Annotated in this window: 55 protein-coding genes, 1 tRNA gene and 1 other RNA gene (2 of these 57 only partly in view); 23 read left to right on the top strand and 34 right to left on the bottom strand. The window is 65.8% G+C overall.

Translation table 11 applies throughout. From position 1 onward, the window contains the following. Positions 1 to 531, top strand: the final stretch of a protein-coding gene (locus tag MXB53_RS07730) for a hypothetical protein (RefSeq protein WP_248896803.1). 765 nt of this gene lie to the left of the window's left edge; only the last 531 of its 1,296 coding nucleotides appear in the window; its start codon lies off the left edge, out of view; its stop codon occupies positions 529 to 531. Positions 532 to 743: 212 nt separating this feature from the next. On the opposite strand, the gene MXB53_RS07725 is transcribed toward MXB53_RS07730, so the two are convergent. From MXB53_RS07725 to MXB53_RS07685, 9 genes are all read right to left on the bottom strand, one after another. Next, on the bottom strand, positions 744 to 1,280 hold the full coding sequence (locus MXB53_RS07725) for a hypothetical protein (protein ID WP_345779721.1): 537 nt from the start codon (positions 1,278 to 1,280) through the stop codon (positions 744 to 746). 33 nt (positions 1,281 to 1,313) lie between these two features. Beyond that, positions 1,314 to 2,144, bottom strand: coding sequence for an IS5 family transposase (locus MXB53_RS07720; protein ID WP_089768607.1), 831 nt, complete (start codon positions 2,142 to 2,144; stop codon positions 1,314 to 1,316). A 1,247-nt stretch (positions 2,145 to 3,391) separates the two neighbouring features. Beyond that, a complete protein-coding gene (locus tag MXB53_RS15645; RefSeq protein ID WP_283102248.1) occupies positions 3,392 to 3,814 on the bottom strand; it encodes a hypothetical protein in 423 nt (140 codons plus the stop codon). Between the two features lie 100 nt (positions 3,815 to 3,914). After that, positions 3,915 to 4,256: a 50S ribosomal protein P1 gene (gene rpl12p, locus MXB53_RS07710; RefSeq protein WP_248896801.1), complete on the bottom strand. Its 342-nt coding sequence runs from the start codon at positions 4,254 to 4,256 to the stop codon at positions 3,915 to 3,917. Positions 4,257 to 4,271: 15 nt separating this feature from the next. Then, positions 4,272 to 5,315: a 50S ribosomal protein L10 gene (locus tag MXB53_RS07705; protein WP_248896800.1), complete on the bottom strand. Its 1,044-nt coding sequence runs from the start codon at positions 5,313 to 5,315 to the stop codon at positions 4,272 to 4,274. Next, positions 5,312 to 5,950 carry a 50S ribosomal protein L1 gene (locus tag MXB53_RS07700; protein ID WP_248896799.1) on the bottom strand — a complete coding sequence of 213 codons (639 nt, stop codon included), beginning with the start codon at positions 5,948 to 5,950 and terminating at the stop codon, positions 5,312 to 5,314. Before MXB53_RS07700 ends, MXB53_RS07705 begins: the two co-directional genes overlap by 4 nt. A 117-nt stretch (positions 5,951 to 6,067) precedes the next feature. Next, entirely contained in the window at positions 6,068 to 7,051 is a 984-nt protein-coding gene (locus MXB53_RS07695; RefSeq protein WP_248896798.1) for an ABC transporter ATP-binding protein, read from the bottom strand. Then, positions 7,048 to 8,028 (bottom strand): ABC transporter permease, encoded by a 981-nt coding sequence (locus MXB53_RS07690; RefSeq protein ID WP_248896797.1) that lies wholly within the window; start codon positions 8,026 to 8,028, stop codon positions 7,048 to 7,050. Before MXB53_RS07690 ends, MXB53_RS07695 begins: the two co-directional genes overlap by 4 nt. Before the next feature lie 53 nt (positions 8,029 to 8,081). Then, positions 8,082 to 9,152, bottom strand: coding sequence for an extracellular solute-binding protein (locus MXB53_RS07685; protein WP_248896796.1), 1,071 nt, complete (start codon positions 9,150 to 9,152; stop codon positions 8,082 to 8,084). A 97-nt stretch (positions 9,153 to 9,249) separates the two neighbouring features. On the opposite strand from MXB53_RS07685, the gene MXB53_RS07680 reads away from it, so the two are divergent. The 3 genes from MXB53_RS07680 (at position 9,250) to MXB53_RS07670 (ending at position 11,577) form a co-directional block, all read left to right on the top strand. Further along, the gene (locus MXB53_RS07680) at positions 9,250 to 9,942 is read left to right on the top strand and encodes a TOBE domain-containing protein (RefSeq protein ID WP_248896795.1); all 693 of its coding nucleotides are present in this window, start codon (positions 9,250 to 9,252) and stop codon (positions 9,940 to 9,942) included. Between the two features lie 73 nt (positions 9,943 to 10,015). Next, positions 10,016 to 11,122, top strand: a complete 1,107-nt coding sequence (locus tag MXB53_RS07675) for an NADH:flavin oxidoreductase/NADH oxidase (RefSeq protein ID WP_248896794.1) — start codon at positions 10,016 to 10,018, stop codon at positions 11,120 to 11,122. 167 nt (positions 11,123 to 11,289) lie between these two features. After that, positions 11,290 to 11,577: a type II toxin-antitoxin system HicB family antitoxin gene (locus tag MXB53_RS07670; RefSeq protein WP_425601217.1), complete on the top strand. Its 288-nt coding sequence runs from the start codon at positions 11,290 to 11,292 to the stop codon at positions 11,575 to 11,577. A 222-nt stretch (positions 11,578 to 11,799) separates the two neighbouring features. Here the strand turns inward: MXB53_RS07670 and MXB53_RS07665 are convergent, their stop codons facing one another. The 8 genes from MXB53_RS07665 to MXB53_RS07630 all read right to left on the bottom strand — a co-directional run bounded on the left by MXB53_RS07665 (position 11,800) and on the right by MXB53_RS07630 (position 19,467). Beyond that, a complete protein-coding gene (locus MXB53_RS07665) occupies positions 11,800 to 13,128 on the bottom strand; it encodes a nickel pincer cofactor-dependent isomerase, group 22 (protein WP_248896792.1) in 1,329 nt (442 codons plus the stop codon). Between the two features lie 81 nt (positions 13,129 to 13,209). Beyond that, positions 13,210 to 13,698: a 50S ribosomal protein L11 gene (locus tag MXB53_RS07660; RefSeq protein WP_248896791.1), complete on the bottom strand. Its 489-nt coding sequence runs from the start codon at positions 13,696 to 13,698 to the stop codon at positions 13,210 to 13,212. 74 nt (positions 13,699 to 13,772) lie between these two features. Continuing rightward, positions 13,773 to 14,834 carry a M20/M25/M40 family metallo-hydrolase gene (locus tag MXB53_RS07655; RefSeq protein ID WP_425601197.1) on the bottom strand — a complete coding sequence of 354 codons (1,062 nt, stop codon included), beginning with the start codon at positions 14,832 to 14,834 and terminating at the stop codon, positions 13,773 to 13,775. Between the two features lie 63 nt (positions 14,835 to 14,897). After that, the gene (locus MXB53_RS07650; protein WP_248896790.1) at positions 14,898 to 16,667 is read right to left on the bottom strand and encodes an ATP-binding protein; all 1,770 of its coding nucleotides are present in this window, start codon (positions 16,665 to 16,667) and stop codon (positions 14,898 to 14,900) included. 41 nt (positions 16,668 to 16,708) lie between these two features. Then, positions 16,709 to 17,275 (bottom strand): DoxX family protein, encoded by a 567-nt coding sequence (locus MXB53_RS07645; RefSeq protein ID WP_248896789.1) that lies wholly within the window; start codon positions 17,273 to 17,275, stop codon positions 16,709 to 16,711. Between the two features lie 164 nt (positions 17,276 to 17,439). Continuing rightward, positions 17,440 to 18,882, bottom strand: coding sequence for an amidophosphoribosyltransferase (purF, locus tag MXB53_RS07640; RefSeq protein ID WP_345779720.1), 1,443 nt, complete (start codon positions 18,880 to 18,882; stop codon positions 17,440 to 17,442). A 181-nt stretch (positions 18,883 to 19,063) separates the two neighbouring features. Beyond that, entirely contained in the window at positions 19,064 to 19,237 is a 174-nt protein-coding gene (locus tag MXB53_RS07635) for a 50S ribosomal protein L37e (protein ID WP_248896787.1), read from the bottom strand. Beyond that, positions 19,234 to 19,467 (bottom strand): LSM domain-containing protein, encoded by a 234-nt coding sequence (locus tag MXB53_RS07630; protein ID WP_248896786.1) that lies wholly within the window; start codon positions 19,465 to 19,467, stop codon positions 19,234 to 19,236. The genes MXB53_RS07635 and MXB53_RS07630 overlap by 4 nt, the downstream gene beginning before the upstream one ends. Positions 19,468 to 19,571: 104 nt before the next feature. On the opposite strand from MXB53_RS07630, the gene MXB53_RS07625 reads away from it, so the two are divergent. After that, positions 19,572 to 19,880 (top strand): DUF7969 family protein, encoded by a 309-nt coding sequence (locus tag MXB53_RS07625; RefSeq protein ID WP_248898087.1) that lies wholly within the window; start codon positions 19,572 to 19,574, stop codon positions 19,878 to 19,880. Here the strand turns inward: MXB53_RS07625 and MXB53_RS07620 are convergent. Then, on the bottom strand, positions 19,877 to 22,813 hold the full coding sequence (locus MXB53_RS07620) for an RtcB family protein (protein ID WP_248896785.1): 2,937 nt from the start codon (positions 22,811 to 22,813) through the stop codon (positions 19,877 to 19,879). The genes MXB53_RS07625 and MXB53_RS07620 overlap by 4 nt on opposite strands. Positions 22,814 to 22,874: 61 nt before the next feature. Continuing rightward, entirely contained in the window at positions 22,875 to 23,285 is a 411-nt protein-coding gene (locus tag MXB53_RS07615; protein WP_248896784.1) for an archease, read from the bottom strand. Positions 23,286 to 23,412: 127 nt separating this feature from the next. On the opposite strand from MXB53_RS07615, the gene MXB53_RS07610 reads away from it, so the two are divergent. The 3 genes from MXB53_RS07610 (at position 23,413) to MXB53_RS07600 (ending at position 26,401) form a co-directional block, all read left to right on the top strand. Next, complete coding sequence (locus MXB53_RS07610) at positions 23,413 to 24,399, top strand: ring-cleaving dioxygenase (RefSeq protein ID WP_248896783.1); 987 nt, start codon at positions 23,413 to 23,415, stop codon at positions 24,397 to 24,399. A 76-nt stretch (positions 24,400 to 24,475) separates the two neighbouring features. Further along, positions 24,476 to 25,831: a gamma-glutamylputrescine synthetase gene (gene glnA2, locus MXB53_RS07605; protein WP_248896782.1), complete on the top strand. Its 1,356-nt coding sequence runs from the start codon at positions 24,476 to 24,478 to the stop codon at positions 25,829 to 25,831. Positions 25,832 to 25,924: 93 nt separating this feature from the next. Next, positions 25,925 to 26,401, top strand: a complete 477-nt coding sequence (locus MXB53_RS07600) for a GNAT family N-acetyltransferase (RefSeq protein WP_248896781.1) — start codon at positions 25,925 to 25,927, stop codon at positions 26,399 to 26,401. Here the strand turns inward: MXB53_RS07600 and MXB53_RS07595 are convergent. Together MXB53_RS07595 and MXB53_RS07590 are read right to left on the bottom strand one after the other, a co-directional pair. Further along, entirely contained in the window at positions 26,398 to 27,246 is an 849-nt protein-coding gene (locus MXB53_RS07595; RefSeq protein WP_248896780.1) for an eIF2B alpha/beta/delta subunit family protein, read from the bottom strand. The two genes, MXB53_RS07600 and MXB53_RS07595, sit on opposite strands and share 4 nt — an antisense overlap. Positions 27,247 to 27,304: 58 nt before the next feature. Then, entirely contained in the window at positions 27,305 to 27,547 is a 243-nt protein-coding gene (locus MXB53_RS07590; RefSeq protein ID WP_345779698.1) for a DUF5822 domain-containing protein, read from the bottom strand. 171 nt (positions 27,548 to 27,718) lie between these two features. Here MXB53_RS07590 and MXB53_RS07585 point away from each other — a divergent pair, with 171 nt between their 5' ends. Then, on the top strand, positions 27,719 to 28,648 hold the full coding sequence (locus MXB53_RS07585) for a hypothetical protein (RefSeq protein ID WP_248896779.1): 930 nt from the start codon (positions 27,719 to 27,721) through the stop codon (positions 28,646 to 28,648). 6 nt (positions 28,649 to 28,654) lie between these two features. On the opposite strand, the gene MXB53_RS07580 is transcribed toward MXB53_RS07585, so the two are convergent. Continuing rightward, the gene (locus MXB53_RS07580) at positions 28,655 to 29,425 is read right to left on the bottom strand and encodes an alpha/beta fold hydrolase (RefSeq protein ID WP_248896778.1); all 771 of its coding nucleotides are present in this window, start codon (positions 29,423 to 29,425) and stop codon (positions 28,655 to 28,657) included. A gap of 214 nt (positions 29,426 to 29,639) precedes the next feature. Here MXB53_RS07580 and MXB53_RS07575 point away from each other — a divergent pair, with 214 nt between their 5' ends. The 3 genes from MXB53_RS07575 (at position 29,640) to MXB53_RS07565 (ending at position 33,544) form a co-directional block, all read left to right on the top strand. Next, positions 29,640 to 29,879 carry a DUF7127 family protein gene (locus MXB53_RS07575; protein WP_248896777.1) on the top strand — a complete coding sequence of 80 codons (240 nt, stop codon included), beginning with the start codon at positions 29,640 to 29,642 and terminating at the stop codon, positions 29,877 to 29,879. Then, positions 29,876 to 32,140 carry a CDC48 family AAA ATPase gene (locus MXB53_RS07570; RefSeq protein ID WP_248896776.1) on the top strand — a complete coding sequence of 755 codons (2,265 nt, stop codon included), beginning with the start codon at positions 29,876 to 29,878 and terminating at the stop codon, positions 32,138 to 32,140. The genes MXB53_RS07575 and MXB53_RS07570 overlap by 4 nt, the downstream gene beginning before the upstream one ends. A gap of 99 nt (positions 32,141 to 32,239) precedes the next feature. Next, positions 32,240 to 33,544, top strand: coding sequence for an MFS transporter (locus tag MXB53_RS07565; protein WP_248896775.1), 1,305 nt, complete (start codon positions 32,240 to 32,242; stop codon positions 33,542 to 33,544). Between the two features lie 4 nt (positions 33,545 to 33,548). Here MXB53_RS07565 and MXB53_RS07560 read toward each other — a convergent pair whose 3' ends face one another. Next, positions 33,549 to 34,043 carry a DUF7979 domain-containing protein gene (locus MXB53_RS07560; RefSeq protein WP_248896774.1) on the bottom strand — a complete coding sequence of 165 codons (495 nt, stop codon included), beginning with the start codon at positions 34,041 to 34,043 and terminating at the stop codon, positions 33,549 to 33,551. Positions 34,044 to 34,080: 37 nt separating this feature from the next. Beyond that, the gene (gene bcp / locus MXB53_RS07555; protein ID WP_248896773.1) at positions 34,081 to 34,533 is read right to left on the bottom strand and encodes a thioredoxin-dependent thiol peroxidase; all 453 of its coding nucleotides are present in this window, start codon (positions 34,531 to 34,533) and stop codon (positions 34,081 to 34,083) included. Positions 34,534 to 34,945: 412 nt separating this feature from the next. Here bcp and MXB53_RS07550 point away from each other — a divergent pair, with 412 nt between their 5' ends. Next, complete coding sequence (locus MXB53_RS07550; protein WP_248896772.1) at positions 34,946 to 36,259, top strand: amidase; 1,314 nt, start codon at positions 34,946 to 34,948, stop codon at positions 36,257 to 36,259. Between the two features lie 16 nt (positions 36,260 to 36,275). On the opposite strand, the gene MXB53_RS07545 is transcribed toward MXB53_RS07550, so the two are convergent. Further along, on the bottom strand, positions 36,276 to 36,761 hold the full coding sequence (locus tag MXB53_RS07545; RefSeq protein WP_248896771.1) for a hypothetical protein: 486 nt from the start codon (positions 36,759 to 36,761) through the stop codon (positions 36,276 to 36,278). Between the two features lie 119 nt (positions 36,762 to 36,880). Between MXB53_RS07545 and MXB53_RS07540 the strand changes: the two genes are divergently transcribed. Continuing rightward, positions 36,881 to 36,964, top strand: a tRNA-Leu gene (locus MXB53_RS07540). A gap of 298 nt (positions 36,965 to 37,262) precedes the next feature. On the opposite strand, the gene MXB53_RS07535 is transcribed toward MXB53_RS07540, so the two are convergent. Both MXB53_RS07535 and MXB53_RS07530 read right to left on the bottom strand, forming a co-directional pair. Further along, entirely contained in the window at positions 37,263 to 39,878 is a 2,616-nt protein-coding gene (locus MXB53_RS07535) for a heavy metal translocating P-type ATPase (protein WP_248896770.1), read from the bottom strand. Between the two features lie 100 nt (positions 39,879 to 39,978). Continuing rightward, entirely contained in the window at positions 39,979 to 40,578 is a 600-nt protein-coding gene (locus tag MXB53_RS07530) for a winged helix-turn-helix transcriptional regulator (RefSeq protein WP_248896769.1), read from the bottom strand. A 195-nt stretch (positions 40,579 to 40,773) separates the two neighbouring features. On the opposite strand from MXB53_RS07530, the gene MXB53_RS07525 reads away from it, so the two are divergent. Both MXB53_RS07525 and dph2 read left to right on the top strand, forming a co-directional pair. After that, on the top strand, positions 40,774 to 41,589 hold the full coding sequence (locus MXB53_RS07525) for a hypothetical protein (RefSeq protein ID WP_248896768.1): 816 nt from the start codon (positions 40,774 to 40,776) through the stop codon (positions 41,587 to 41,589). A gap of 76 nt (positions 41,590 to 41,665) precedes the next feature. After that, positions 41,666 to 42,700, top strand: a complete 1,035-nt coding sequence (gene dph2, locus MXB53_RS07520) for a diphthamide biosynthesis enzyme Dph2 (protein ID WP_248896767.1) — start codon at positions 41,666 to 41,668, stop codon at positions 42,698 to 42,700. A 69-nt stretch (positions 42,701 to 42,769) separates the two neighbouring features. On the opposite strand, the gene MXB53_RS07515 is transcribed toward dph2, so the two are convergent. Continuing rightward, positions 42,770 to 43,210: a TIGR00725 family protein gene (locus tag MXB53_RS07515; protein WP_248896766.1), complete on the bottom strand. Its 441-nt coding sequence runs from the start codon at positions 43,208 to 43,210 to the stop codon at positions 42,770 to 42,772. A gap of 90 nt (positions 43,211 to 43,300) precedes the next feature. On the opposite strand from MXB53_RS07515, the gene MXB53_RS07510 reads away from it, so the two are divergent. Further along, complete coding sequence (locus MXB53_RS07510) at positions 43,301 to 44,185, top strand: DUF7847 domain-containing protein (RefSeq protein WP_248896765.1); 885 nt, start codon at positions 43,301 to 43,303, stop codon at positions 44,183 to 44,185. Here the strand turns inward: MXB53_RS07510 and MXB53_RS07505 are convergent. Continuing rightward, positions 44,180 to 44,677, bottom strand: a complete 498-nt coding sequence (locus MXB53_RS07505) for a LabA-like NYN domain-containing protein (protein WP_248896764.1) — start codon at positions 44,675 to 44,677, stop codon at positions 44,180 to 44,182. The two genes, MXB53_RS07510 and MXB53_RS07505, sit on opposite strands and share 6 nt — an antisense overlap. Positions 44,678 to 44,768: 91 nt before the next feature. Here MXB53_RS07505 and MXB53_RS07500 point away from each other — a divergent pair, with 91 nt between their 5' ends. From MXB53_RS07500 to MXB53_RS07490, 4 genes are all read left to right on the top strand, one after another. Next, on the top strand, positions 44,769 to 45,185 hold the full coding sequence (locus MXB53_RS07500; RefSeq protein WP_248896763.1) for a DUF7548 family protein: 417 nt from the start codon (positions 44,769 to 44,771) through the stop codon (positions 45,183 to 45,185). Positions 45,186 to 45,243: 58 nt separating this feature from the next. Then, positions 45,244 to 45,554, top strand: an RNA gene (ffs, locus tag MXB53_RS07495) — signal recognition particle sRNA. A gap of 143 nt (positions 45,555 to 45,697) precedes the next feature. After that, positions 45,698 to 45,823, top strand: coding sequence for a hypothetical protein (locus MXB53_RS15640; protein ID WP_283102245.1), 126 nt, complete (start codon positions 45,698 to 45,700; stop codon positions 45,821 to 45,823). 713 nt (positions 45,824 to 46,536) lie between these two features. Continuing rightward, positions 46,537 to 49,959: a beta strand repeat-containing protein gene (locus MXB53_RS07490; RefSeq protein ID WP_248896762.1), complete on the top strand. Its 3,423-nt coding sequence runs from the start codon at positions 46,537 to 46,539 to the stop codon at positions 49,957 to 49,959. Between the two features lie 22 nt (positions 49,960 to 49,981). Here MXB53_RS07490 and MXB53_RS07485 read toward each other — a convergent pair whose 3' ends face one another. After that, a complete protein-coding gene (locus MXB53_RS07485; protein ID WP_248896761.1) occupies positions 49,982 to 50,758 on the bottom strand; it encodes an NAD+ synthase in 777 nt (258 codons plus the stop codon). An 88-nt stretch (positions 50,759 to 50,846) separates the two neighbouring features. Between MXB53_RS07485 and MXB53_RS07480 the strand changes: the two genes are divergently transcribed. Beyond that, complete coding sequence (locus MXB53_RS07480) at positions 50,847 to 51,086, top strand: UPF0058 family protein (protein WP_248896760.1); 240 nt, start codon at positions 50,847 to 50,849, stop codon at positions 51,084 to 51,086. Here MXB53_RS07480 and MXB53_RS07475 read toward each other — a convergent pair whose 3' ends face one another. The 4 genes from MXB53_RS07475 to MXB53_RS07460 all read right to left on the bottom strand — a co-directional run bounded on the left by MXB53_RS07475 (position 51,087) and on the right by MXB53_RS07460 (position 54,085). Beyond that, a complete protein-coding gene (locus tag MXB53_RS07475; RefSeq protein WP_248896759.1) occupies positions 51,087 to 51,719 on the bottom strand; it encodes an HAD family hydrolase in 633 nt (210 codons plus the stop codon). A 134-nt stretch (positions 51,720 to 51,853) separates the two neighbouring features. Continuing rightward, a complete protein-coding gene (locus MXB53_RS07470; RefSeq protein ID WP_248896758.1) occupies positions 51,854 to 52,264 on the bottom strand; it encodes a DUF2267 domain-containing protein in 411 nt (136 codons plus the stop codon). A 97-nt stretch (positions 52,265 to 52,361) separates the two neighbouring features. After that, on the bottom strand, positions 52,362 to 53,702 hold the full coding sequence (locus tag MXB53_RS07465) for an erythromycin esterase family protein (protein ID WP_248896757.1): 1,341 nt from the start codon (positions 53,700 to 53,702) through the stop codon (positions 52,362 to 52,364). A gap of 2 nt (positions 53,703 to 53,704) precedes the next feature. Next, positions 53,705 to 54,085 carry a DUF5789 family protein gene (locus MXB53_RS07460; protein WP_248896756.1) on the bottom strand — a complete coding sequence of 127 codons (381 nt, stop codon included), beginning with the start codon at positions 54,083 to 54,085 and terminating at the stop codon, positions 53,705 to 53,707. A 123-nt stretch (positions 54,086 to 54,208) separates the two neighbouring features. On the opposite strand from MXB53_RS07460, the gene MXB53_RS07455 reads away from it, so the two are divergent. Further along, on the top strand, positions 54,209 to 55,513 hold the 5' portion of the coding sequence (locus MXB53_RS07455) for a DNA polymerase/3'-5' exonuclease PolX (protein ID WP_248896755.1). Its footprint extends 414 nt past the window's final position; only the first 1,305 of its 1,719 coding nucleotides appear in the window; the start codon lies at positions 54,209 to 54,211; the stop codon falls past the right edge of the window.

The following is a 55,513-nucleotide window of genomic DNA, read 5'->3' as shown; positions in this document are numbered from 1 at the left end:
CTCGGTGGCGATACCCAGATCGTCAACAACGACGCCCTCGTAGAACTACGCCCAGTCAACACAAAGGTCGTCAAAGGCGGTGCGAAGGAATCACAGTTCTCCGTAGGACCACTGGAGATCAACTCCCCTACTGATACGTTCACGACAGCAAAAGCACGTCACAAACCTCTGTACCGACGTGCAGGTCAACGAGAGCTACACGCTAACACCGAAACGAAAACAGGTGCATTGAGCAAAGAGGAAGTTGGGAATGAGGCCAAGAGTCTGCTCAAACAGGCCATAGAAGGCACTACTGAGGGGACGATGCAAACACTACTGCGAGGGCCTATTGCTCCCTTCGACACCGTAGAAGCACGTCCTACGTGCAACGAGCGAGTGTCAGCGTCCGATGAGTCGATCACCTACGAAGTCAGTCGTGTCCACCACAAGATTCGGACTGGAGATGAGATGTCCTCCACTGAATTGAACGTCGGTGTCCACGTTGGAGACGACGACATTACCATCATAGACAGTTGGGAGAGTGAGGCGTAATCCCCATTTGACGGAGTAATGGGGTTCAGGGGGTCGCCGCCCCTACCCGATACAGGTTCTCCCTGAATTTCCGCACGGGAGGACGTACCATGCGAGAGACTGGCTGATATATCAGGTGTGTCAGGGGTGGGGTGATGACCCTGTCACACTGATTTTGTGAATATTCCCATAGTGAACTGCGCGGAGTTCGGATCACCCCTTCAACGGAATAACTACGATAGTTCGATAGCGTCGCTTGATTTGATCCAGTGGTGATTACAGGCCCACTCAACCGCGGCACCTTCAACGTCGACAGAATCCGCGTGGACATCACTCTCTCCATCAAAGACGTTCCTAAGCACCCAGTGAGGTCGTTGGTGGGCCATGTATTTCAGCATCGGTGACACAAGCGGGAAGCCCTCTCTGCCCCGCGTTTTGAATACCTCCAGGGCAGTTTCGTCGTCAATCAGGACTCGTGGCGGGTCATGGAACACCACCCCTGCATCTTTCTGCCCTTTCTGCACTGGATGGTCCTTCTCATACGCACCCTTCGTATTGTTAACATGGCTTTGAACGATTGAGTGGGCCACGCCGATAGACACCTCGTTGTCGGGATCGTCGGCCCATATCAAGAGATGAGTGTGAGGCGTTGCTGCACTGTCAGTCGATGCAGTAATAGCGATGTATTCGTAGTCGTAGCCTTGAAGCTGGTACTTCATTGTGCCGTACACGTTCGACCATGAATCATGGAGCCGCTCATTGAGTTTGATGGGCTGTGTTGAATCGCTGTAAGGCGTAGAGATTCACTGTTTGACGAAGCGCTTGATGTTATAGACGACACACATCAGCGCGATTTCGCGGAACTCACGAAACCATGAGCGCGCTCGCACGGCGAAGCCGAGCGAGCGCTTCACAGCCGAGTTCACAGTTTCAGTCATAGAGCGCTGATTGTAGCGGTTATCGTCGATTCTGGCGTTGTGTGCGTGGTCGTACGCTGCGAAGATGCGGTGTTTGATCAGCGGTCTGATCCCGAGGTCGCGTAATCCTTCACGAAGCGATTGCTTGTCATAGCCTTTATCGGCCGCAAGAGACCGCAGATCGCCCGCATTTCGGCGGGCGATCTGCTCGGCAAGGTCTGCGTCGCTCCCTTTCCGATTTGTAGAGCAGTGGACGTCAAGGACGGCTTGAGACGCTGTATCGACGAGTTTCGTGACTTTGAGCTTCTGAACGCGGTAGCTGATTCGCTGGCAGTAGTGGCGGCTGGCTGGTGAGCGGTCGTAGAACGTGGCGTCGATCGCGGCGTGTTCAGAGAGATCGTGCAGCTGCGCCGACTGGCGCAGCAGCACTCGACAGACGCTCATACTGATCCGGTCGAACGCCTTACACAACGTGGACGGCGCGGGGAGATCGGCCGCGTTGAGGCCGATCTCCCCGATTATTTGTGGCATCTCTTTGAGCAGGTCGATCGTCATGCGGTACGACGAATCGAGGTAAATCCGCAGACAGTGAAGGGAAACGAGTGCATAGTCGGCGAATCCGCCGCCACCTTCTGGGGCGGCGGATTCGCCTCCATCGCCAGTAACTCTTTGAGCAACCGGTACAACCTCCCCGATGAAGCGGGAGATTTGCGTCATGGTCAACGGAACTCTCCCGCTTCAACTCCTTTGATTTAGCGGCCTACCTCGCTGCCGTATGGCGATTCAACACAGCCGTTTGATGGGTTCAATCCAGCGACGTTGGCCGTTTTGAATCTCTATCGGAGATAGACGGAGCGAACAAAACAGTATCGTCGGGTCATCGTACTGCTCCCAAACATCCCGTGCCCCGCCGAGTAACTGTCCGTGTTGGGTCCGTATTCGTTCGTAGCGGCTTGTTCTATTAGGATGGTTCCAGAGGGCTTTCTGGTATGTGACGTATGCCTCAGCCGCTCGCTCCACCGTCAACGGTTGGGGATTTGGACACTGCTCGGCCGCCCACAAACAGTCTCGCCATATCTCATTCTCACCAGCCAACGGATCCGCCGCATCGGGACACTCCCCACACCCACATTCAACGAGAGGCTTAGGCAACTTCCTGGCGTCGTAGGATGGGTGAGCTATCCGTGTATCTCGTCGGGTTTCGTGATCTATCTTGACTGGGTCGGCAGGTTCTGACTGAGAAGGGGAATTCTTTTTCTGAAAATCTGCATAGTCATCCCCGACTCCCGCCCGTCGCTTGGCCTCCTTCGCTTGTTCAATCGTAAACGGCCCCTCACTATCGTTCTCCCTCGTGTCCGATTTCATTCATATAGACACGGGACGCCGCCAAACGTCACTTTGAACCCTTTTCAGGAGGAAAGGTTTATGACAGAAGGGGTACAAATGATAAGTAGGACCAACCCCACGGTCCATCCCCTACACTGTGTCAGCAGTGTACCTTTCTCCCCCTTTTGAGGAAACCACGAAGTATCACGTAGGTTTCTATGGATTCCTCAGGCGTAGTCGTGTCTTGATCAACTATTATCACCCATACTACTTAAAATCTTGCCACAAAGTAGTAGAATTAATGTAGTCGTTAGGTGTACACAGATGCCAGTATAGCACTTTTAGAGAGATTGGATTCAAAGACGACCAATACCCCTTACAGATTGCTCAAGGGAATAGAAAACGACACTACACGGTTCTCACTCCACTGGGGATGCTCTACGTAGCGACCAATCGATCTCCAAAACCACCCATTATCCCCACACGAGACCGCGGTTCACAAGTAGAGAACTACACTACAAGTACAGCAGTATACGCTTGTGGCGAAGCCCTCTGCCACAGGGTTGCGTGTTCGAGTGTACCTCGTAGGTTTCCTCGAAAACCCTCTATCTTAGGCATAGAACTCTACCTCAATAAGGTTACTCCAATATGAGCGAATACTGAGAGGTTCCGCCCCACTCCACAGTGTTCAATTCAGTATAGTAGGTCTCTCGTGGAGCGTAATCGTGAAACAGCATATCCCCGCTAAGGTGTGTATCTGATCCTAACGAGATGAGATACTGACTACTTGTCGAGGCGTGTGGATGGTCATCACTCTTTTCACAGAGCAAGTTGTTACTGCCAACCGACGGACAGCGGCCACCCACCTTCGCCACCATGTGTGACTGTCGACTCGGGGTAACAATACCTCCAAAATCGACAGACGGCAGCGACGGCACGACGGACGCGAGCAACAGGGCGAAGTTGTTTGCGTGGAGACCGGGCGTCAGCCCGCTGAGCGTGCCGAGACCGACGCCGACGGCGGCGTAGCCGAGCGTCGTCGCGCCGACGGTCGAGAGCATCCCGCAGGGATGGCCGCGTCACCACGCTTGAAGCCTCGGGCGAGCCACGTCGCTGGCGGCGCAGTGGGGCGAAAAAAGTCGAGTGGTGGGTGGACCGCGATTAGCCGAAGAGTTCGCCGAGGCCTTCGCCGCTGGCCTCTTCGTCCTCTTCTTCTTCTTCCTCGGCGGCTTCCTCTTCTTCGGCGGCTTCCTCTTCCTCGGCGCCTTCCTCGGCCTCTTCGTCGGCGCCACCGGAAGCGCCGGCGGCGGCACCCGCGGCGGGTGCGGCGGCGGCCGTCTCGATGGCGTCCTCGATGTCGACATCCTCGAGGGCGGCGACCAGCGCTTTGACGCGGGACTGCTCCACGTCGACGCCGGCGGCTTCGAGCACCGCGGTCACGTTGTCTTCGTTGATCTCTTCGTCCGTCTCGTTCAGGATGAGTGCTGCGTAAACGTATTCCATTGTCTTGTGTCTCCGTTAGCCGAACATCTGGCCGAGGCCCTCGGCACCGTCGCCGTCGTCGTCGTCCTCGTCGTCGGTGTCGGTGTCGGGTTCGGCCTCAGTGTCTTCCGCTTCGTCGCTCGATTCCTCTTCGGTCTCCTCGGCCGGCGCCGCGGGCGCTTCCACGCCGCGCAGTTCCTCCGGGAGCGCCTCGTCGTCGTCGATCTGTGCCGCGAGGGCGCGAACCTGGCTGTCGGCCTGGGACACGAGGTCCGGCATCAGATCCGGGTCCTCGATGGCCGCGAAGAGGCCGACCGACTTGGCGTTGCCAGCCGCCTTGGCCAGCAGCGTGCCCGCGGTGCGGGCGGTCGGGTAGGACGCGTTGACCGAGAGGTTGCGCGCGGCGGCCGCGGCCGACTCGATGTCGGCGCGGTACTCGTCGACGTCGATGGCGAGCTCGTCGGGTTCGAACAGGACGCCCTCGGAGAAGACGGCGCGCAGGTCGAGACCGACTTCCTTGGGTTCGATACCCAGTTCGCCGAGCACGTTGGCGAGTTCGGTGCTGACCGCTTCGCCGGCTTCGAGCACCGTCGAGTCCGCGGTGACCTGGATCGACCCCTCCATGATGCGGGCTTCCGCGCCCACCTGCTGGAGTTCGCCGACGAAGGGACCGGGGTCGACGCCCGTGTCGCCCTCGGGGATGACGATGTCGTTCGGGGCAACCTCGCCCGCGTTGATGGGGGCCGGCGTCTTCGACGCCTCGAGTTGCTGGAAGAGTCCGAACGGGTTGTCGTTGGTCCCGATGAGCGCGACCTGGTTGTAGACGTAGCCGGAGAGCTGTTCGTAGCCCTCGTCGACCTCGTCCAGCGCGCGGCGGAGGAGCGTGTTGCGGCTCATCCGCACGTCGGCGCTGCCGTGCAGGTCGCGGCGCATGTTCTGGAGCTGGCGGCTCGGAATGCCGGCGACGCCGACGATTCCGACGCTCGTGTAGCTCTCGATGAAGTCGACGAGTTCGTCGACCTCCTCCTGTTTCCACTGCGGAATCGTCTCGGTGCGTCGCACGCTCTCGCTTTCGCTCATGCCTCCACCTCCACGGAGGGCCCCATCGTCGTCTTGACGTAGACGGAGTCGATGTTGAGCGGGCCCTTCTCCAGAGCGGCCTCGAGGCGGCGGATGATGACGTCGATGTTGTCCGAGATTTCGTCGGCGGACATGTCCTCCGCGCCGACGCGCGTGTGGAACGTGCGTCGGTCACGGCTTCGGAGCTGGACCGTGTTTTTCATCCGGTTCACCGTCTCGACGACGTCGTCGTCGGGCTGGAGCGGCGTCGGCATCTTGCCGCGCGGCCCGAGGACGGTCCCGAGATAGCGACCGATATCCTGCATCATCGACGCCTCGGCGATGAAGAAGTCTGTTTCGTCGGCGAGATCCTTCGCGGCGTCGTCGTCGTCGCCGAGCTCCTCGAGTTCGTCGGGACTGAGGACCTCGTCGGCGGCGTCTTCGGCACGAAGGGCGGTCTCACCGGTAGCAAAGACGACGATCTGCGTTTCCTGGCCGGTACCGGCCGGCAGGACGACGCTCTCGTCGACGCGATTCGACGGGTCGTTGAGATCTAAGTCGCGCAGATTCACGGCGAGGTCGACCGTCTCGCGGAAGTTCCGCGGCGGTGCCTCGTCGAGTGCGCGAGAGACTGCTTCTTCTATTGTATCTGCCATCTTTCACCTCCGTAGTACGCGTAAACGCTCCTACGGGTCAGTGAAACAGGCGTGGGCCTGTCTCACCGGAACGACGGGAATGTCGGACTTAAACCCGTCGAAGCGTCGACAGACGGGTCATGTAGCGGGTGGCTCCGCCGTCTGGCCAGCGTCACAGACGTGGACTTGCTCCGAGGGAATCGTGAGCCACACGGGGTCGCCGTCAACGAGCGAGCGGTCGGAGAACACCTCTACTTGCACGTCGTCGACGGCGACGGTCACGCGGTTGGTGGCGTCCTCGCGGACGATACGCTCGACAGTGCCCCGCACGTCTCCGTCGTCGCCGAGTCGAACCGCTTCGGGGCGGATGGCGACGGTGCCGGACATATCGAGTGCGTCCCGAAGCGACGGGGCGTCGCTCAGGCCGATACAGTTCGCCCCGGTGAAACGGGCTACCATCCGTGACGACGGGCGCTCGAATATCTCCTCAGGGGTCCCTACCTGAACGACCTGCCCCCCGTTCATCACCACGATTCGATCCGCGATTGCGCGCGCCGTCGTCCGGTTGTGAGTGACGTAGACGGCCGTCACGTCGGCCAAGACGTCCGCCAGATCGTCGCGGAGGGCCTGTCGCGTCGGTACGTCGAGGGCCGCCAGCGGTTCGTCGAGCAGCATGACCTCAGGGCGGATCGCCAGCGCACGGGCGAGCGCGACTCGTTGTTGCTCGCCGCCGGAGAGCGTCGGCGGGTAGCGGTCGGCCAGGTCACTAACACCGAGTTCCGCGAGCAGGTCGTCCGGGTCGCGGGTGTCGTCGTGATAACGACTCCCGAAGTCGACGTTCTCGCGGACGGTCATATGCGGGAAGAGCGCGTAGTCCTGAAAGACGAAGCCGAAGTTACGCTGTTCGGGCGGTGTGTCGCTCACCCGCCGACCGTCGAGTGTGACGGGACCATCGTGGGAGTGAAAGCCCGCGACGGTTTCGAGCAGGAGCGTCTTGCCGCTCCCGCTCGGGCCGAGGATGACGAGACTCTCGCCCCGTTCCACCTCGAACTCGGCGTCGACGTGGAATGAATCCGTCCCGTCGGCGGTGAACGTCGCCGACACGTCGGCGTGGAGGCTCATACGATCCCACCCGTCGTCGAACTGCCGCTGGTGAGATATCGGATGAGGAGGAAGATGAGAGCGGACACCGAAAGCAGGATGAACGCGACGGCACCGCTCTCCGCGAGTCCTCCCTGCAGGTACGTGCCGTAGACGAACACGGGGGCGTGCTGGGCAGTCACCTCGCCGCCTGCCGGCGGATAGAAGAAAGAGACGGAGTAGGCGACGACGGCGACGGCGCCGAACTCAGAGACTGCGCGAGCCCAGGCGAGGACACCGCCGGTGACGATCCCCCGAACCGCGAGCGGAGCAGTCACCCGGCGGAACGTGTCCCACCGACTCGCACCGTGGATGCGCGAGGCGTATTCGAGGCGGTCGTTGATGGACTCGAACGCCTCGCGCGTGGCGTTGACGGCGTAGGGAGCGCTCACGAACGTCATCGCCAGCACCATCCCGATCATGCTCCCGAGGACGGAGACGTTCGGAAACGCGCCGCCGGCCCCGAAACCGAAGAGGATGATGATGCCCGCGACGCTGTGCGGGACAACCAGTGGTAGGTCAACGAGACTCTCGACCAGCTGCTGGCCGGCGAAGCCTTCGGCGAACAGATGTGCAAGGGGGACGCCGAAGAGCAAACTGACGACGGCCGCCAGGAGTGGACCATAGATGCCGAGATAGAGCATCCGATGGACATCGGGGTTGAGCGCTTTCTTGACGATGATCGAGGGCTGCTGGCGGGCGACGAACAGGAACAGGGGGAGTCCGAGCGCAACCATCAGCACGCTTCCCATCGTCGCCACGCCGACGGTGAAGCGGTCGCCGTCGAAGACGTACGCCGTGACCGCCGTACTCCCGATCATGAAGAAGGCGTACCAGGTCGGGCGCCCGATGGCGTACGTCGCCGCGAACGCGAGCACCTGGACGGCGATGAACGTCGCCGCTAGCGACGCTCGTCCGAAGCCGTCCAGGGAGAACCGTGTTTCAGTACTCGTAGCCATTGGTATCGTTATTCCCTCTTAGAAACATAGGTGTATCGGAGCAACAGCCCCCGTTACAGTTCGAGCGGGCCGAGACTGCTCTTTGCGGTGGCGACTTCCATCACGTTGTCCGGCACGGCGTCCTGTCCGCTCTGGGGGACGACGATGGGGTCGACCGGGACGAGACCCTTCTGTTCGAGGAACTGACGACCTGCATCGGAGCCGAAGTACTCGGCCCATCGGGCGCCGTTCTCGGGGTTCTCGGCGACGCTCGGCACGGTCATCCCGTAGGCGATGGGCGCGCCGGTGAACGTGCCGCTGCTGGTTTCGACTTCCGCCTTCGCGTAATGTTCGGCGTACTTGCTGGTCGCCATCGAGAGGTCGACTTGTGACGGCAGGTCGATGAAGGGCATATCCGACGTGCTGGAGATGGACTGGTAGTAGAAGGCGTAGTCCAGCGCACCGGACTCCAGTTGCCCTTTGAGTTTCGTCTCGGTGCCCGTCGGCACCGTCGAGTTCTCGCGGATCTTCTCGTAGGTGGCCTGGTCGTAGAGGGCGCTTCCTTCGAAGCTCTCCTTCCCCAACTGCTGGGTCATCACGGCCCGGTATCCACCAGGGTCGACCGCCGGGTCAGAGTGGCCGATAGTCACGTCGTCGCGCGACAGGATCTCCCACCAGTTGTCCTTCGAGATCTCGTCCGCGCCCGGCGAGTCCTCGCGATACTGAATCGACATCGAGTTGGTCGTGAAGATGGTGTACCAGTCGCCGTAGTCGGGGACTACGCGGTCACGAATAAGCCGGAAGTCGGAGACACCGAGCACGTCGGCCGACCGGCCCTGCTGGGTGATTTTCTGTGTCGACGCGACGGAGCCCTTCGGCTCGCGGTTCACGTCGATGCCCGTCTCCTCCTCGAACGGGGGTTCGGCCGCGCTGAACGGCGGGGCGAGACTCCCGGCGTGGAAGATGGTCATCGACCCACCTGCCGACCCGCCAGAACCCCCGTCGCTACTGCCACCGGCACCGGAGCAGCCAGCGAGTCCAGCCATGCCGGCCGCGCCGGCCGCACCGATTCCTTTCAGCACGTCTCGTCGTGACCGGCTCCGACCGACGTCCTGCCAGTGCTCGTACTGCGCGCGTTGTTTCATGGTGAGCATAACGGCGTTATTATTTTTAGGACATAATGGTTTGGGTCTCGGCCGACGTCACGACAACGCCTTTTGTCCCGCCCATCCAACGCCACCCATGGAGTTTTCGACCGAGTTCGACGCCCGTATCGGCCACGGCGACGTGACCCTCACCGAACGGGACGTGGAACTGCTCCGGGCGATCGACGACCACGGATCGATCAACGCCGCCGCGACGGCGCTCGGTCGGTCCTACTCACGGGCCCAGCAGCGCATCGTCGAACTGGAGGCGGCGTTCGGTGAACTGGTCACGCGCACCCGCGGCGGGTCCGGCGGTGGCGGCAGTCAGTTGGCCGATCGAGCGCGCACCCTCCTCTCGCAGTACGACCGGTTGCGCGCGGAGTTCACCGGCGTCGCCGAAACGGCCGAAACCGTCCTGTCGGGGCGGGTCGTCGACCGCGACGGGGAACTCGCGACCGTCGAGACGGCCGCCAGCACCGTGCGAGCGCTGGTGCCCGAAGGCGGTGAATCGGTGCGGCTCACGCTCCGGGCGGACGCGGTGACGCTCCAGTCACCCACGGAGTCGCCCAGTGCGGACCGAACCAGCGCCCGCAACAGACTCGAAGGGACGGTCAGCGACATCGACGCTGGCGAGTCGGTCGCACTCGTCACCGTCGACATCGGCGGTGGTGTGTCGCTGTCGGCTCTCGTCACCGACGCCAGCGTCGAGAAACTGGACCTCCGGCCCGGCACGGCCGTCGTCGCGTCGTTCAAGGCAACGGCCACGCGGGGTGTGCCGGCGGCACGGTAGGCCCACGCCGTCGGAACCCGACTCCTCCGCCGGTTCCGACAGGTGTATCGCCCGCGGCGTCGAATCCGAACCCGTGTCAGCCGACCTGTTTACGCCACTCGAACTCCGTGGCACCGAGATTCCCAACCGCGTGATGGTCTCCCCGATGTGCCAGTACTCCTGTGAGGACACGGACGGCCTTCCGACCGACTGGCATCACACCCACCTCGCCAGCCGTGCCGTCGGCGGTGCGGGCCTCGTCATGACCGAGGCGACGGCCGTCGAGGCCCGGGGACGCATCACGCCCCACGACCTCGGCATCTGGAGCGACGCCCACGCCGACGCGCTCGACGGGATTACGCAGTCCATCCGCGACCAGGGGAGCGTCCCCGGCATCCAGCTCGCCCACGCCGGGCGGAAGGCCTCCAAGACCCGGCCCTGGGAGGGAAGCGAGCCCATTCCGGCCGACGCCGAGGACGGCTGGGAGACAATCGCGCCCAGCGCCGACCCCTGGCCCTACCAGGACGGCGAGACGGCGACGCGCGCAATGACCCAGGACGACATCGACGACGTGATCGACGCCTTCGTCGCTGCGGCCGAACGCGCCCGCGACGCCGGCTTCCAAGTCGCCGAACTCCACGCCGCCCACGGCTACCTCCTCCACGAGTTCCTCTCGCCCGTGACCAACGGGCGATCCGACGACTACGGCGGCGACTTCGAGGGCCGGACCCGCCTGCTTCGCGACGTCGCCACCGCCGTCCGGGACGTGTGGCCCGAGGACGACCCCCTGTTCGTGCGCATCTCGGCGACCGACTGGCTCCCCGACCGCGAGTCGTGGACCGTCGACGACTCCGTCCGCCTGGCCGACCGTCTCGCTCCCCTCGGCGTCGATCTGATCGACGTGAGCGCCGGCGGGATCCACCCCGATCAACAGATCCCCTCGACCGGCCCGGGGTATCAGGAGCGCTACGCGCGACGGGTGCGACAGGAGTCGGCGGAGTCCATCGCCGTCGGCACCGTCGGCGGCATCACCACCGCCGAACAGGCCGATGCGCTCGTCCGTAACGGCCGCGGCGACCTCGCCATCGTCGGCCGCGAGCATCTCCGTGACCCCTACTTCGCGCTCCACGCCGCCCGGAAACTCGACCGGATGGACGCGGAGGGCATCGAGGTGCCCGTCCAGTACGACCGCGCGTTCTAACCGATCGGCAGTCAGCGACGATGCTTGCCGGACCGATTCGACGAGCATCGACCTTTTGCTGCGCTCGGAGCCTTCGGCTCCCCGCTGGCAAACGCTCGATCAAAAGCCTGCGTCGGCCCCTTCGGGGCCTCCTTGGCCCGCTCGCTCACTCCGTTCGCTCGCGGTCGATAGTTTCCCTATATGGCACGACAGATCCGGGCGATTCAGACGCTCCTGATAGGGAAATCCGATTGCTGAAGAATCCGGACGGACAGTGGACGGCTCGTGATCTCCGTGTCGGGGTGACGGCACAGGGCGAGAGTCGCACTGCTGCACTCGAAAATCTCGACGCTGTCGTCGAGGCGGTGGAGAGCGACGGTGGTCACTCCCCAACCGACGACGAGATTCGTGACCTCGGTGTCGATCCCGAGAGCGCGCGGTCGCAAGTCGACGAGCTCCCCGACGTGCTGCAGTAACGATGGTGGCGCGGGACTTCTCGGGTGAAGACGTATACAAAGTGCTGGTGAACATCGGTGGCTTTCAGCACGTCCGGACCACGGGTGACCATCTGATTCTGCGATGGGACCCACCAGCGTCCCACGAGGGCACCGCTACCCGAACGGTGACCGCTGTAGTCGCCGCAACAGGGCAGCAAATATCCGCTGCTACTGGTCTCAATGAGCCGACGTTCTCTCCAATTACAGATCCGGCGACGGCGCGGCGAACTCGCCCGAACCGTCGAATTCCAGCTCCTCCGGTTCGGTCACGACGCGGAGGTCGTCGCGCTCCCGTGCGTCCTCGATCAGCGGCGCCGACGCGTAACACCGTTCGAGGCGCATCGTGTCCGTCACCCGCAGGACGCGCGCCTCGTCGCCGGCGACGGGGCCGATGGTGCCGAGCGCGCCGAGCAGTCCCGCGCGGTCGTTCTCGACCACTGGCGGCAGGCGAACGCCACGGACGGTGCTCGCCGTGATGGCGTTGATGACCGCTTTCGGCCAGTCCAGGTTCGCCTTCACGTCCTGGTGGACGAAATCCGCCTGCCCCATCCCCATCGCGTTGCCCTTCGTCTTCTCGGTCAGGCCGCGGAGATAGATGCGTTTCACCTCCGGCGACTCGGGTTCGGGTTCGTTGATCGTGAAGTGGCGCCGCCCCGTGACGTTCGTGTCCATCCCCTGGCCGCTGATGTCCTTGCCGATCTGATCGACGACGAGGACGTCCAGGTCGTCGAAGGGGAGTTTCGGCATGCGGTCGTGGGCCATCTCCAGCAGTTCGCGCTCGCGCTTCAGAAAGCCCGAGGCGGGTACGCCTTCGATGAGCGTGGTGTCGTCGTGTTCGTCCTCGACGATGGCGACGCCGCCGGCGACCGGGAGCCGTTCGAGTAGCAACTCGGCGATTTCGGGCAGCATGTTCCGCAGGCTCCAGTCGACGGCCCAGTCGTGGGCCATCTTCGCGCCGCGCTGTTTCCCCATGCCGATGACGAGCATCTTCGAGAGGCCGCTCTCCACCTCGCCGCTGAAGTCGGTGTGAGGTTTGATGCGGTTCACCATCACGATGGCGTCGGCGGCGACGGCGTTGGCGTCGGCGAAGACCGGCACCCCGCGGTCGGGCGTCTCGCCCACCGTCTCGACCTCCATCGTCGCCCGAATCTCACAGCCGACGCTCTCCTCCGTGACGCCGAGCGTGTTGAGTTTGTCGCGCTGTCCCTCGGCAGTCGCCCCGCCGTGGCTCCCCATCGCGGGGAACACGAAGGGATCGTAGCCCTGTTCGCGGACGCCCGAGACGACCCCCCGAACGATGGCCGCGAGGTTGGCGATGCCGCGACTACCGGCGCCGATGGCTACCTCGCCGCCTTTGGGCGTGTCGGAGAAATCGAGGTCGTACGTCGCCGAGACGGCGCGCGATTCGACCTCCTCGACGGGAATCGGATCGGTCTCCCAGCGCTGTTCGACGACGCCCATGCGGGGAACGGCGCCATCGCCGACGGTGTTCCTGATGGTTGCTTCGGGGACGACGAGTGAGTCGTTCATACCGAGGAACTGGTGCGAACGGAAAAGAAACCCGCGGCTTGCGGGTGTTCGAAATCCGCCACGAAAGAGAGAGACCGCCCGTTACGCCGCCAGTTCGTCCGCGAACTGGTCGTCGTACTCGCCGGCGTCGATCCGCTCTTTGAAGTCGCGGGGGTCGTTCCCCTCGATGGTGACACCGAGCGTGACGCAGGTGCCGACGACTTCCTTCGCGGCGTTCTTGAGGTCGTACGCGAGCAGATCCGACTGCTTCTGCTCCGCGATCTTCTTCACCTGGTCGACGGTGAGGTCGGCGACGAAGTTCTCCTGGGGTTCGCCGCTGCCCGTCTCGAAGCCGGCCTCGTCCTTGATGAGTTCGGCCGTCGGCGGGACACCGACCTCGATGCTGAACGAGCCGTCGTCATCGTAGTCGACGGTGACGGGGACTTCCATGCCGTCGAACGCAGCGGTCTCCTCGTTGATCTCCTGTACGACGGCCTGCACGTCCACCGGCGTCGGCCCCAGTTCGGGTCCGAGCGGCGGTCCGGGCGTGGCCTCGCCACCGGGGACGAGCACTTCGATAGTTCCAGCCATACCTCATCACACCCGGGGGCGACTTTTAACGGTTTTCTTTCGGTTCACGGTGTGGCTCGCAACCACAGACGTGATCAGAGGTCGACCGCGAACCGGTCGACGCTCCCCGCTCGGTCGGCCATCCGCGCCAGCAACGTCGCGAGGGCTGCGAGATCCTTCTCGTCGATGACCTCGACCGGCGTATGCATATAGCGGTTCGGCAACCCGACGTTCAGCGACGGGATCCCTCCGCTCGACGTGTAGAACGCGTCGGCGTCGGTGCCCGTCCGGCTCCCTGCGGCCTGTAACTGCACGTCGATGTCGGCGTCGTTAGCCACCGACCGCGCCAGGTCGACCAGCACTGGGTGGTTGGCGCTTCCCCGCGACACCACCGGTCCGTCGCCGAGCTCGACCGGGCCGCGCTTCTCGTCGGGAACCCCGGGCGAGTCCGTCGCGTGGGTTACGTCAACCGCGACGACGGCGTCGGGCGCGAGGTCGAATCCCACCATCCGCGCGCCCTGCAGGCCGACCTCCTCCTGAATCGTGCTGACGGCGTACACCGTCGCGTCGACGTCGTTCTCGGCCGCGCGGCGCAACCCCTCGGCGGCCGCCCAGACGCCGATGCGGTTGTCCATCCCGCGGGCCGACACCCGCGTTCCGTGGAGGTCCTCGACCGTCGTCGAGAACGTCACGGGGTCGCCGACCGACACCAGCGACTCGGCCTCCTCGCGGTCGGTCGCGCCCACGTCGACGTACTGCTCGCCGATGTCGGCGTACTCCTCGTCGCCCGTGTCGCGCAGGTGGATTGCCGTCTGTCCGATGACGCCGGACACCGGCTCGGCGGCGTGGATGGTGACGTGTTGGCCCTGCGAGACGGTGCGGTCCGCGCCGCCGATGGACCCGATGCGGACGTAGCCGTCGTCGTCGATGCGGCGGACGATGAAGCCGACCTCGTCGGCGTGGCCCGTCAGCGCGAGTTCGGTCGACCCACCCTCGTGGACCGCGACGGCGTTGCCGTAGTCGTCGGTCCAGACGTCGTCGGCGAACGCCTCGACGTAGTCCAGCCACACGCGTTGCCCGCGGATCTCGAAGCCCGACGGACTCGGCGTCTCCAGCAGTCGGTCCAGAAAGTCCCGGCGTTCCGGTTGCAGTGACATGGCTGTCGGTAGGGTGGGGTGCGCAAAAGGGGTTGTCGTCCACCGGCTTGTACAGCGATCCCCTTAATCGCCGTGCCGCGTCACACACGTCGACAGCCCCGTGAGTTCGACCGGTTCGGAGTTGTCCGGCGAGTAGACCACCATCTGCCCCTGTTTCATGTAGGGCACCTTATCTTCGAGCGCCGGCGGGATGTTCACGCTTCCGATGGCGTCCTCGTCGCCCAGGTTGAGCACGAGCTTCGTGTTCACCTGCTTGAACACCGAATCCGCGATGTCCTGCGGGTCCTGCGTGATGAGAAAGAGGCCGAGGCGTTCCTTCCGGCCCTGCTTGGCCGCCTCGGTGAACTTGCCGATGACCTTGCGGGCCTGGACGCTCTCGGCGTCCGTCAGGAAGTTGTGGGCCTCGTCCATGCCGACAATCAGCGGCGTCTCCTTGATGCGGTCGTGGGACGGGTCGTTCGACAGTTTCTCGTCGACGAGCAGGCTGGCGACGGCGAGGACGACCAGTTCCGTCGCCCGCGAGTCGTTGACGTGGTAGGTCGGCACGACGGTCAACCCGCCGGGCCGGACGAGTTCGTGCACGAGGTCGGTGACGGAGCGGGCGTCCTGATCGAAGACGCGGTTGAACGCGCTCCCCAGCGCCCGCCGGCGCACGGCGTCGAACGTCGCCTCGTGGACCCGCCCCGACTCGTCGAGTTCCTCGCGGAGCGCCGGGTCGTCGAGATACGTCGTGAACGCATCGTAGGTGGCGTCGGGGCCGTAGTCGTCGAAGAAGCGACCGAGCAGGTAGTCGAGCGCCTGATACTGGTTGTCGTTGAGGCGGGCGCCCGCGACCAGCCACGGCCGGCGGCGGACCATCCGGAAGGGAATGGTGAAGGGCACCTGTTCGGCGCGGTGGCCGCCACCGCCGTAGGACGCGCCGTCGACTTCGGGCACGAGGGCGACGGTGTCGTCGTGGCCGCCGTAGGCGATGCCCTCGCGCTCGAGGCGGCGCCGGTCGTCGTCGGTGAGGTCGGGGTTGTCGTCGTGCATCTGGGCGTACTCGTCCTGGGGGTCGAACTGGACCACTGCCGTTTGTACCTCGCGCCCGTCGTCCATCGCGTACGACGAGTCCAGATACTGCCGGAGGACGTTCTTCGAGGCGTGGGTCTTCCCCGACCCGGTGCCGCCGGCGACGAGGGTGTGCCGGAAGACGAGGGGGTCGCCGTCGGCGTAGTCGTCCTTCAGGCGGTAGTCGATGGTCGGCGGCGTCGCCGCGGTGCGTACCGTCTCGCCGCCGACGGAGAGGTGGCCGAGGAAGACGCCGTCGGCGGGGATGGCCAGTCCCGTCTTGATCTCCGCGGCGTCGGTCGCCTCGCCGACGACGGCCCCGGGTTTCGGCACGCGGTCGGTCATCCGCCGCTGTAACTCGTCACCGTCTTCGAACAGGACGGCCACGGGGTCGAGCGTCGCCACGAACTTGTAGTCGCGCTCGGTGAAGTCGTCGCGACGCATCGCCCGGCGGGCGTGAATCTCCGTCGCGTCGTCGGCCTCGAACTCCTGGGCGTACTCCAGCGCGGTGATGCGACAGAAGAGGGCTTCGTCGTCGGGGTAGGGCACGAGAACGTACTTGCCCAGGCGCACGGACTCGCGGTTGTCGCTCGTGACGAAGGCCTTGAGCGCCGTGTCGTCGCCGTCCTCCGCGACGCGGAGGCCCTGGGAGACGGAAATCGAACCGAGACCGTGGTCGCTCCCCGCCGGGGCGACCTCCAGGTCGTCGAAGTCGTCACCGTCGTCTCCCTCCCCCGCCGCGTCGTCGGGGTCGACCGCCGTAAAATCGCCGAGGTCGGACATGTCCACTACCACGGGGATGGGGGCCAAACCCCTTTCGGCGCCTACCCGAGGAGGTATTTGAGCCAGGGGTGGTTCCGCACGACGCTCGTGTCTTCGAGCACCGCGTCGACACCGAGGATGCGCCCGGCCCCGAACGCGCCGAGGCCGAACAGGAGGATGACGTAGACGAGATGGTCGTCGACGACCCAGCCGTGGGCGATGGGGAGGCCGGCGAGCAGGCCACCCTGTAGCGACGCCAGCCAGTAGAACAGCATCATCACGGCGCCCCAGAACGCGCTCCAGCGGAGGAACGCGCCGAGGATGATCGCCAGGCCCGTCAGCGTCAGCCCCCACATGTTCAGCATGTCGATGAGGGGGTTGCCCGCCATGCTCGCGAACAGCGTCGTGAACGGGTTGCCCTCGGGGAGGTTGGTGAGATAGCCCGCCGCAGTCCAGTTGTTCGACGGATCGGCGTCCAGATACGTGACGACTTTCGTGATGCCGCCCTGGAACAGTGTCCATCCCATCACGAGGCGGAGCAAGAACAGCGAGTAACCGACCCAGTGCTCGGCGTATTCGAACTCGATGTCGCGTCCGAGGATCGTTGATTCGAGCGTATTTCTAGCCATACTCGACCAACACTATCAGATTCAATAAAATCGCGGGCTATTCTCGGGAGTTGAGAACCGTTCTCTGCCCGTGAGAATCCGTCATGTGGATTACTACGAGTCATTTCCACACCGATCGCCCGCAGTCTGGCAGTCGGTGTGGTAAACAGTGACAGCAATCCGTATCAGTCGTCCGCGGGCGCGGACTCGCCGCCGACAGCAGGGCGGGTCACGTCGCGATCGGTCTGTTCGCCCTCGATATCGTAGGGGTATTCGCCGGTCACACAGCCGAGACAGAGATCACCGCGCGAGCGGTCGAGGGTGGCGGCGATGGCGTCGATGGAGAGATAGGAGAGGCTGTCGGCACCGATGTGCTCGCGGATGTCGTCGACGCTCTGATCGGCGGCGATGAGTTCGTCACGGCTCGCCATGTCGATACCCATGTAACAGGGCGCGACGATGGGCGGCGCGCCGATGCGGACGTGGACCTCCTCGGCGCCCGCCTCGCGGATGAGGTCGACCAACTGCGTCGATGTCGTCCCACGCACGATGCTGTCGTCGATGATAGTGACCGTCTTGCCCTCGACGGTGCTCCGGATCGGGTTGAGTTTGAGTCGCACTGCGCGTTCGCGTTCGTCCTGCGTCGGCATGATGAACGTCCGGCCGACGTACCGGTTTTTCATCAGGCCCTCCGCGAACTCCACGTCGGCGCCGTCGTCGTTCGCGGCCTCGGCGTAGCCCGAGGCGAAGGAGCGGCCGGAGTCTGGGACGGGCATTACCACGTCCGTCTCGATGCCGCTCTCCGCCCAGAGTTCGCGCCCGAGGTTTCGGCGCACCTCGTAGACGAGGCCGTCGTCGATGACGGAGTCGGGGCGCGCGAAGTAGACGTGTTCGAAAAAGCAGTGGGCGGTGTCGTCGCGTTCGACCAGTTGATAGGATTCGAAGCCGCTGCCGTCGTCTTCGAGGACGACGAGTTCGCCCGGCCGCACGTCGCGAACCAGTTCGCCGTCGAGGACGTCGATTGCCGCCGACTCCGAGGCGATGACGTAGCCGTCGTCGAGTTCCCCGATACAGAGCGGGCGGTTGCCCTCCGGATCCCGAACGCCGAGGACGGTTTCGTCGTGCATGATGGTCAGCGCGTACGACCCGTGGATGCGTCCCATCGTCCGCTTGACCGCCCGGACCAGATCCTCCTCCAGCAGGTTGCGCGCGAGGTCGTGGGCGATGACCTCGGTGTCGCCGTTGGAGGTGAAGGCGTGACCGAGCCCCTCGAGTTCGGACCGGATCTCTCCGGCGTTGACGAGATTGCCGTTGTGCGCCAGGCCGAGCGACCCCGACTTGAAGGAGACGGAAAAGGGCTGGGCGCAACACGCGTTGACGCCTCCCGAGGTGGGGTAGCGGACGTGCCCGATGCCCGTCGGCCCGTTCAACTGTGAGAGGTCGTCGGCGTCGAACACGTCGCCGACGAGGCCCATCTCGACGCGACTGTGCTGTTGGAAGCCGTCGTGTGTCACGATGCCGGCCGACTCCTGTCCCCGATGCTGTAACGCATACAGCGAGTAATAGAGGGGACGCGCGGCGTCGCGCTCCGTGAGGGAAACGCCCACGACGCCACACTTCTCGGTCATCCCGTCCGGGGAAGGGTTGTCCCGCCCGTGTGCCATAGCAGTTGATAGTGTGGCGCGGGGTAAAAAGCCACGCTATTACGGCGTGGCTGCGCGTCGACGAGTCGGGATAAACTGGCGTGTTAGCACCTGTCGCGCGAGAGAAGTCGTAGGGACCGAAAGCGGCGACTCGGTTGGTGACGCGTTATTCGTCGGCCTTGCTCTGCCACTCGTAGTCGCGGCGTTTGGCCGACTTGCCGAAGCCACACGACGAGCAGACCTTCTTTCGCGAATGGTAGGATTTCTCGCCGCAGCGTCGGCACTTGACGTGCGTCGTCTTGTTCTTCTTGCCCTGAGACGGCGTGCCTGCTCCCGTCATGTTCGTATCGTCACGACGTTGTCGCCGCGTATAATCGTTGTGTTGTCTATCTGCTCGACGTCCAGTTCACCGAGGACGTCCTCGTCGGCCTCGTCGGCCGGTTCGAGCACGACGTTCATGTGCTGGTCGTAGCCTCCGAGGGCACCGTAAAACGCGCGGCCGTCCTTGAGGTGTACGGTCACTTCTTCGTCTAGCGAGGCCTCCAGCACGTCGAGGGGTCGTCCGCCCATGGTACCAAACGCCGGCGGTCGGAACAATAAACGTACCGAAGGGCGCGTTTGCGCCGACACCGGCGCGACCGTCCCTATAAGTGTCGCTCCGCCCTACGACGGGCATGGGCTACTCCGTCACCTACCACTGTCCACGGTGTGAGACCATCGTCGAACTCGAACGGGAGGGGTATCTCGCCGACCGGTCGGTGACCCCCTACCCGCTGGAGGGCTGGACGTACGTCGACGCCGACGGCGAGGGGGATGTCGAAGACGCCGACGGCGTGCGCTTCATCTGTGGCGAGGCCGGAACGCTCCGCGACGACGACGCGTCGGGGTGTGGCGAGCCGTTCTATCTGAGTTACGTCCGATTCGAGAACGGCGAGGAAGTCGAGCCGACGCCCGAAAGCGAATACGTCCGCCTCTCGCGCTAACCCTTGATGTTACAGACCGGGTAGGTGCGCGCCACGCGGTCGCCGATGCCGAGAGCGTCCGAGACGCGCACCACCTCGTCGACGTCCTTGTAGACGCCCGGGGCCTCCTCCGCGACGGTCGCGCCACTCTGGGCCTTGACGTACACGTGCTCCTGCTCGCGGAGTTCCTCCTGAACCGTCTCGCCCCAGAACTCCTGTTTCGCTTGCGTTCGACTCATCAGGCGCCCGGCGCCGTGAGCCGTCGACCCGAACGTGAGATTCATCGACTCCTCGCCGCCGCGGAGGACGTAGCTCCCGGCGCCCATGCTCCCGGGGATGATGATCGGTTGTCCCACGTCGCGGTAGGCCGCGGGCACCTCGGGGTGGCCGGCGGGGAACGCCCGCGTCGCCCCCTTGCGGTGGACGAAGAGTTCGCGGTCCTCGCCGTCGGCGGCTTCGCCGCCTCCTACCGGTCGCCCCTGCGGGTCGACCCCGACGGTGTGGGTCTCCTTTTTCGCGATGTTGTGGGCCACGTCGTACAGCAGGTCCATCTCCATCGACTCCCACGAGCGGTCGAACACGCGCTCGAACACCTGTCGAGTGCGGTGCATGACGAGTTGGCGGTTCACCCACGCGAAGTTGATGCAGGCACACATCGCGCCGTAATACTCCTCGGCGAGTTCGGAGCCGGCGGGCGCGGCCGCGAGTTCTTTGTCGGGCAGCGTCGCCAACAGATCGCCATGGCGCTTCTCGATGCGACGGAGGTAGTCGGTGCAGGTCTGGTGACCCAGGCCGCGGCTCCCGCAGTGGATGAGGACGACGATCTGGTCGGGTTCGAGGCCGTACGCGTCGGCCACGTCGTCGCGGTAGATGTCCGTCACGCGCTGGACTTCGAGGAAGTGGTTGCCGCTGCCCAGGCTCCCGAGCTGATTCTTGCCCCGGTCTTTCGCCTTCTTCGACACCGCGCTGGGATCGGCGTCGGGGCGCCGCCCCTCGTCCTCGCAGTGTTCGAGGTCCGCGGGGACGGCCCACCCCTCCTCGACCGCCCAGTCGACGCCGCGGTCGAGGACCGCCTCCACGGTGTCCATGTCGCCCTGGACGACGCCGCCGCCGCCGAGGCCCGTGGGGACGTTCGCGAACAGGGCCTCGACGAGCTCCTCCTCGCGGCCCTGGATGTCGGCGTAGGTGAGGTTTGTTTTCATCATCCTGACGCCACAGTTCGAGACAACGAACCCGTTCGCGAGGAACGTATGCGCGTCATGGGTGACGCCGATGTCGTACACGGGCTTGGTCCCTGCGTCGCGAATCGCTTCGAGCTTGGTCGCCACCGCACCGTCGGGCCGCACGTCAGTTTCGGCGCGGAACTCGTCGAAGCCGGGGAAATCGCCCCCCGGTCGTGGCCGGCTATCTCGACCGCTCCAGACGCTCCGTTCGACGAACCGGTCGTTGATGCCGAATCGCTCCGCGATTTCGGAGACGTCAGTTCCTCCATCGGCGAGTGCCTTCGCCTCGGCAGCGATAGCTTCTCGCCGTGAAATCTCTCGTTCCTTCGCTCGGAGATACTGAATGGCCACCATCGCCTGCCGCTGCTTTTCGGGGTGGTAGCGGTAGCCGACACGGCTGAAGAACCGAATCAAGTTCTCGGAGCCGTTTTTGATCCCCAGTCTGAGGCGAACGGTCGGTTCCGAACTGTTCGAGTCGGTCTCGAACGCCTCGATCTCGTTGGTCTCGATACCGATTCCATCGAGGAACGCCGCCATATCCTCGAAGAACGCACGCCCCGCCGCTTCCGTGTCGACGGTCCGAGTCTGGGACACTTTCGGACAGTACAGGGTCTTGTCGTGCTGGGCGGCCGGCGCGTTCATCTCGGCGCCGAAGTACGCCGAGTAGAAGAGCGCCCGTTGCCAGTCCGTGAGTTGGCCGAGATACTCCGGGGTTGAGAACCCAGACGACACCTTCGGCCCTTCCGGAACGCCCAATTCGACGAACACGCGCCGAAGGGCCCTCGAGGTCGTCTTGAAACTGTACGCCGTGCGGTCGAACGTGTTGCCATCGATGTCGTGAGACCGGTCGCGTTCGTAGATTTTCGACGGCGTGAACCCGATGGCTCGAACGTCGTCTCGAATCTCCTCTAGTTCCTCGGGGTCGCCGTAGAACCACGTCTGACCCTCACCGCCGTAGGACCCATCTCCGAGGAGGAATCCGATGATTTTGAGCAGGCGATTGAACTCGTCGTCGGTCGACCGCAACGGGAGCAGCCCGCGGTCTTTCAGTACCCGGCGTATCTGCGGGTTCTCGTCGGCGAAATCCGCCTCGGAAAGGACGGTGAACGCCTCGGGATCCTCATGCTCCAGCCCCCCGAACGGATGAGTATACACCGTATCGCTCGGCGAGAGGTCCTCGACGCGAACCATCCCGTCCGGCGTCTCGAACTGATGATCACCAGTCGCTTCGATCTGACGTCCGGTCGCCGTTTCGAGTTCGTACACTGGTTTCTCGCCGGATTCGGTGAACAGTCGAATATCCGACGAGAGCACCTCCTCGCCCGTCGCGACGGCCGCCTCCTCGTTCTCGAACCGATCTCGGAGCGTTTCGAGCGGTAGCCGCCGCCCGAACGAGAGCCTGACATCGGTATCCCCCGGCAAGCAGTTGATGTCATAGCCGACCGCTCCCGGCGAAATACAGCCGTGATCGGCGTCCGTCGCCCCGACGCCGCCGACGGGGAAGCCGTACCCCTGGTGACCGTCGGGCATACAGATGGCCTGTCCGGTCATCCCCGGCAGGTGGGTCGCGTTCTTCAACTGCTGGAGCGTCTTGTCGTCGCCGATCTGTTCGAGCAACGCCTCGCTCGCCAGGACGCGGGCGGGGACGCGCATGTCGCCCTCCCGCGGGATCTCCCAGACGAACTCCCGAACTCGTTCGAGGCGGACGCCGTCGAACTCGCGTGTGGTCATGGATGGGGCGACGTGGCCGACGCGGGAATACGTTACTCTCTCGGTGGCGGGCGGGTCGCGGTCAGACATCCAACACCACGTACGCCTCCCACCCGTCGTCGACGCGTTCGATACGCATCTCGGAGTAGGTCACCGCCTTGACATCGCGCGCGTCGACATCCTCGAACGGGACGCCACGGGCGCTCCCCTCGACGACCCACTCGTCGTCCGTCTCCCGAACGCGCGCCTCGTTGTCGACCGGGAGGACGCCCCGCACGTCGCGTTCGTAGATGAGTTGATCGAGATAATCGAAGAGTAAGGCCTCCAGTCCCTCGGCGCGGACGGTGAGCGTGAACCGCTCGCCAGTGTCCGGAATGTCGTCGCAGGTGGCGGCCGCGAGGCCGTCGGCGGCCGCGGCGAAGGTGTCGCCGAGGGTGTCGCCGGTCGCTTCGACGGCCACGTCGGCGGTGTGGGGGCGGAGTTCGTAGGGCATCGTCGGAGCGAGGGCGGGCGGCGTCAAAACGGTTTCTCGGTGGCGGCGCCCGCGCAGTAGCGTCGACTGCACCCGGTGACATCGGTGTCAGCGCGAATTCAAGACCTCCCGCCCCGTATATCCAGTAATGGCAGACATCACTCCCACACCAGGCATTCACCACGTCACGTGCATCGCGGGCGACCCCCAGCGAAATCTCGACTTCTGGGTCGAGACGCTCGGCCTACGACTCGTCAAGCGCTCGATCAACCAGGACGACACCAGCACCTACCACTTCTTCTTCGCGGACGCGGAGGGGACGCCGGGAACGAGCATGACCTTCTTCCCGTGGTCGGGGATGTCCCGCGGCAAGGTCGGCTCCGGGCAGGTGTCCCGGACGGCGTTTCGCGTCCCCGAGGGGAGCCTCGACTACTGGGAGGAGCGCTTCGACCGACACGGCGTCGACTACGACGACCGCCTCGAGCGGTTCGGCGAGCCGGTCCTGCCCTTCCGCGACCCGGACGGTCTCCCGGTCGAACTGGTCGAAGTCGAAATCCCCGAGACCGACCCCACCACCCCGTGGACGGCGTTCGTCCCCGCGGAACACGCCATCCGCGGGTTCCATTCGGTGACGCTCTGGCTGGCCGATCCCACGCCCACGCAGGACTTGCTTCGGACGATGGGTCTCGACAAGGTCGGCACCGAACAGGCCGCCGGCGATTTCCCGGGCGACGAGCGGACCCGCTTCGCCGCGGACGGACCGGTCGGGACGTACGTCGACATCCTCCCGACCATCGAGAGCGGTCGGCAAGGGCACGGGACGGTTCACCACGTCGCCTTCCAGACGCCGACCGACGCGGACCAGGAGGCGATGCGCGACGCCGTCCGGTCGGCGGGGCTGAATCCGACGCCACAGATCGACCGCCACTGGTTCCGATCCGTGTACGTCCGCGAGTTCAACGGCGTCCTGTTCGAACTCGCCACCAGCGGTCCGGGCTACACCAGCGACGAACCGCTCGCCGACCTCGGCGGCCGACTCGTGTTACCAGGGGAGTTCGAGAGCCGACGCGAGCGGATCGAAGCCGGACTGCCGGACGTGACGGTTCCACAGGCGGAGACGCCCGACGCCGACTGAGCGGTTCGCCCGCGAGAACAAGAATTATTTGCCGGGACACGCCGGAATATGAGCGGCACCCGTGTCGTGTCAACGTATGGCAACGAACGCGGACGTCCTCCAGCGGGCGGACGCCGAGGACGTGGAGCTGGTTCGCATCGTCTTCGTCAACAACAGCGGCGTGCCGCGGGGGCGGGTCGTCGACGCGGCGTCGCTACCGGGCGTCCTGGAGGAGGGGGCGAACGTCACGCACGCGATGCAGTCGTTCAACGCCCTCGACCGACTGGCGCCGGACGGGCGGTACGGTCCCGCCGGCGAGGTGCGCGTGGTGCCCGACCCGGAGACGTTCACCGTCCTGCCGTACGACGACCGGGCCGCCCTCCTGCTCGCGGAACTCCACGACCTGAACGGCGATCCGTGGGCCGCCGGACCGCGCGCGCAACTCCGGCAGTATCTGGAGGACCTGGCGGCCGCGGGCTACGCGCCCGAACTGGCCTACGAGAGCGAGTTCTACTACACCCGAACGGACGACGACGGCGAGGCAGTCCCGCTGGACGACAGCACCTGTTTCTCGACCGACGGCATGCGAAGCGCCCACGACGTCGTGCTCGACACCGTCGACGCGCTCAAGGCCCAGGGGATGGGGCTGGCGGCCTACTACCCCGAGTACGGCCCCGGCCAACAGGAACTCGTCGTCGACCACGACACCGGCGTCGCCGCCGCCGACAACCACGTCCGGTTCGCCGAGACGGTTCGCGCGGTGGCTGCCGACCACGGCCTCGACGCCACCTTCCGGCCGAAACCCTTCCCCGAACTGCCGGGGTCGGGGTGTCATATCCACCTCTCGCTGTGGGAGGGGAGCGAGAACGTCTTCCACGACGCCGCCGCCGACGGACCGTATCCGCTCTCCGAGGAGGGGCGGTTTTTCGTCGGCGGCCTCCTCGAACACGCGCCGGCGCTGGTCGCGGTGACGGCGCCGACCGTCGAGTCCTACGACCGTCTCGCGCCGGGGATGTGGTCGTCGGCCTACACCTGCTGGGGCGAAGACAACCGCGAAGCGGCCGTGCGCGTGCCGTCCGTCGACCGAAGCGCACCCGAAGCGACGACGCGCGTCGAGTTCAAACCCGCGGACAACACGGCCAACCCCTACCTCGCACAGTTGGCGTTGCTCGCGGCGGGAATGGACGGCATCGAGCGCCGTCTCGACCCCGGCGACCCGTTGAACCGCGACCCCGGAACGCTCGACGAGTCGGCACTGGCGGAGCGGGGTATCGAACGGCTGCCAGCGACGCTCGACGAGGCGCTGGACGCCCTCGAATCCGACGACACCATCGTCTCGGCGATGGGCGACGACCTGCTGGGTGCCTATCTCGAAGTCAAGCGGAGCGAGTGGGAACAGTCGACCGACGAGGAAGGCGAGTGGTCGTCGGACTATCTCGATCGGGCCTTCTGAGCGACGGAACGCCTCCCGAGCGCGGCGACGAAGCCGGCGACGCTGGACGGCGACGATGAAGTTATATTGGCCGCCGCCGCTAGCGGTGTAATAGTGAGCGTCACCGTCGAGAAGCGCGTCGATGGTCCCGGCGTAACCGAGTACGCCGACGAGGCCTGGAACCTGAAAGAGCGCATCCGTCGGACCGAAGGGGTCCTCAAACAGCGAAAGCATTTCTTCATGGATGCCTACCGGCGGGCGACGACGCACCTGCTCTATCTGGACGACGACCTGGTCGGCTTCGCGACGGTCCGCCGCGACGGCTACATTCTCTTTCTCGCCGTCGCTCCCGAGCGTCGCGGCGAGGGGTTTGGCCGCCGCCTCGTCGCCGAAGTCGCCGAAGATCACCGCACGGTCACCTGCCACGCCCGGACGACCAACGAACAGGCCCTCGAATTCTACAAATCGGTCGGCTTCGAGATCAAGCGGCACATCGAGAACTACTACGAGGACGGCGGCGACGCGTACTACCTCCGCCTCGGTCCCGACGAGCGACTGCGCGATCGGCTGTCGGAGTTGATCGGACGTTAGGGCTCGAACTGCCCCTGATCGGTGACCACGCTGTCGATCAGGTCCATCGGCGTCGCGTCGTAGGCGGGGTTCTCGACGGTGACCCCCTCGACCGGTTCACGGATCACTTCCGCGGGCGGCCGGGACTCGTTTTCGAACACGAAGTCGTCGTCGATGACCTTCGACTGGGAGCCGACGACGGTGACGGGGACGTCGGCCACGTCGGCCGCGGCGGCGAGGGGGAACGTGCCCACGCGGTTGTAGAGCGTGTCCTCGACGATGCAGTCCATGCCGACGATCACGCGGTCACACTGATCGAGGAAGTACCCGGCCGCGCTGTCGACGACGAGGTGAGGGTCGACGCGGTCCATCTCCGCGAGTCGCCGGGCTGTCTTGCGGCCGAGATACCGCGGGCGGGCCTCGGTGACGTACGCGGTGAGGTGGGTGCCACCCGTGGCCGCCGTCTCGATGGCTTCCAGGACGGTCGTGGAGAAGTCGTGGGTGAGGAAGCTCTCACCGTCGTCGAAGGTGTCGGCCGCGCGGTCGGCCGACCGCCGCTTGCCCATCTCTATCTCCTCGGCGATGCGATCGATGACGCGATCCGTCTGGGCTTTCGCCTCCTCGACGGTGTCGGCCACGCCGACGACGTCTTCGACGACCTCTCGCATCGCCTTGTGAAGCGACGCGTGCGAGGGGTTGGCTCGCCGGAGCGCCCCCGCGTTGCGTTCGAGGTCGCGTTCGTACGCCTCGACGTTCTGGTAGTCGCGATCGAGCAGGTCGCGCAGGGCCTCGGTCGCCTTGACCGCGACCACCGACGAACTGTGGGTCTGCATCCGGCGGATCTCCTCGATCGTCTCGTCGATCATACGATGAGGTGGCGGGTTCGGGGCAAAGGCCTTCCGGATGCGTCAGACCGGTAACTGGTCACGGGCGGTCACTGGCCGCCCGGCGGGCGTACGCGTAGACGAGCAGCGCGGTGACGAACCAGACGACGGCACCGACGCGGACGGCGAAGGCGACGCGGGCGCCCCAGGTCGGGAGCGACTGCCCCAGCGAGAGCAACGCCACCAGGGGCGACCCCGCCACGATTGTGGTGATGAAGGTGACCTGCATCACCCACCCGAAGTCGACGCCGTCGGGGTCGGTGCGCTCAACGCGGTGTGGCACGCGTTCCCGTTGCGGGCCGAGGCGCTAAGGCGTGGTGGTTCACGTTTCGCTACAGCGATGAGCGGAACGCGTCGGCCGACGGCCGGTTGTCGGGCGGGCGGATGCACCGCCTCGGGGGTCGAATCCCCTCAGGTCCGGAGTATAAGTGACCGGGCGGAGTACGCAATCCCCGTGTCCCTCCGGACCAAGCGCGCTCCATTCGATCGCTATCGGCATCCAGTCGCGGTGTCAGTCGCCCTCGTCACCGCCCTCCTGATCGGCGTCTTTCTGTGGCGACGCCTCCTGTGGCGGACAGTGTCGGTCGCCGCCGGCCCGGACCCGCTGTTCGGCTCCGTTCTCGTCGGTGGCCTCCTCACGGGGAGTGTCTTTCTCGCCGGCTTGGTGCTACTCACGGGCGCGTACACGAGCGCCCTCGGCATCGATCGAGGGGTGGCGCTCCCGGATCGAACCGGTCTGCCCGCCGTCGGCCTGGCGGTCGTCGTCCCGCTCGCGTTCGTCGCCGCCACCAAACTCGTCGGTGTTCTCACCGACGTGCCGTACAACTCCCTCACCAAGACGGCGGTCGCCGCGGGCGCGTCGGTACGGCCAGTGGCGCTCCTCGCAGGGCTCGGACTCCTGATCAGCGTGCCGACGCTGTGTCTCGTCTGTCAGGTGCTCGTGCAGGGCACGTTCGCGCAGGTGGTCGACGGAACCGAGGCCGTCGTCCTGACGACGCTCGTGACGGGGTTCGCGATGACGAGCACCGCCGGTGGGTTGGCGACGGTCCCCGACCGGGGGAAACTCGCCGGGACGGCGCTGTTCGCCGGCCTCCTCTGTGCCGGCGTGTACGCCGCCGACTACGCCGACGGCGAGCGGCTGCGCGCACTGGGTTACGTCCCGGCCGCGCTCTTCGTCGCGTTCGTCGTCGTCGCGGGCGTCGCCAGCGTCGACTCCATCGCCGGCGGCCTGTTCGCAGTCACGCAACTCGCGGTGCTTGGGATCGCGGCCGTCACCTCCGACCGGACGGGGTCGCTCCTGCCGCCAGCGTTCGCGTACGCGACGCTGTTGCTCGCGAACCGGCTGGTCGTGTTCGTCTTCGAGCCGGGCGTCCAGAGCTGGTAGACTGGGTTAGCCGTCGAGAAACGTCGTCACCGCGTCGTTGAACGCGTCCGGCTGTTCCAGCATGGCGAGGTGTGCCGCGCCGTCGATGGTCGTCCACTCGGCGCCGGGGATCGACTCCGCGAGCGATTCGTGGTACCACGGCGGCGTGAGCGCGTCGTGTTCGCCGACGACGGCCAGGACGGGCACATCGATGTCGCCGAGGCGATCACGTACATCGAAGCGGTGACAGGTCTGGAAATCCCGGCGTGTCACCGGCTGTCCGGCCGCCTGCAGCGCCTCGCGCGACACCGCCACGAGTTGCTCGTCGGGGTCGTGAAAGAGCCGGTCCGAGCCGTGCAGAAACTCCACGGCGCGCTCGAAGTCGGTCCGCAGCCACCGGAGCAAGTCGTCGAGGACCGCCAGTCGCGCCCCGGTTCCGGCGAGGACGGCCCCCGAGAGATCGAGAGTCACGTCCCGTTCGAGCAGTAGCATCAACACGACCGCCCCGCCGAGCGAGTTGCCACACAGCACCCGCGCGCCGGTCTCCCGGGCGACGGCGACCACGTCGTCGACGTGCGCCGAAAGCGTCTCGTACCCCGGCGCTGCGTCGATGTCGTCGCTCTCGCCGTGACCGCTCAGATCCAGGGCGACCACCGGCCGGTCCGTCGCGAGCCGAGCCTGTGACTTCCAGACTGCGTGCGAACCGCCGCTCCCGTGGACGAACAGGATCGGAGCGGCGTCCCCGCCCTGATGTCGTCGGAACGCCGTCTCCCGGCCGTGGTGTGTGACCGTCTCCATACCGGATGGTAGCGCCGGGAAGGGCATAAACCCGACCACCGGGCGTCGTTGACGTGCAGATCACACTCCCGACGCCGAGCAGCGAGACCGCTGACCGCCACACAGGGTTCCTTGAACCGCGAGTCCATTTGAGATATCTATCCCACCACCGTCGGTCGATTAATCGGAGAAAGATTTATATAGATAGGTACCTAACGTGTGGTTAAGAAGTATCATGGTTAGACAGCAATACACCGGTAAGGACGGGCAGTTCGTTCGTCGGTACGACTACGAAGATCAGTGGCTGATCGCGGCCGACATCGGTGTCGACGACGACCGCCTGGACATCGACATCGTCGACGAGACGGCGATCGTCGTCGTCAACGGGGAGACCGAGGCGGAGTTCGACCTCCCTGGCTCGGCCGAGAGCGTCGACACGAACCACGGCATCCTCGTCGTGGAGGGTGACCGATGAAACTCGTCGTCAAACCCCTTCAGCAGAAAGACGCCGGTCGCGGCCTGGCCGCCATCGACCGCGCGGCCGCCGCCGAGATGGGTCTCGAAGTCGGTGATTACATCCGCATCGAGGGCTCGGACGGCACCGCCATCGCCCGCGTCTGGCCCGGCCTCCCCGAGGACCAGGGCTCCAACGTCATCCGCATCGACGGCCAGCTTCGCCAGCAGGCCAACGTTGGCATCGACGACCGCGTCGAGGTCGAGAAAGCGGACGTGAAACAGGCCGCGAGCGTCACGCTCGCGCTCCCCCAGCAGATCGGTATTCGCGGCGACGTCGGCCACTACCTCCGCGATAAGCTCACCGACAAGCCCCTGACCAAGGGTCAGACCCTCCGGGTCCCCTTCGGCTTCGGCTTCATGGGCGGTCGCCAGAGCAAGGCGCTCCCGCTGAAGGTCGCCGACACCGAGCCCTCGGGCACGGTCGTCGTCACCGATTCGACCGAAATCGAGATCAGCGAGAAGCCCGCGGAGCAGATCCGCGAATCCGCCGGCGGCGAGGCGGGGACCGAAGGTCCCGACGTGACCTACGAGGACATCGGCGGCCTCGACCGCGAACTCGAACAGGTTCGCGAGATGATCGAACTGCCGATGCGCCACCCCGAACTGTTCCGGCGGCTCGGCATCGACCCGCCGAAGGGCGTGCTCCTGCACGGCCCGCCGGGCACGGGGAAGACGCTTATCGCCAAAGCCGTCGCCAACGAGATCGACGCCTCCTTCCACAACATCAGTGGGCCGGAGATCATGTCGAAATACTACGGCGAGAGCGAGGAGCAGCTCCGCGAGGTGTTCGAGGAGGCCGAGGAGAACGCACCCGCTATCGTCTTCATCGACGAAATCGACTCCATCGCGCCCAAGCGCGGTGAAGCCGGCGGCGACGTCGAACGCCGCGTGGTCGCCCAACTGCTCAGCCTGATGGACGGCCTCGAAGAGCGTGGCGAAGTCGTGGTCATCGGCGCGACCAACCGCGTCGACGCCATCGACCCCGCGCTCCGTCGTGGCGGCCGGTTCGACCGCGAAATCGAAATCGGCGTCCCGGACCGCGACGGCCGCCGCGAGATCCTGCAGGTCCACACCCGCAACATGCCGCTCGCGGACGACGTCGATGTCGACTCGTTCGCGGAGTCCACCCACGGCTACGTCGGTGCCGACATCGAAAGCCTCGCGAAGGAGGCCGCGATGAACGCGCTCCGGCGCATCCGCCCCGAAATCGACCTCGAGGAGGACGAAATCGACGCGGAAATCCTCGAATCGCTCGAGGTGGACAAGGACGACTTCCAGGAGGCGCTGAAAGGCATCGAGCCCTCGGCGCTCCGCGAGGTGTTCGTGGAAGTGCCCGACATCACCTGGAACGACGTCGGTGGCCTCGAAGACACCAAAGAGCGCCTCCGCGAGACCATCCAGTGGCCGCTGGACTACCCCGAAGTGTTCGAAGCCATGGACATGGAGTCCGCGAAGGGCGTGCTCATGTACGGCCCGCCGGGCACGGGAAAGACCCTGCTCGCGAAGGCCGTCGCCAACGAGGCCGAATCCAACTTCATCTCCGTGAAGGGGCCGGAACTGCTCGACAAGTACGTCGGGGAGAGCGAGAAGGGCGTGCGCGAGATCTTCAGCAAGGCTCGCGAGAACGCCCCGACCGTCATCTTCTTCGACGAGATCGACGCCATCGCGACCGAGCGCGGCCGCAACAGCGGTGACTCGGGCGTCTCCGAGCGCGTCGTCTCCCAGCTGTTGACGGAGCTCGACGGCCTGGAAACCTTAGAGGACGTGGTCGTCATCGCCACCTCGAACCGGCCCGACCTCATCGACTCGGCGCTCCTGCGCCCGGGTCGTCTGGACCGCCACATCCACGTGCCCGTCCCCGACGAGGAGGCCCGCCGGGCGATCCTCGAGGTCCACACCCGCGACAAGCCGCTCGCCGACGACGTCGACCTCGACAGTCTCGCCCGCCGGACCGAGAACTACGTCGGCGCCGACATCGAGGCGCTCTGCCGCGAGGCCTCGATGGCCGCCAGCCGGGAGTTCATCAACAGCGTCTCGCCCGAGGAAATCGGCGAGTCGCTCGGCAACGTCCGCATCACGATGGACCACTTCGAGCGGGCGCTCCAGGAAGTGACGCCGAGCGTCACCGAAGAGACCCAGGAGCGCTACCGCGAGATCGAACAGCGGTTCACGAACGAGGAGATCGAAGGGCCGCAGGAAACCAGCCGGACGTTCCACTAACGTCGCGGCGACGCAGCGATTTTTTGTTCGATCACCCCAAGAGCCTCGCGGATGGCCGAAACCAGACGCTATTTCACCGCCGGGTGAGGAGTAGGCGTCGTGCCGACACTCTCCGTACGCCAGCGGCGGCTTGGCCTGTGGGCGTTACTGGCGGCCGGCTTCCTGTTCGTCAACTTCCACCGGACGGCGACGGCGGTTCTCGCCGATCCGCTCGCCCGCGCGTTCGACGCCACGGCCGCCGAACTGGGCTTGCTCCACGCGTCGTTTTTCTACGTCTACGCCGCACTCCAGCTTCCGGCCGGGCTAATCGTCGACCGCTACGGGCCGCGACGCGTGGGCGCGGTCGGCCTCGCCCTGATGTCCGCCGGCGTGGGCTGGTTCGCGTTCAGCGGGACGCTCGGCGCGGCCTTCGTCGCCCGCGCCAGCATCGGCCTCGGCGGGAGCGTGCTCTACATCGCCACGCTTCGCTTCTGTGCCAACTGGTTCCAGCCGGACGAGTACGCGACGATGACGGGCTACACCGTCGCCGCGGCGGGCGTCGGGGGCATCCTCGCGACGACGCCGCTGGCGCTCGCCACGGGTGAGTTCGGCTGGCGGATGGCGATCCTCGTCACCGCCGTGACGACCGGCGTGCTGAGCGTCGGCATCGCGCTCGGCGTCCGTGACACGCCGGAACGGGCCGGTCTCGACGCCAGCGAGTTCGGCGTCGGCACGTCGAGTACGCACGTCGCGTCGCTCTCCGAGATGGTCGCCAACACGCGGACGGTTCTCGCGGAGTTCGAAACGTGGCTAATGGGAGTGGTGCTGTTCTGTGTCCTCGGCGTGAACTTCACCGTCCTCGGTCTCTGGGGAGTTCCCTTCCTCGTCGACACCTACGGCGTCTCCATCGCGAACGCGTCGATATACGTCCTCGTCGGCAACGTCGGCTTCGTCCTCGGCTCGCCCGTCATCGGCGCGCTCTCGGATCGGCTCGGCCGGCGAACCGAACTCGTCGTCGCGACGGCCGTGCTGTTCGCGCTGTCGTACGGCACGCTGTTGCTCATCCCGCCGCTCCCCGTCGTCGGCGCCGTCTTCTTCACCGCACTGCTCGCCAACGGTGGCGTCGCGCTCGTGTTCACGATCGGCAAGGAACGCCACCGGCCGGCTGTCGCCGGCACCATCACGGGCGTCGTCAACAGCTTCGGCTACTTCGGGGCGGCGGTGCTCCCGAGTCTGATGGGCGCGGTCCTCGACGCCTACTGGACCGGCGACATCATCAACGGCGCGCGGGTCTACACCGTCGCCGGCTACCGCGTCGCCTTCGGCATCGCCGCGCTCGCGGGGCTCGTCGCGACGCTCGTCGCGTGGTGGCTCCACCACCGCGAGGTCGGAGGGGGTCCACAGCGAGTCGAGACGGACGCGTGACGGGTCAACTGCGCTGATACCGGCGCCATCCCGCGAGCGCGAGGCCCGCGACGATGAGGACGAGACCGACGCCACGCGCCGCCGAGAGCGCGAGGCCGAGGAGCAACGCCGCGACGTTGAACCCCGAACTCCGCTGCTCGGTCCGCACGGAGTACACCTCGCCCTCGTCCCGGACGGGGGAGAGCCCCTCACCGAGGGCGACGTGGTCGCTCGTGTACTGGAACTCGGGCGCCGTCGCCGATTCGTTCTCGACGACGTACGGCGAGTCGGCGACCCCGCGAGCGACGGCGCGCTGTCCGCGGTCCGAGAGGTTCTCGTAGGCTAGCACGTCCGACTCTTCGTACTCGATGCCGTACGCGAGCGTGCCGTTCTCGGCCGGTTCGACGTGGTGGACGTAGTCGACGTCCGACGGCCCACCGCCGATCGGAGCGGCCGAGGCGAGCACGCAGACGACGCCGGCGGCGACGAGCAGGGTGGGGAGGGCAGGCCGGTCGACCATGCCGGAGCGTGACGGCCAAGAATCATGTTGGTTCCGATCAGAGATCGGAAAGGATCTCTTCGGCGTGTCCCTCCGGCGAGACGCCCTCGTAGACGTGCTCAATGTGGCCGTCGGGACCGACGACGTACGTGTTCCGGAACACGCCGTCGAACGTCTTGCCGAACATCTGCTTCTCGCCGTACGAGTCGTACGCGGCGGCGACCTCGCCGGATTCGTCCGAGAGCAAGGAGAAGGTGAGATCCTCCTGTTCCGCGAACGCCGCGAGATCGTCGACCGGGTCGTCGCTGATGCCGACGATTTCGGCGTCGCGGTCACGGAAGGCGTCGACGCGCGCCTGGAAGCCACACGCCTCGGTCGTGCAGCCGGGCGTGTTCGCGCGGGGATAGAAGTAGACGACGACGCGCTGGCCGCGGAAATCCGCGAGCGACACCGTTTCGCCGTGTTGATCGGGCAGTTCGAAATCGGGAGCATCGTCGCCAACGTCGAGCATACCGTTCGTGGGAGAGCCGCCGGGAAATCGCTTTCGCGGTGCCGACGGACCCGGGGGTTGTCAGCCGCTGTGCACACTGCCAGCGGGACGTCGATCGAGAGATCTGCCCCGCTCAGTGGACGTGGGCGCCGTCAGCGCGTTCCGCGTCCGTGTCGCGGAGGTAGCCAACGGAGAGGTCCGCCAGGAAGATGGGACCGAAGACAGCGTTGAGGTGGGTCGTGTCCCCGCTGAGCCGGGTGTCGAGCGTGACTGTCCGTCTCTGGAGAGTTCGCTGCCCACCAGCACAGTCTGGCAGTTGGTTTTTGAACTACCTCACATAATAGTTTAGAAATCACAGAAAAATCCAGTTTAAGACAACGGACGAAAACCCCACTCCAAAAGATTATCCGTCATGGGACCGCGTCGACAGACGATGCCGTACGATCCCGACCCACTCGACCCGCTCGTTCGCACGCTCCGGAGCGGCGACCAGTCGCCCACGGCACTGGTCGATACCCTGTGTGACCGTCTCGACGCCGTCGACGGCGACGTTCGGGCCGTCCTCCCGGAGGCAGGACGGCGCCCTCGCCTGACCCGCGAAGCCGCGGCGCTCGTGGACCGTCACGATACGCCCGCAACGCGGCCGTCCCTGTTCGGCGTCCCCGTCGGCGTCAAGGACATCTTCCACGTCGACGGCTACGCCACGGCGGCCGGGTCGGCGGTGCCGACGACGGCCATCACCGGCCCCGAGTCGACGGCCGTTCGCCGCCTCCGCGACGCCGGCGCGCTCCACTTCGGCAAGACCCATACGACCGAGTTCGCGTATTTCGCCCCGCCGCCGACGCGAAATCCGAACGCGCTCGGCCACACGCCGGGCGGGTCGTCGAGTGGTTCGGCGGCCGCCGTCGCCGCCGGCCTCTGTCCGCTCGCGCTCGGCACCCAGACCGTCGGGTCGGTGATCCGCCCCGCGGCGTTCTGTGGCGTCGTCGGCTTCAAGCCGAGTTACGGCCGCATCCCGACCGACGGCGTCGTCCCCTTCTCGCCCACCGTCGATCACGTCGGCACGTTCACCGCGGACGTGGCGGGCGCGCGCCGGGCCGCAGCGATTCTCTGTGACGGGTGGGAACCGACCGATCCCGACGAACGGCCCGTACTCGGCGTCGTCGACGGTCCCTATCTCGAACAGGCGACCGACGCTGGCAAGGCGGGCGTCGAGGCGGGCGCGGAGGCGTTGCAGTCGGCGGGCTACGACGTTCGCCGGGTGTCGATGCTCGACGACATCGACGACATCAACGACCGACACGACCGTCTCACGGCGGCCGAACTGGCGCTGTCGCACGCGGAGCGATACGCCGCCTACGGCGACCGGTTCGCCGAGGAGACGACCGCGCTGATCGAAGAAGGCCAGGACGTCGGCATCGAAGCCGTCGTGGACGCACGGGTCGCCACCCGTGAGTTCCGAGAACGTGTCGGTGACCGCATCAGCGAAGCCGGCGTCGATCTGTTGCTCTCGCCGTCGGCGCCCGGCCCTGCGCCCGAAGGGATCGACGACACCGGTGATCCCGTGATGAACCTTCCCTGGACCCACGGCGGCGTGCCCGCGCTGACCGTCCCCTGTGGCCGGGTCGGGGACCTCCCCCTCGGCCTCCAGTGTGTCGCGCCGTTCGGCACCGACGAATCCCTGCTCGCGTGGGGAGACGACATCGCCGACGCCGTCGCCGACGTGGGGGACGTGACGGAAGACTGAGAGCGACGGGCCGCCCTCACTCCGTCGGCGTCGACGTGGCCGACCCGCTCGTCCCGCCACCGGCCTGACTGCGCGCCTCCTCGAACGCCGACGTGGGGAAGATCCCGCTCACTTCCTCGTAGCCGAGCGTCTCGAGGAGTGCGGCCGGGCTTCCGGTGACCCGCATCACGCCGAACTCGCTGATCGTGTCGTCGACGGTGACCGACGTGTTTCCCGTCCGGTTCTGGAACCGACCGACGGCCTCCTGGGTCAGTTCGATCCGACGGCGCCGGAACGCCGACTGGGCCTGCATCCGGTCGAGTTCGCCCGATTCGACCTGTGATCTGATCTCCGCCTGTAGTTCCTGCAGGGACTCCTCGTCGGGTTGGACCGCGAGCGTCGCCGTCGCGGGTTCCGTGGCTCCGCCGTCGTGATTCGAGAGCGCGCTACAGCCCGATAGCGACAGCGCGGTGCCCGTCCCGGCGAGTTGAAGAAACCGTCGTCGGCCAGCGTCCTCGAACATTTCCCCCGCGCTTGGGGTACGACCGCTATAAGCCCTCGGCTTCGGCGAGGGAACGAGACGACTCCGTGCAGTGAAATCGGTGGCTTGAACCTCTCCGAACGCCTACGACTCGACCGCGTGCGAGGGTAGCCAAGCCCGGAAACGGCGGCGGACTCAAGATCCGCTCCTGTAGAGGTCCATGCGTTCAAATCGCATCCCTCGCATCGCAGGGCACACGCCCGACGGGTGGCCCACCACCACCTCAGATGCGGAAGACCGCTCTCGGAGCGCTCTTCCCTCGCAAAAACATCACCGACTCCCACTCGATGAGTGGTGACGCTTCGCCGGGGTCGATCGGGCGACACGCTCGGCTCAGCGCTCGTCGTCTCGGCGAGACGCGCGTGTCCCGCCTGTCGGGACAGAGCGCACCATCAGAGACGTGCAGTGAAGACGGCCGAGAGTTTGTAGTCGCGGTTGGATGTACTACCCCCGACTCGTCAGACGGTGCACACGCCGCCTCGACTACCGCCACAACAGGCGGTAATCCTCGTCCGGCGTGTACCGGCGGAACAGCAGACTGTTCGACAGCACCGACACGCTCGAGAACGCCATCGCGCCGGCGGCGAGTACGGGCTGGAGCAGGCCGAGCGAGGCCAGCGGGATCATCGCCGTGTTGTATCCCAGCGCCCACACGAGGTTCTGCTTGATCTTCCGGAGCGTCGCGTCCGAGATACGGATCGCCTTCACGACATCCACCGGGTCGTCACGCATCAGAGTGATGTCGGCGGCCTCGATGGCGACATCCGTGCCCGAGCCGATAGCCGTACCGACGGAGGCGACTGCCAGGGCTGGCGCGTCGTTGACGCCGTCGCCGACCATCATCGCCTTCCGGCCCGCATCCTGAATGGATTCCACAGCGTCCGACTTGTCCTCGGGAAGCACCTCCGCGCGGACGTTCTCGGGGGCGATACCGACCTGCTCGGCGACGGCGCGTGCGGTACGCTCGTTGTCGCCGGTGATCATCATCACGTCGACTCCGCGCTCCTGCAGCTGGCTCACGGCGTCTTTCGCGCTCTCCTTGACCGAATCGGCGTCGGCGACCACGCCAACGAGTTCACCCTCGTCCGTGCCGGCGGGCACGCGGGCCACCAGCATCGCCGTTTTGCCCTCGTTCTCGAGGCGCTCCATCGTCTCCTGTGCGGGCGCGGGGTCGATCCCGTTGTCACGGAGGAGCTTCCGGTTGCCGACCAGCACCTCACGGCCATCAACGGTCGCTTTGACGCCGTGCCCGGGGACGTTCTCGAAGTCGTCGGGGGCGGGCACGTCGATGCCGCGGTCTTTGGCCCCTGCCACGATCGCCCGGGCGAGGGGGTGTTCGCTCCCACTCTCGGCGATCGCCGCGAGCCGAAGCACGTCGTCCTCGCTGAGACGCTCACGTGTGGTGAGTTGCCCGCCATCGGTGGCGGGGGTTCCATCGGCTGTGGCGGGGTGACCGTCGTGATCAACGACGACGACATCAGTCAGCTCCATTTCGCCTTTCGTGAGCGTCCCGGTCTTGTCGAAGACGACGGTGTCGACGTCCTTCGCCCGTTCGAGCACGTCGCCGCCTTTGAACAGGACGCCGTTCTGTGCACCGAGGGTCGTCCCGACCATCGTCGCCGCGGGCGTCGCGAGGCCCAGCGCGCAGGGACAGGCGATCAGCACCGCCGAGGCGAAGACGATGACCGCGAACTCGAAGACCGAGACGCCGCCAGCGGCGACGGGACCACCCGCGACGAGACCCCATAGTGGGAGTGCCTCGACGAAGCCCGCGAGCGTCGCGGGGAAGAGAGACCAGACGACACCCCAAAGGACGGCGTTCGCGATGACGGCGGGGACGAAGTACGCGGAGATGCGGTCGGCGAGGTTCTGGATGTCCGGCTGGCGGGACTGCGCTTCCTTCACCGTCTGCACGATCTGCTGGAGTGCCGTATCCTTCCCGACTTTCGTCGCCTCGACGACGAGCACGCCGTTCTCGTTGATGGTCGACCCGACCACCTCGTCGCCCTCGCTCTTCTCGACCGGGACGGATTCGCCGGTCACCATCGACTCGTCGACTGCCGACTGGCCGTCGACGACGACGCCGTCGGTGGGGATCTGCTCGCCGGGGCGGACCTTCATCCGATCGCCGACAGCGACATCTTCGAGTGGGATCTCTTCCTCGTTCCCCTCCTCGTCGATGACGGTGGCGGTGTCCGCCTCCATCTCGAGGAGTTTCCGGAGCGCCTCGCCGGCCTGCCCCTTCGATCGAGCCTCGAGGTAGTTGCCGAGCGTGATGAACACGAGGATGAACGCCGCGGTGTCGAAGTACAGTCCGCCGGCGATCAGCCCCAGCAGGACCGCCACGGAGTAGACGTACGCGGTCGTCGAGCCCAGCGCGATCAGCACGTCCATGTTGGCGCGGCCGTTCGTGACGAGCGCCTTGTAGGAGTTCTCGTAGAACGGCTTCCCGAGCACTAGCTGGACGGGCGTCGCCAGCGCGAACGCAACCCAGCCGGACGGGAGGCCGAAGAGCTCGTCACCGACGAGCCCGAGTCCCAGCAGGTGGTCGGCCATGAACACCAGCAGAGGCAGGGACAGGACGGCGCCGAACAGCGTCAGCCGGCGTTGCCGACGGATCTCCTCTTGCCGGGCGGCCTCTCGGGCGTCGCCCTCTGCGTCATCGTCGGTCTCGGCGTCCTCCCGGACGGGCGAGTAGCCAGCGTCTTCGATGGCGTCGTAGAAATCCTGCAGATTTGCCTCGGCGGGGTTGTACGTGACCTGTACCTCGTCGGTCGCGAAGTTGGCGTCGGCGGCGACGACGCCCGGAGTCCGTTCGAGTGCGTCCTGGATGGTCTCCGAGCAGTTCGCACACGACATATCGGTGACCGCGATCGTGACCGAGTCGCTCACCGGCGTGTAGCCCGCCTCCTCGATGGCGTCGTATATCTCACCGAGCGAGACCGCTTCGGGGTCGTACGCGACCGACCCCTCGTCGGTGGCGAAGTTGATGTTCGCCTCCGAGACGCCGTCGAGTGAGTTGACTGCGTCGGAGATGGTTTGCGAACAGTTTGCACAACTCATCCCCTGAATATTGAGTTGGCTTTTTCGGTGACTCATCATCTATACATACGGGCCCCACATATAGTGGAGTTTCCCTTTCAGGTATTCAGCTCTCACGGACCAAACCTTTCGAATGCAAATCACAACGTGGCGTCGCTTAATCCGCCTCTCGTTGAAGCCGGTCGTACTTCTCCATAAATCGGGTCTCACACGACGGGCAACAGAACTGGTACAACTCACCGTCGATGCGGGTCGCCGTTCCCTCGCTGTCGACCGTATTCCCGCACTGGGCACAGGTGAGGGCAAACTCCGTTTCGCCCAGGTCAGGAGACCAGTCAGCCCCTGCCAAGAGCGTCACCTCGAAGTCGTCGAACGCGTCGTCGTCGAGGGCGTCCGTAAGCCAGCTGGCGATGTCGTTATCCCGGACCCTGGCGTAGATGACCAGATCGGCTTCGGCCGTGGTGAACACGTGCTCGACGGCGCCGTCGCCCAAGAGGTGCTCTTTGATCGACGCAACGTCGGACCCCGTTGAGGCGATGTCGAGTGTGATCAGCACCGGAATCCCGTCCCGGAGTTGCGACCGATCGACATCGATCGTGAACCGGTTGATGACGCCCATCTCCTGCAGTTTCGTTACTCGGTCCGACACGGCCGGGGCCGAGAGACCGACGGCATCCGCGATGCCACTGTACGGTCGGCGAGCGTTCGACAGCAGTAGCTGGAGGATTTCGAGGTCGGTTTCGTCGAGATCGTGCATGGTGAAACAACGCTTGCTATCGACTAAAGCACCACGCCGAGACACCCTTCGAATCGAAAGTCTGTATGCCTCTCTTACCCGGTTATCGAAGGGGGAACTCGCAACGGGGATCGGCACACGTACTCCGGTATGCCGACTGTACTGACCGGTGATGCGACGGAAACACACTTCCCGCCCGCGGCGCAATCCTGGCCTATGCGGCGACGCGACGTACTCGCCCTGTCCGGATTCGGCCTCGCGGCGCTGGCTGGCTGTAGCGGTCGCTCCCCGAACACGCCGACCCCGATGTCCACCCCGTCAGCCGCCCCCGACCGCCACGTTCCGATGGGTCGGACGGTGACCGTCGACGGGACACGCCTGACCGTCGAGAATCCGCGCGTCAGGAAAGCCGCCGTGTCCCGCGGCATGACCCACACGCGCGTCGTGGCCCACGCGGGGCAGTTCGTCGTCGCGGACATCCTGATCGACGGCGAGCCACCGGACAGAACGGCGGCGCTCGACTTCCGTTCGGTCGTGGACGGCGAGTACCTGCCCGGGAGCGATCCGCTGCCGAGCGTCGACGGGACGGCGTCGTACGCGTTCTCCTTCCCCGCGGAACGCCACGAGACGGCGGCGATTCTCCGCCTGACCGACGGGTCTCGCGTCTCCTGGGACCTTCCCACGACCATCCTGGAGACGCTCGCCCTCGAACCCGCCTTCGTCGTCTCGGATATCCGCGTTCTGGACCGCGACGGACGACTCGTGCTGGACATGACCGTCGCCAACGAGGGAGCCCGCGACGGCGCCTTTGCGGCGCGCGTGTCGTTGGAGGGGTTCAGTGGCGGGCACATCGTCGAACTCCCCGTTCCGGCGGGCGAGTCACGGACGTACACCGGGCGGCCCGGCGACATCCTGCTCTATCTCGAGAACCAGGGCGGGGGAACGCTCACCGTGCACTACCCCGGCGACGACGGCCTCACGAGCGTCGAACGAACCGTACAGCCCGCACGAACGACCGAACCGACCGCCTGAGCCCCATCACCGCCGAAACGGTGCGGTCCCCCGCGAAGCGCGGACGTTAAACGGCCGCGCCGGCAATTGGGCAGTAATGAGCCAGGACGCCGCGACAGAGGGCGACCTCCGAAACACGGGGATGTCGCTCAAACACGACCGGGAGTGGGACTACGAACTCGAGCGCATCGTCGAGGCCGTCGAGGAACGGGACGCCAAAAAGGTCGGTCTCCAGTTCCCCGAGGGACTCAAGCGCCGCGGCCCGGCCGTCGCCGACGACCTGCGGGCGCTCACCGACGACGACGTGACCTACATGCTCTCCGGACAGCCCTGTTACGGCGCCTGTGACCTCGACACCTATCTGATGCGCCGGACGGACGTGTTCGTCCACTTCGGCCACTCGCCGATGAAGGAGTCGGACAAGATCATCTACGTCCCCCTGTTTTCGAACGTCGACCCCTTCCCGATCATGGAGGACTCCCTCGACGAACTCGACGTGGGCGACGTAGGCCTCGTCACCACGGCCCAGCATATGAACCGTTTCGACGAGATGCGCGAATGGCTGGAAGACGAGGGCTTTACCGTCCACACGCGCCGCGGCGACGACCGACTCACTCACGAAGGGCAGGTGCTCGGGTGTAACTACGCTTCCGCCGACATCGACGCCGATCAGGTGCTCTACGTCGGCGGCGGGAAGTTCCACCCGCTCGGCCTGGCGATGGAACATCCCGACAAGACGGTGGTCATCGCCGACCCCGTCAACAACGTCGTCACCGTCGCCGACACGGAGCAGTTCATGAAACAGCGCTACGCCTCGGTCCACAAAGCGATGGACGCCGAGAAGTGGGGCGTCATCTTCTGCACCAAGATCGGGCAGGGCCGCTGGGACATGGCCGAGCAGATCGTCGAGGACAACGACGACGCCTACCTCATCACGATGGACGAGGTGACGCCGGACCGCCTGCGCAACTTCGACATGGACGCCTTCGTCAACACGGGATGCCCGCGCATCACCACCGACGACGGCCCGCAGTTCCACAAGCCGATGCTCACGCCGGGCGAGTACCGCATCGCCGTCGGCGACGAACCCCTTGACTCCCTCTCCTTCGACACCTTCCACGGCACCTGGTGAGCGATCGCGAGTAGCTTTTTGCGCGCCGATGCCGTCGTGCCGGTGTGCAGTGTGACCCGATCGGAACCTTCAGTGCGGGGATTCGACGTAATCGACCGCTGCCTCGGGCGTTGCGACCGGTTCGACGCCAGGCACGTCGTGGGTGTCGAGGCCGGCCACCGGCCGGTCGAAGACGCCGGCGAAGCCGAGTTCCGAGAGCGTGCCCGCGCTGCCGCCGACGGCCACGACGGCGTCGCCGTTCATCACGACCATCGCGTTGCGAGCGTGGGCCATCCCCGTCGCGATGGCGGTATCGACGTACGGGTTGGCGTCGTCAGGATCGGCCGTCGGCAGGATGCCGATCGTCTCGCCGCCCGCCGCGTCCGCGCCGCGACAGACCGCCTCCATGACGCCACCGAGACCACCGCAGACGACGACGTGGTCTCGGCGGGCGAGCAGGCGGCCGAGATTCCGCGCTCGCTCCCGCTCCGTTGCCGTGGCCGTGCCACTGCCGACGACGCTGACGCGCATGGTCGAGGGTCACCGGTCGGCGTGATATACGTTTGGACCCTACGCCGGCGACACACCACCTTTATACGGCGTCTCTCCGCGTAGACGGGTATGTCGGCCATTCAGTCCCTCCGGACGGCGATCGATGCGCTCTCGCGCAACACCGTCCTCCTCGTGGGCGGTCTCGTCTACGCGCTGGTGCTCCTCCCCCAGCGTGCGCTCCAGTTGGCGGGCGTTCCCCTTGCGCCCACCCTGCTGCAACTCCTGACCTTCTTCGTGACCCCGTTCGTCCTCGCGGGCGTCATCGGCATGGCGCGGGAAGCGCTCGACGGCGACGCGTCGCTCGACTCGTTGACGAGGGTTGGTAAGACGCGGTACGTCGACCTCCTGCTCGGCACGCTCGTCGAGTTCGCCATCCAGTTGGTCTTCGGCATCGGCATCGTGATACTCGCCCTGGTCGTCGCACTCGGTGGCGCCGCCGCGGGAACCGCCGGTCCCGCCGTCCTCGTCGGCATAGCGCTCATCGCGCTCCTGACACTCGGCTATCTGATCGTGCTCTTTGCCATCCAGTTTTACCCGGTCGCCATCGTCGCCGACGACGTGGGCCCGGTCGACGGCATCACGGAGAGCGTCGGCTTCGTCCGGTCGAACGTCCTCAGCACGCTCGGCTACACGCTGGTCACCGTCGTTCTGGGTGGTCTCGCATCGCTTCCCGTCACGGGCTTCGTCGCCTACCGGTCGGTCACCAGCGGTCTCGGATCGATGGATGGCGAACCGCCGGTGGGGGGCGGGGGCAACGCACCGCCACCGGAGACGCTCGACGCCCTCGCCGGGGGGCTGAGCCTCGGTCTCTCCACGCCGGAAATCGTCGTGCTCTCGCTCGTCTCCCTCGTGACGACGGCGCTGTTTTTCGCCTTCCGACAGACCTACGCCACGGCGTTCTACGAGCGTAACGGCCGGACCGTCGAGGAGCGCGTCCTCGGCGAAGACCTATAGCAGGAACGTTTCTTCGCGTTCCGAGAGGTCGAGAAACGAGTCGGCAGCCTCGACGAGTTCGTCGGCCGTCGAGGAGCCGAAGGCCATCACCTCGACCCGCACGCCCTCGTGGCGGAGATGCGAACAGAGCCGCGAGAAGTCGCCGTCGCCGGTACACAACACCACGACATCGACGTGGTTAGCGAGCGTCACGGCGTCGAGGCTGATGCCAACGTCCCAGTCGGCCTTCTTGCTGCCGTCGCCGAAGGTCTTGATGTCCTTGATCTTCGTCTCGAAGCCAATCTCCTGTAGCGCCTCGAAAAAGCGCTCCTCTTCGGGTGAGTCGGCGCGGATGACGTAGGCGATGGCGCGCACGAGTTCGCGCTCGGAGACGCCCTTCGAGAGCAACGACGAGTAGTCGATGTTCCGCGAATAGAGACTCTGTGCGGAGTGATAGAGGTTCTGCGCGTCCGCGAGAATCGCGACGCGCTGGTTCGAATGGATATCTGTCACGTTGGCCGAACATGGCGGTGCGCGACTAAATTCCTTGCTCATCCGACCGCGACGCGAGCGATTTAACCCGCCGGCGAGGACAGAGACGGGTATGCGTGAGCAGGTCGCCGCCGCCCTGGGTATCGCCGGCTGTCTCGCCGTCGTGGTCGTCCTCGGCCTCCCGTACGCGCTCTTCCCGGCCTGGGGCGCGGAACTCGGGCAGTATTACGCCGCGGGACCGCTCGGTGTCGGTGCCGCCCTCTTTTTCGTCCTCGTCGACATCGTCGTCTTCCTGGCGGGAACCCGTGGCCGCGCCGATCCGACGACTGCGGCCGGAATCGCGCTTACCCTCGGCGTCGTCGCACTCCTCGTCACGCTGTCGTGGGCGCTGTCGGCGTCGCTCGATCCGCTCTTTGGCTTCCCGGCGTCCTGGATCACCGACCACCGCTGGATCGTCGTCGCCCTCACGGCCGTCGTCCCCGTCGCGGCCGGGCTCTACACCCGTGCAGTGCTCGAATCCGGAGCCTGATCGCCCGCCGTGACGGACTGGGAGTCGAAAGGCCCTTAAGAGGTAGCGGCATAGGAGTGAGTGGACTAGGTCGGGCAGTTAGGCCCTGCTCCGCCGCCCGCAATATGGTCTTTAGCGGGGACCGAACTCGGGGGCGTCCGGTCAGACCGGTTCGGGCCTCGGGAGCCAACGTGGAAGCCTCGTCCTTCGGGGACAGCGGTCCGCGGCGTGCGTCTGCAGGGACGCTCCGCCGCGGTTCGTCGGTGATACCGGGTCAGGCGCGGAAGCGAGCAGCCCATCACCGGACGCCCGTCGCTCGACGGATCGCGGGGTGGAGGAGGCGACCGAGACTCCCCGGGCCGGAACGCCGGGCAATCCCGCCGTCCACATTCATACCGTTCTCATCGCCGAGTTGCGACGGTCGTTAGTCACCGCTCGGCACGCCGCTCGCCGTCAACGACGGTGGCTAGCCTTGCCGCATCGACAAGTATAAATATAGTGGTAGTCGTTAGCATGGGTAGAGGAAACACACCATGCAACAGGAAGACTTCGTACTACTCCGAAACGAGTGCAGCGATGGAAACGAACGCGCCTGCCACACGCTCGAACGGCTGTGCGAGAACGGCCGAGAAGACGCCTGCCGCTACGTCCTGAAGTAACGTCCTCGTTTTCCGGGATCCGCGGGTGAGAAGCGACGCGTATCGCGACTGAATACCGTCGCGTGCCGAGAACGAAAGCCGTCCGGGGAGGGACGGCGCGGTGGTATGGGGCTGGTCGTGGCGGTCGCGCCGGACTGGGGTGCTCCGGCCACCACCGCCACTGAGGGGAGACGGGATGAGTCGGCGGAAGGGTTCTCACCTCACGCGTGTCGGTACGCGAGAGACCGACGCTGGCGTTGTGTTCTCCGCCGGCACTCGAAGCTACGAGAGCGACGGATATAATACAGCGGCCTATCCCGCGGATTCCGAGGGGCACATCCCGCGTTCCCGACGATCACCCGTTTTCCGGTCACGGTCCCCCGAGAACGCCATCCATCTCTCGCCGACACCTAATCATGTAGGCGAATCGGCCGGGGATATACGGGGACAGGCACACACACGGTGGAACTTGTCCTAACTCTGTAGGACGGTTGCTGATTCGGTGCGTTGTGTTACACGATAGTAGAGCCGGTCGCACGGTTGCGCCCGGTGACATCAACTATGCTCGAACGTAGGAACGCGTCCAGCCGCTCGACTGGTGCCGGGGACTCGACCGCACGCACGAGTCTCCCGACGCCCAGTCGACGCTCCGAATCGTATCGCTTCGTGGCGAGCCATCGGCCGCCGACCACGCCCCACTCCAAGCACTCGCGATCGGCCAGGGGAGTGTGGACATGACCGACGGCGACCGCGTGCGGGCGGTGCTGCTCGCCGCGATGATGATGTCGTCCGTCGCCGTCGGGACGGTCGCGCTCTCGGCGCCGGCGGCGGCGACGAATCACGTCGAAGTCGGCGACGGGTCGGCGGAGCCGTCCCAGGTCTCGCCGGGTTCCACGGAGAACAATCAGCTCGTTCACGTCGACGTGTACAACGTGAGCGCCGACGGCAACACAGACTGGTTCTACGTCACGTTCCCGGACGAACTGGCACCGAATTTGTCGGTGAACCAGGCGAGTGTCAACATCTCCGCCGGCATCACCAGTAGTGCCAATCTTGTGGACGGACCGGACAACGACAGCGTCGACGACACGGTCAGATTCGCGACATCACCGGATGGTGGCGGCGACGTTGACGTATACGCCACCGTCGACGTCGCCATCGACTCCTATCCCAACACGGAGACGAGCTACGCCATTAACGCCACGGTCAACGACAGTAGCCACGGATCGGACAGCCGAGTCGGCGTGGCGACCATCGTCGCCGGTACCCCGCCCTCGATCACCGATTACCAGGTGACGAACCCCTCCGGAAAGCAGATAAACGTCTCGTTCAACTCCAGCGAGCAACTGACCAACATCACCGCCGATGTCACCGACACGAGCGGAACCACAGTCGCGACGCTCACCGAGACGGACTTCACGGAGACCGACCAGGGGAGTGTCTGGCACTACAACGCGACGTACACCGCCAGCCAGGACGACGACTACACCGTCACGCTCACCGAGGCGACGGACAGTAACGGTATCGACGGGTCGAGCGGCGAGAGCGGGACCGTCTCGATCACGACGGCCTCGGTGTCCGTCCTCGGTGGCACCGCCGACCCCGCCCAGGTGGCCGCCGGCAACACCGTCGACAACCAGAAGGTGTACGTCGATGTCGCCAACGTCAGCGCCGACGGCGACACCGACACCTTCTACGTCGAGTTCCCGGACACCCTCGCGAATGGGCTCTCGCCCAACTACGCGACCGCCAACGACACGAGCATCACCTCGAGCGTCCAGCTCGTCGACGGCTACGATACGGACGGCGTCGACGACACGCTCAAGTTCTCGACCAGCGCGGATGGCGGCGGGACGATTCCGCTGAACGTCTCGGTTGACACCGCCGTTGATTACCCCGACACGCAGACCAGCTACGACATCGACTTCCGCGTCGAGGACAGCGACGGTGACGCCGCCAACCAGTCCGGCGTGGCGACGATCACCGCCGGATCGAGTCCGACCATCTCCAACTACTCGGTGTCAAATCCCGCAGACCGGAATATCGACATCGCGTTCGATTCCAGCGACGAACTGGCGACGATCACGGTTGATGTCACCGACGGCGACGGAAACACGGCCGCGACCCTCACGGAGAGTGACTTCGCCGAATCCAGCCAGGGCAGTAACTGGACGTACGACGCGACCTACACCGCGAGCCACGGTGGGAGCTTCACCGCAACCCTCACCGAGGCCAAGAACACGAGCGGCATCGACGGCGCCCGCGACCAGAGCGGGACCGTCAGCCTCCCCGTCCATCCGCTGTCGGTTCTCGACGGGAGCGCTGAACCCGCCCAGGTGAGTCCGGGCAACACCGTCAACAACCAGAAGGTGTACGTGAACATCGCCAACGTCAGTGCCGACGGCGACACCGACACCTTCTACGTCGAGTTCCCGAACGAGCTCGCCTCGGGGCTCTCGCCCAACTACGCGACCGCCAACGACACGAGCATCACCTCGAGCGTCCAGCTCGTCGACGGCTACGACGGTGACGGCGTCGACGATACGCTCACCTTTGCGACCAGCGCGACGGGCGGCGGCGCCATCCCGCTGAACGTCTCGGTCGACACCGCCGTCGACTACCCTGATACCGACGCGACCTACGGCATCGACATCCGCGTCGACGATAGCTGCCCGTGTCACGGAGCGGTGACTCGGAGCGACGTCGTCACCATCCAGGCCGAAAGCAGTAGTGACGGCGGTGACGGCGGCGGTTACGATGGCGGCGGCAGTGACGACTGGTACGACCGCGACGACGACTTCCTGGACGACGAAACCGACACCGCGGAGGCAAGTAGTGACTCGATGGCAGCGGTCGACCTGACCGCCGATGGGCTCGATATCGACGTGACCCTCACGTCCGATACGCAACTCGACGCGTTCACGGCCGATGTCTCCGGTCCCGTCGAAACCGAACTCACTCGGGACGACTTCACTCACCGACGGACTGCGGCCGGAGCCCACGTCTACACGGCCGACGTGGCGAGCGGCGAACCCGGTGAGTACGAAGTTACTCTCGGTCAAGCGACCGAGGGCACCAGCGCGTCTACACCCATCGCCGATACGCTCACCGTGGAACGACTGCGAACGGACGCGGCCGCCGACGCAGTCACCGGGTCGCCGTGGGCCGGCGCCGGTTCCAGCACGCACACGTTCACCGTGCCGGTCGGGGCGGACTCCGACCTCGCCGGTGAGACGCTCGACGGCGTCGTGATCGGTTACAGCGACGCCTTCCAGTCGGACGGGGGGAGCGTCACATCCGTCAGCGACGATCAGAACGTCGTCACCCTGCAAGTCATCTCGGCCGACGGCACCGCCAAGTCGTCGCTGGGCGGGACTGACGCCGTCTCGGTCAACGTCGACGACGGCGCCGTGCAGCTCGACCTCTCCGACGTGGACAGCGCGCGCAAGCCGACGCTCGCGAGCGGTGACCGGGTGATCGTTCGGATTCAACCGGTGACCAATCCCGACACGGCGGGTCGCTACGAGACGGGCGTCACGCTCCACACGGCGACGGGCCACACCGGTGGCGTGACCACGAACGTCGCCATCCGGGCCCAGTCGGCCGTCACCGCCATCGGCACTGCGTTCGTCCAGCCCGGTGACGGGGCCGCATCCGTCGAACTCGCCGGATCCGACGCCCTCGACGCCGTCACCATCGACTCCAGCGAGAGCGCGACCGGCAGCGTTCGCGTGACGGTTCCCGAGGAGTCGGCCGCCGTCGCCGACGCGCCGGGATCGGTCGTCAGTCCGCTGCGTATCACCCGACCCGATCCGATCGCGGACTCGCAGGCGACGGTTCGACTCACGCTCTCCGCCGACGCCGTCGATGCCAGCGGGGAACGCCTCACGCTCGCTCGCTACGACGCGAACGCGGAACAGTGGCAGCGACTCGACACTACCGTGGGCAGCCAATCCGACAATACGGTGACGCTGGAGGCCACCACGCCGCGAACGTCGCTGTTCGCGGTCACCGCCGTCGGCGACGCGGACGCGACGGCAACGGCGACCGGCACCGAGACGCCGGCCGAGGGGACCGCACCCGGTTTCGGACTCCTCACGGCTCTCATCGCCCTGCTCGGGGCTGCACTGCTCGGCGTCCGTCGCCGCGTCGACTAACGCCCCACTCTTCTTTTCGCGCTCAGCGATCGATATCGGCCGTTGGCGGACGCGAGCGCTTGTGCTGTGACCGCTCGTGCATCGTGACGAACCGATCGATCATCTCGCGGTCGTAGGCCGTCTCCGCGGCGATGCGCTCCGGGGCGTGGTCGCGTTCGAGGAGCCGCTTCAGGATGTCGTCGATGGTGTCGTAGGTCGCACCGAGTTCGCCCTCGTCGGTCTGTCCCTTCCAGAGTTCGGCCGTGGGTGTCTTCTCGACGAACCGCTCGTCGACATCGAGATGACGGGCGACGTCGGCAACTTCCGTCTTGTAGAGTTCGCCCATCGGCGCCACGTCGACGGCGCCGTCGCCGTATTTCGTGAAGTAGCCGAGCGAGTGTTCGCTCTTGTTCGCCGCACCCAGGACGAGCCCCGCACACTGGTTGGCAAACAGGTATTCGAACACCATCCGGGTGCGGGCGCGGACGTTGCCGAGGGCGACGGTCTCCGGGGCGAACCCTGCGCTCGCCCGAACGGCGTCGACCGTCGGGGCGATGTCCAGTTCGATCACGGGAACATCTCGGGTCACACACGCCTGACGCGCGTCGCGCATGTGCCGGTCGGCACTCGGGTCGCCCGGCATGACGAGGCCCATAACGCGGTCGGCGCCCACGGCGTCGACCGCCAGCGCCAGTGCGACCGTCGAATCGAGGCCGCCGCTCACGCCGAGGACGTACCCCTCGGCACCGGCCTGGGTGAGATACGACGCCAGGAAGTCGGACATCGTCTCGACGGCGGCAGCGACGTCGATATCGGCCATACGCCGTGTTCGTGGCGCTGACTGACAAAGGTACGGGCCGTGATTAGGCGCGTGTTTTTCACGCCCACGGTTGGCATTGGCAGGGAAAATGCAGAAAAACGAGTGCATGCATCTGCACCGCCTGCTCGTGCTCGTTCTCGAACACGCCTACGAGCAGAACGACGTGCCGCGGTCGGCGTTCGAGCGCTACCGCGACCGGCACGTGAAGCCGTCGTCCGCCCACCGGTCGAAGCAGCACCACGCCGAAGCAGTGGCGGAGCTGGCGTCGACGCTCGCGGAGACAGTCGACGCCGGCACGGAGCAGTCCACGCCACGCGTCGTGGAGTGATCAGAGCACACCGCGCTCCTCGAACGTCAGTTCGAGGCGGTTCAACGACGGGACGGAGAGGTCGGCCTGCGCGTCGACCACGGGGACCGGATCGATTCCGACGCCGAGCCCTGCGGCCTGCAACATCGGGAGATCACGCCGGTCGTCGCCGACGGCGACGGTGTCGGCCATGGCGTACCCCGCGCCGGTCGCCAGTTCGTCGAGGGCGTCCGCTTTGCTCCGCCCGACGAGCGGCCCCTCGATGTCGCCCGTGAAGGCGCCGTTCTCGGCCGGAAGGTCGTTCGCGATCACGGTGTCGACATCCAACTCGGCCGGATCCAGACAGTACCGGACGGCCAACTCCGGCGCGTCGGTGACGATGGCGACGTGGTGGTTCGCCGCGTGGAGCCGGGAGAGCAGCGACGAGGCTTCAGGCCTGATCTGGAGGCGTTCGAACACGTCCTCGGCCTCCGAAAAGGGCATCCCGCTGAGGTGGTCCGTGGCCGATCGAATCCCCGTTTCGGGGTCGAGATCGCCGTTCCATAGCCGTTCGAGTACTGCAGCCATCTCGTCGCCAGTGCCGTGCTGTTCAGCGAGTCTGACGAAGGGGTCGGATTCGGCGATCCCTCCCTCGAAGTCGAAGGCTACGAGCATCCGCTGGAGAATTACGCCGTCGCGCCATAGTGAGGGGGCCAAGGCTCTTCGGTCGGTGAGCGACCCCGAACGGCCCGAGAAGCGGTCGGCGTCGATACGTCGTTGCGAACGGCCGAAACGACAGCGAGGGCGGGTTACCAGGGCGTCGCTTTCGCGTCGACGAGTTCGAACAGGTCGTCGTAGTCGTCAGGGAGTTGCGCTCGGACCTGTGCTAGCTCCCCACCTTGGACGCAGTCGGCGACGAGCGCCGCAATCGCCTGCGCGTAGTAGTTGGCGTCCGACTCGTCGATCTCGGCTCGCTCCGCGATCCGCTCGATGAACACCTGGTAGGAGAACTGCTCGCCGCCCTCGACTTTGGTGAGGTGGCGACCGATCTCACGGGGGAGCTGTGACGCGAGGTCGGACGCCTCGCCCTCACCGATCCGTTGGCCGAGCGTTTCGAGGACGATGCGCGCCGCACGGGCCGCATCGCCTTCCGTCGCTAGTTCGAGGCGGTGCTGGACTTCGCCAAGGAACGCGTCGTATTTCATCCGTTGAGCCTCCATGGTGTGCGAGTCGCCCAGATGGCGACCATCGCCACTCTCAACGTCCGCTCACGAACGGATATAGGAGGGGCCAACGTGCTTCGATGACGGCGCGGACTCAGAGTCCGAAGGGGTACAGCTCCGGGACCCGTTCTCGCTCCGGATGGCGTTCGATCGGATGGAGCGCGTTCGACTGCTCGAAGTGAACGAAGGCATCGTAGCGGTCGGGGAGGACCGTCGGGACGTAGTTGCCCGACTCGCGGGCCGGATGGTAGACGACGCCGATGGCGCGGTGTCCCCGCGGGTCGTCGAGGGCGCTCCCCTCGGGGAGGTCGTCGCTGTACAGCAGCGCGTTGTCCGCGGTGGCGGCGTGAAACACGTGTTCGTAACTGTCTCGCTGGGCCTCCGGCACGGTCATGGTCTGCAGTGGGTCGCCCCAGGCGTCGCTGGCGATGACCGACCCGCGCCGCGAGCCGAAGCCGACGGTGTACGTCTCACCGATCGATCGGTCCTCGCGGGCGAGTTGGCCGATATTGATCCGGCCGTGCCGGGGCATGTCCGTCGCCCGCGCGTCGCCGACGTGGGTGTTGTGCGCCCAGACGATGCCTTTGGCGTCCGAGCCGTGGTGATCGAACAGGCGAGAGAGGGTCTGCATCATATGTCGGTCGCGGACGTTCCAGGAGTCGTCGTCGCCGCCGAACATGGCTCGGTAGTACGCCTCCGCGTTGGCGGCCACGAGCGCGTTCTGCTCGGCGGCGAACCGGTCGTCCGGCATCTCCTCGGGGTACGCCTCCGTCCGCTCCCGGAGGTCTTCGAGCACCTCGATCACCTCGTCCCGGCAGGAGTCGGGGACGAACTGGACGGCCTGGGCGTACTCCCGGGCGTCCTCACCGTAGGGTTCGAAACAGCGGTAGGCATCGCGGGCGTCGGCCGCCGCCTCGGGGTCGACCGTTTCCAGGTAGTCGATGACCGCCTGGAGCGACTCGTAGAGGCCGTAGACGTCGAGGCCGTAGAAGCCCGCCCGGTCGCCCATCTCCCGATCTTGGTTCAGCTCGTGGAGCCAGGACAGGAAGCCGTCGACCTCCCAGTTGGCCCACATCCACGTCGGCCAGCGGTCGAAGGCGGTCAGCGCTCCGTACGCGGTCGGATGGGCGTCGGGGAAGTCCTTGACGTACCGGTTGATGCCGTAACAACTGGTCCAGTCGCCCTCGACGGCCACGAACGAGAAGTCGTGGTCGCGGAGGAGGCGCGCGGTGAGGTGGGCGCGCCAGCGGTAGTAGTCGGAGGTACCGTGCGAGGCCTCGCCGATCAGGACGCAGTCGGCGTCCGACAGTCGGTCGACGAGGCCGCCGAGGTCTCCCGGGCCGTCGACGGCGTGGCCGTAGCGGTTCACGGCGTCGACGGCGGGAGCGATCTCGGCCCCGCTCTGAAACACCCCGCGGGGTTCGAGTTCCGCCATGCTCACTCACCGTCGTTTTCGAGCGCACCGACCGCCTCCACGTCCCGCGCCAACTGTTCGATCGAACGCTGATCGTTGTACTCGCCCATCCCACCCTCCTCGCCGGTGAGCTGGTTAATGACCGCCTCCCGCGCCTCCGCGGGCGTCTCGTATCGCCGGGCGGTGAGACGGTCGAAGACGCTCCCCAGCGACTCCGTCTCGTTGGGGAGGTCCATCATGTGGTCGGCGTAGTCCGCGGCGAGTTCCTCCCGCCGCACCGGGAACTTGTGTTCCGCCTCGGCGATGCACTCCGTCTCTTCGAGGATGGACTCCACGTGTTCGGAGAGTTCGTGTTGGCGCCTCTCGTCCGGGTCCGGGTCGCGGTCGTCGGAGTCGTTGCCCATGCTGGCATAGCTCGCTGTATCGGTGAAAAATACGGACCCTACGTGTTTGCGCGGGACCGAGCGGCCGCCCGAACCAGCGAATGAGGGGAGGATTTTTTCTCCGCGCAGGCGCACCTTCCGGCGATGAAAAACGAGGACGTCGCGCAACTCCTCTTCGAAATCGCCGATCTCCTGGAGATGCAGGACGTCGAGTACAAACCGCGGGCCTACCGGCAGGCCGCTCGCAACGTCCAGTCGCTCTCGGCGGACATCGAAGCGATCCACGAGCGCGGTGAACTCGACGACATCGACGGCGTCGGCGAGTCCATCGCGAGCAAGATCGCCGAGTATCTCGAAACCGGCGAACTCGACTACCTGCAGCAGCTTCGGGGTGATCTCGACCTCGATATCGAGGCACTGACCGCGGTCCGGGGCGTCGGCCCCAAGACGGCGCGGACCCTCTACCGCGAGGCCGGAATCACTGATCTAGAAGACCTCGAACAGGCCGCGCGCGAGGGCAGAATCGGCGAAATAGAGGGGTTCGGCGCGCAGACGGAGGCGAACATCCTCGACCACATCGAGCGCGCGAAGCGCGGGCAGGAGCGGACGCTCATCGGGCGGGCGTTCTCGCGGGCGGAGGAACTCCACGATCGCCTCGACGACGCCGAGGCGTTCGACCGCGTGCAGATCGTCGGCTCCTTTCGACGACGACGGCCCACCGTCGGCGACATCGACATCCTCGCCACGGCGAGCGACGCGGAAGCGGCGATGGAGACGTTCTGTGGGTTCGAAGACGTCGCCGAGGTGCGTTCTCGCGGCGAGACGAAGTCCTCGATCACCGTCCCACCCGACGACTTGCAGGTCGACCTCCGCGTCGTCGAGGACCGGTCCTGGGGCGCCGCCCTCGTCTACTTCACGGGGTCGAAAGATCACAACATCACCCTCCGGGACCGGGCGCTGGACCGCGACTGGAAGCTCAACGAGTACGGCCTGTTCGACGTGAGCGACGTGAAGGACGAGGGCGGCAAGCGCGCGGGCGAGGTCCTCGCCAGCGAGACGGAGGAAGCGGTGTACGACGCGCTGGGTTTGGCGTGGATCCCGCCGGAACTCCGCGAGGACACCGGCGAGGTGGCTGCCGCCGCCGAGGGTCGGCTCCCGGCGTTGGTCGAAACCGACGAGCTTCGCGGCGACCTGCAGGTCCACACCGACTACAGCGACGGCTCACACACCGTCCGCGAGATGGCCCAGGCCGCCGACGACCGCGGACTGGAGTACGTCGTCATCACGGATCACGGCCCGGAGACGGTCGCGGGCGGCGTCGACGGCGACGCGCTCGCGGACCAGCAGGCGGACATCGCCGCCGTCAACGACGACGACGCCATCGACGTGACCGTGCTTCACGGCGTCGAGGCCAACGTGACGGCCGACGGTCTCGACATCGACGACGAC

Origin of the sequence: Haloplanus sp. XH21 (genome assembly GCF_023276355.1) — an archaeon.
Lineage (GTDB): Archaea > Halobacteriota > Halobacteria > Halobacteriales > Haloferacaceae > Haloplanus > Haloplanus halobius.
The sequence above is the reverse complement of the archived record's forward strand: the minus strand, read 5'-3'. Positions and strand labels throughout refer to the sequence as shown.

What these genes read in the sequence shown, in the direction of transcription:
- MXB53_RS07570 (WP_248896776.1), top strand. Translation starts at nt 29,876, where the DNA reads ATGAAACTCGTCGTCAAACCCCTTCAGCAGAAAGACGCCGGTCGCGGC.
- MXB53_RS07510 (WP_248896765.1), top strand. Translation starts at nt 43,301, where the DNA reads ATGTCGGCCATTCAGTCCCTCCGGACGGCGATCGATGCGCTCTCGCGC.
- MXB53_RS07655 (WP_425601197.1), bottom strand. Translation starts at nt 14,834, where the DNA reads ATGTCACTGCAACCGGAACGCCGGGACTTTCTGGACCGACTGCTGGAG.
- MXB53_RS07525 (WP_248896768.1), top strand. Translation starts at nt 40,774, where the DNA reads ATGCGGCGACGCGACGTACTCGCCCTGTCCGGATTCGGCCTCGCGGCG.
- MXB53_RS07625 (WP_248898087.1), top strand. Translation starts at nt 19,572, where the DNA reads ATGGGCTACTCCGTCACCTACCACTGTCCACGGTGTGAGACCATCGTC.
- glnA2 (WP_248896782.1), top strand. Translation starts at nt 24,476, where the DNA reads ATGGCAACGAACGCGGACGTCCTCCAGCGGGCGGACGCCGAGGACGTG.
- MXB53_RS07650 (WP_248896790.1), bottom strand. Translation starts at nt 16,667, where the DNA reads ATGTCCGACCTCGGCGATTTTACGGCGGTCGACCCCGACGACGCGGCG.
- purF (WP_345779720.1), bottom strand. Translation starts at nt 18,882, where the DNA reads ATGACCGAGAAGTGTGGCGTCGTGGGCGTTTCCCTCACGGAGCGCGAC.
- MXB53_RS15640 (WP_283102245.1), top strand. Translation starts at nt 45,698, where the DNA reads ATGCAACAGGAAGACTTCGTACTACTCCGAAACGAGTGCAGCGATGGA.
- MXB53_RS07685 (WP_248896796.1), bottom strand. Translation starts at nt 9,152, where the DNA reads ATGAAACAACGCGCGCAGTACGAGCACTGGCAGGACGTCGGTCGGAGC.
- bcp (WP_248896773.1), bottom strand. Translation starts at nt 34,533, where the DNA reads ATGCTCGACGTTGGCGACGATGCTCCCGATTTCGAACTGCCCGATCAA.
- MXB53_RS07460 (WP_248896756.1), bottom strand. Translation starts at nt 54,085, where the DNA reads ATGGGCAACGACTCCGACGACCGCGACCCGGACCCGGACGAGAGGCGC.
- MXB53_RS07580 (WP_248896778.1), bottom strand. Translation starts at nt 29,425, where the DNA reads ATGGAGACGGTCACACACCACGGCCGGGAGACGGCGTTCCGACGACAT.
- MXB53_RS07465 (WP_248896757.1), bottom strand. Translation starts at nt 53,702, where the DNA reads ATGGCGGAACTCGAACCCCGCGGGGTGTTTCAGAGCGGGGCCGAGATC.
- MXB53_RS07550 (WP_248896772.1), top strand. Translation starts at nt 34,946, where the DNA reads ATGCCGTACGATCCCGACCCACTCGACCCGCTCGTTCGCACGCTCCGG.
- MXB53_RS07545 (WP_248896771.1), bottom strand. Translation starts at nt 36,761, where the DNA reads ATGTTCGAGGACGCTGGCCGACGACGGTTTCTTCAACTCGCCGGGACG.
- MXB53_RS07535 (WP_248896770.1), bottom strand. Translation starts at nt 39,878, where the DNA reads ATGAGTCACCGAAAAAGCCAACTCAATATTCAGGGGATGAGTTGTGCA.
- MXB53_RS07470 (WP_248896758.1), bottom strand. Translation starts at nt 52,264, where the DNA reads ATGGAGGCTCAACGGATGAAATACGACGCGTTCCTTGGCGAAGTCCAG.
- MXB53_RS07705 (WP_248896800.1), bottom strand. Translation starts at nt 5,315, where the DNA reads ATGAGCGAAAGCGAGAGCGTGCGACGCACCGAGACGATTCCGCAGTGG.
- dph2 (WP_248896767.1), top strand. Translation starts at nt 41,666, where the DNA reads ATGAGCCAGGACGCCGCGACAGAGGGCGACCTCCGAAACACGGGGATG.
- MXB53_RS07500 (WP_248896763.1), top strand. Translation starts at nt 44,769, where the DNA reads ATGCGTGAGCAGGTCGCCGCCGCCCTGGGTATCGCCGGCTGTCTCGCC.
- MXB53_RS07490 (WP_248896762.1), top strand. Translation starts at nt 46,537, where the DNA reads ATGACCGACGGCGACCGCGTGCGGGCGGTGCTGCTCGCCGCGATGATG.
- MXB53_RS07610 (WP_248896783.1), top strand. Translation starts at nt 23,413, where the DNA reads ATGGCAGACATCACTCCCACACCAGGCATTCACCACGTCACGTGCATC.
- MXB53_RS07620 (WP_248896785.1), bottom strand. Translation starts at nt 22,813, where the DNA reads ATGACCACACGCGAGTTCGACGGCGTCCGCCTCGAACGAGTTCGGGAG.
- MXB53_RS07680 (WP_248896795.1), top strand. Translation starts at nt 9,250, where the DNA reads ATGGAGTTTTCGACCGAGTTCGACGCCCGTATCGGCCACGGCGACGTG.
- MXB53_RS07700 (WP_248896799.1), bottom strand. Translation starts at nt 5,950, where the DNA reads ATGGCAGATACAATAGAAGAAGCAGTCTCTCGCGCACTCGACGAGGCA.
- MXB53_RS07690 (WP_248896797.1), bottom strand. Translation starts at nt 8,028, where the DNA reads ATGGCTACGAGTACTGAAACACGGTTCTCCCTGGACGGCTTCGGACGA.
- MXB53_RS07595 (WP_248896780.1), bottom strand. Translation starts at nt 27,246, where the DNA reads ATGATCGACGAGACGATCGAGGAGATCCGCCGGATGCAGACCCACAGT.
- MXB53_RS07475 (WP_248896759.1), bottom strand. Translation starts at nt 51,719, where the DNA reads ATGCTCGTAGCCTTCGACTTCGAGGGAGGGATCGCCGAATCCGACCCC.
- MXB53_RS07530 (WP_248896769.1), bottom strand. Translation starts at nt 40,578, where the DNA reads ATGCACGATCTCGACGAAACCGACCTCGAAATCCTCCAGCTACTGCTG.
- MXB53_RS07515 (WP_248896766.1), bottom strand. Translation starts at nt 43,210, where the DNA reads ATGCGCGTCAGCGTCGTCGGCAGTGGCACGGCCACGGCAACGGAGCGG.
- MXB53_RS07635 (WP_248896787.1), bottom strand. Translation starts at nt 19,237, where the DNA reads ATGACGGGAGCAGGCACGCCGTCTCAGGGCAAGAAGAACAAGACGACG.
- MXB53_RS07645 (WP_248896789.1), bottom strand. Translation starts at nt 17,275, where the DNA reads ATGGCTAGAAATACGCTCGAATCAACGATCCTCGGACGCGACATCGAG.
- MXB53_RS07560 (WP_248896774.1), bottom strand. Translation starts at nt 34,043, where the DNA reads ATGGTCGACCGGCCTGCCCTCCCCACCCTGCTCGTCGCCGCCGGCGTC.
- MXB53_RS07665 (WP_248896792.1), bottom strand. Translation starts at nt 13,128, where the DNA reads ATGAACGACTCACTCGTCGTCCCCGAAGCAACCATCAGGAACACCGTC.
- MXB53_RS15645 (WP_283102248.1), bottom strand. Translation starts at nt 3,814, where the DNA reads ATGCTCTCGACCGTCGGCGCGACGACGCTCGGCTACGCCGCCGTCGGC.
- rpl12p (WP_248896801.1), bottom strand. Translation starts at nt 4,256, where the DNA reads ATGGAATACGTTTACGCAGCACTCATCCTGAACGAGACGGACGAAGAG.
- MXB53_RS07720 (WP_089768607.1), bottom strand. Translation starts at nt 2,144, where the DNA reads ATGACGCAAATCTCCCGCTTCATCGGGGAGGTTGTACCGGTTGCTCAA.
- MXB53_RS07480 (WP_248896760.1), top strand. Translation starts at nt 50,847, where the DNA reads ATGCAGAAAAACGAGTGCATGCATCTGCACCGCCTGCTCGTGCTCGTT.
- MXB53_RS07695 (WP_248896798.1), bottom strand. Translation starts at nt 7,051, where the DNA reads ATGAGCCTCCACGCCGACGTGTCGGCGACGTTCACCGCCGACGGGACG.
- MXB53_RS07615 (WP_248896784.1), bottom strand. Translation starts at nt 23,285, where the DNA reads ATGCCCTACGAACTCCGCCCCCACACCGCCGACGTGGCCGTCGAAGCG.
- MXB53_RS07630 (WP_248896786.1), bottom strand. Translation starts at nt 19,467, where the DNA reads ATGGGCGGACGACCCCTCGACGTGCTGGAGGCCTCGCTAGACGAAGAA.
- MXB53_RS07660 (WP_248896791.1), bottom strand. Translation starts at nt 13,698, where the DNA reads ATGGCTGGAACTATCGAAGTGCTCGTCCCCGGTGGCGAGGCCACGCCC.
- MXB53_RS07575 (WP_248896777.1), top strand. Translation starts at nt 29,640, where the DNA reads ATGGTTAGACAGCAATACACCGGTAAGGACGGGCAGTTCGTTCGTCGG.
- MXB53_RS07485 (WP_248896761.1), bottom strand. Translation starts at nt 50,758, where the DNA reads ATGGCCGATATCGACGTCGCTGCCGCCGTCGAGACGATGTCCGACTTC.